The following is a 56,648-nucleotide window of genomic DNA, read 5'->3' as shown; positions in this document are numbered from 1 at the left end:
CCCGGTGCACAGGTGCACGCCACCGCTCGTGGAACGGCTCAAGGAGACCCTGGTGCTGCACCCCGGCGACACCGAGGTGCACATCAAGCTGCTCAACGGCGGGCGTACCACCACCCTGCGGCTGGGCCCGTTCCGGGTGGCGGCGACGACCGCGCTGATGGGTGACCTGAAGAGCGTCCTCGGCCCGGCCAACGTGAGCTGACCGGTCGCGGCCCGACCGGCGTGCGTCGGCCGGGCCGCGACGCCGGCTCAGCCCCGGTCGGGGGCCGCGATCTCGCGCAGCTGGCCGTCGGCCAGCCGCAACCAGCGCTGCACGCCGATCTCGGCGAGGAACCGCTCGTCGTGGCTGACCACGACAAACGCTCCCTGGTACGCGGACAGCGCGCTCTCCAGTTGGGCGACGCTCACCAGGTCCAGGTTGTTCGTCGGCTCGTCGAGCAGCAGCAGTTGCGGCGCCGGTTCGGCGCAGAGCACACAGGCGAGGGTGGCGCGCAGCCGCTCGCCGCCGGAGAGCACCCCGACGGGCAGGTTCACCCGCGAGCCCCGGAACAGGAACCGGGCCAGCAGGTTCATCCGCCTGGCGTCCGGCAGGCTCGGCGCGTACGCGGCGAAGTTCTCCGCGACAGTGCGGTCGAGGTCAAGCAGGTCCAACCGCTGCGACAGGTACGCGATCCGCCCGTCGGCCCGTTTGATCTCGCCGCCGGCCGGTTCGAGGTCGCCGTCGACGAGGCGCAGCAGCGTCGACTTGCCGACGCCGTTCGCCCCGGTGAGCGCGATCCGCTCCGGCCCCCTGATCACCAGGTCGGCGCCGTCGCCGCCGAACAGGTCCCGATCGTCGAAGCGGGCCCGCATCCCCTGGCCGGAGAAGACCGTGCGTCCCGCGGGGACTGTGGTGTCCGGCAGGTCGACGGTGATGGTGTCCTCGTCGCGTACCGCCCGGCCGGCCTCGTCGAGACGGGCCTTGGCCTCGCCGAGACGGGCCGAGTGTGTCCCCTGCGCCTTGCCCGCCGACTCCTGCGCGCTGCGCTTCAGCCCACCGGCCACGATCCGGGCCAGGCCGGCGTTCTTCAGATTCTTGGAGGCGTTGCTGGCCCGCCGGTCGGCACGCTCACGGGCCTGCTGCATCTCCCGCTTCTCCCGCTTGACCTCCTGCTCGGCGTTGCGCAGGTTGCCCTCGGCCACCTCCCGCGCCGCCTGCACCGCCTCGGTGTACGCGGTGAAGGTGCCCCCGTACCAGGTGATCTCGCCTCGTTCCAGCTCGGCGATGCGGTCCATCCGGTCCAGCAGCTCCCGGTCGTGGCTGACCAGCAGCAGGCACCCGGACCAGTCGGACAGCACGTCGTAGAGCTTGTGCCGAGCCTCCAGGTCCAGGTTGTTCGTCGGCTCGTCGAGCAGCAGCACGTCGGGCCGTCGCAGCAGTTGCGCCGCCAGGCCGAGGGAGACGACCTGACCACCGCTGAGGGTGTGCAGCCGCCGGTCGAGCGCCAGCTCACCGAGGCCGAGGCGGTCCAGTTCGGCGCGGGTGCGCTCCTCGATGTCCCAGTCGTCGCCGATCGTGGCAAAGTGTTCCTCGCCGGCGTCGCCGGCCTCGATGGCGTGCAGCGCCGCGATCCGCTCGGCGACGCCGAGGACCTGGGCCACGGTCAGGTTGCCGACCAGCGGCAGCGTCTGCGGGAGGTAGCCGAGCAGGCCGTCGACCGTGACGCTGCCGCCGGTGGGCGTCAGCTCTCCGGCGATCAGCCGCAGCAGGGTGCTCTTGCCGGCGCCGTTGGGCGCGACCAGGCCGGTGCGACCGCCGGGGACGGTGAAGGACAGCTCCGAGAAGACCGGGGTGTCGTCCGGCCAGGAGAAGGACAGGTTCGAGCAGACGATGAACGCATCAGACATGCGAGTGACCTCAACGGGTGGGGTGGGCGCGCACGAGCCGCCCGACGACCAACGGGGACCTGTGGAACGACGACATGGCCACGGCGGCTGCGCGGAAAGCGCGCCGAGCCGTTGGCCGAACATGTCCGGTCTCACCCGGAGATGTCGTCGTCACCCGCCATGTCTGGTCTCCCTGGTCGTGCCACCAACCCAACTCCGCAGAGTCTAACAACGGATCTTCCGTCCGCCACCGAGTTCCCGACCGACCACCCCCGCCGCGACGGCGCCAATCGTCAAGATCCGCGCAACATCAGGGATGTTGCTGCCTCACGCGCGTCGGAGGCAGCAACAACGGGGAAGTTGCGCGGATCTTGACAAGGGGGCGTTCGGACGGGGCTCACCGGGGCCGGTATTCGACCTCCGGCCGGCCGGGGGTGCCGTAGCGGGGGCTGCGGACCGCGCGGTCGATGGTCACCAGGTATTCCAGGTAGCGGCGGGCAGTCACCCGGGAGATGCCTGTCGCCGCGCTCACCTCGGTCGCGGACAGTCCCGCCTGCGGGCCGGTCCCGTCGGCAAGCGCCGCGCGTACCCGATTGAGGGTCTGCGCGTCGAGGCCCTTGGGCAGGCTGTGCCCGGCGGTGCCGCGCAGGGTGGCGAACATCCGGTCCACGTCGTGCTGCGCGGCCACCTCGCCGTCGGCGAGCGCCTGCGCGCGGTAGTCGGCGTAGCGCTCCAGCTTGTCGCGGAACGCCGCGAACGTGAACGGTTTCAGCAGGTAGTGGGTCACCCCGAGGGACACCGCCGTCCGCACCACGGCGAGGTCCCGCGCGGAGGTCACCGCGAGCACGTCGACGCTGCTGCCCGCCGCGCGCAGCGCCCGGCAGACGTCCAGGCCGTGCAGGTCGGGCAGCCGAAAATCCAGGAGTACGAGGTCCACGTCGCTGCCGCCGCCCGCGCGCAGGGCCGCCATGGCCGCCCGCGCGGTGTGCGCCACCCCGACCACCACGAAACCCCGAACCCTTTCGGTGTACGCGGCGTGCGCCTCGGCCAGCAGCGGCTCGTCCTCGACGACAAGCACCCGGATGTCGGTCATCGCGGGGCGCCGCCGATCGGCAGGCGGACCGTGAACAGGCTGCCGCAGTCGTCCGAGCGGCCCACGTCGTAGCTGCCACCGTGGCGGCGGACCACCTGCCCGATCAGCGCCAGACCGAGCCCTCGCCCGGTGCTCTTCGTGGACCAGCCGCGCCGGAACGCGTCCGCCACCCGGTCCGCGGCCAGCCCGGGCCCGCTGTCGGCCACCCGGACCACCAGTTCGTCGCCGACGGCGCCGACGAAGACCCGCACCGTACGTGGCGGTGGTGTGCCGGCGACCGCCTCCAGCGCGTTGTCGATCAGGTTGCCGACGACTGTGAGCAGGTCGTTTGTCGGCAGGGGGCTGTCGTCCAGGCGGCAGTCCGGCTCGATGACCAGGTCCACGCCACGCTCGCCGGCCTGGGCGGACTTACCGAGCAGCAGCGCGGCCAGGGCCGGCTCGGTGACCGCGTCGACCACCCGGTCGGTCAGCTGTTGCGCGAGGGCCAGGTCGCGGGTGCCGAGCCGGACCGCCTCGTCGGCCCGGCCCAGCTCCACGAGCGTCAGGACGGTGTGCAGCCGGTTTGCCGACTCGTGGGTCTGTGCCTGCAACGCCTCGGTCAGCGCGCGGACCGAGTCCAGTTCGCTGGCGAGGGTACGCAGTTCGGTCTGGTCGCGCAGGGTCAGCACGGTGCCGAGTGGCGCCCCCTCGAAGCGGGCGGTCCGCTGGTTGGCCACCAGCACCCGGTCACCGGCAAGCATGGGCTCGTCGAGGGCGTCGCGGCCGGAGCCGAGCAGCTCGGCCACGGCGGGCGGCAGATCGATCCCGGCCACCGGCTGGTCGGTGACCGGCTCGTCGGCGTCGAGGCCCAGCAACCGTCGGCCCTCGTCGTTGACAAGCGCCACCCGGCGATCGGTGGTCAGCACCACGAGACCCTCGCGCACCGAGTGCAGGACGGCGTCGTAGTACTCGTACATCCGGGTCATCTGCGCCGGCCCCAGGCCGTGGGTCTGGCGGCGCAGCCGGCGGCTGAGCAGCCACGAACCGGTGGCGGCGAGCGCGAGCGCCGGCACGGCGACGCCGAGCAGCACGGGTAGTTGGCGCAGCAGCTTGCGGTTGATGGCCCGGGTGGTGATGCCCACCGACACCAGGCCGATGATGCGCTTCCGCTCGTCGTACACGGGCACCACCGCGCGCACCGACTCGCCGAGCGTCCCGACGTTCGTGGTGGTGAACGGTTGGCCCGCCAGGGCGGGCCCGATGTCGCCGACGAACGGCTCGCCGATGCGATCCCGGGTCGGGTGCGAGTAACGGGTGCGGTCGGGGGCCATCACGACCACGAAGTCGGTGTCCGTGGCCCGCCAGGTCGATTCGGCGTACGGCTGAAGGATGCTGGCCGGGTCGGCGGTCGTGAGGGCCGCGCGGACGTCGGGAGAGCCGGCCACTGTCTGCGCCACCGCGAGCACCTTCTCCTGCGCGGCCTGGCGGGAGTCGACGCGGGCCAGCCAGGCGGCGCCCGCCGCGCCGGCCAGGACGAGCAGCGTCACCACCACCGCCTGGAGGGCGAACAGTTGCCCCGCGATGCTCCACTGTCGTCGGGCCACCTCCAGCACCTCCTTGAGGCTTGTCGCGGTGAACAGAATGACCGCAAGGATGTCAACGGGTGAGACGCGCTTCACATTGTCGACATGGACACCACCGCATCCACCACCACGGCGGAGCCGTCGGCCCGCCGGGACCGTACCCGCTACCTGTACCTGGCCGTCATCGTGGCCGTGCTCGCCGGCATCGTGGTTGGCCTGGTCGCCCCCGATTTCGGCAAGGAACTCAAGCCGATCGGCACCGGCTTCGTCAACCTGATCAAGATGATGATCAGCCCGGTCATCTTCTGCACGATCGTGCTGGGCGTCGGCTCGGTCCGGCAGGCCGCGAAGGTCGGCAAGGTCGGCGGCCTGGCGCTTGGCTACTTCCTGACCATGTCGACAGTCGCGCTCGCCATCGGCCTGGTCGTCGGCAACCTCATCCACCCCGGATCCGGCCTGGACCTCGGCCAGGACCTCGCGGGCGCGGGCAAGGCCGCCGCCGGAGACGAGGCCGGCGGTACGTCGGAGTTCCTGCTCGGGATCATCCCGACCACGCTCCTCTCCGCGCTCACCGAGGGGGAGGTGCTCCAGACGCTGCTGGTGGCGCTGCTCGTCGGCTTCGCCGTGCAGGCGATGGGCCGGCGCGGTGAGCCCGTGCTCGGCGCGATCGCCGTCATCCAGCGGGTCGTCTTCAAGGTCCTCGCCATGATCATGTGGCTGGCGCCTTTCGGCGCGTTCGGGGCGATGGCCGCCGTCGTCGGCGCGACAGGCGTGGACGCCCTCAAGAGCCTCGCCCAGATCATGCTCGGCTTCTACGCCACCTGTCTGATCTTCGTGCTGGTCGTCCTCGGCGCGCTGCTGTGGTTCGTGGCCCGGATCTCGATCTTCTCGCTGCTGCGCTACCTGGGCCGGGAGTTCCTGCTGATCCTGTCGACCTCCTCGTCGGAGTCGGCGCTACCCCGCCTGATCGCCAAGATGGAACACTTCGGCGTGAGCAAGCCGGTCGTGGGCATCACGGTGCCGACCGGGTACTCGTTCAACCTCGACGGCACGGCGATCTACCTGACGATGGCGTCACTGTTCATCGCCGACGCGCTGGGCAACCCGCTCTCGATCGGCGAGCAGATCTCGCTGCTGCTGTTCATGATCATCGCGTCGAAGGGCGCGGCGGGCGTCACCGGCGCCGGCATCGCGACCCTGGCCGGCGGGCTCCAGTCACACCGACCCGACCTGGTGGACGGCGTCGGTCTGATCGTGGGCATCGACCGGTTCATGTCGGAGGCCCGAGCGCTCACCAACTTCGCCGGCAACGCGGTGGCGACAGTCCTGGTCGGCACCTGGACCGGCGAGTTCGACAGGGACCAGGCGGCCGGAGTGCTGCGCGGCGACGACCCGTTCGACGAGGCCACCATGCTCGACGACCACGACGACGAAGAGTCGGCGGCACGCCCCGACGAGGCCTCCGCGCCGGCCGGCGCCCCCGCCTGACGCGGTCGCGGTCTTGATCCACACGAGTTCGGCGATATCGCGGTATCCGAGCCTGTAGGACACCCCGATATCGCCGAACTCGTGTCGATCACCCTCGATCAAGCGCAGCGTGCAACGCCGCCGCGGCCTGGACGACATCCAGATCGACGACGACTTCCTCGCCGTCCGGAACACCGCAGGAGCTGATCGCCAGGCCGATCAGAGCCAACTCTGCGGCATCGTCGCGCAGGTCGTGCTCTTCGCACGTCTCCTCGCTGATCCCACCCAGTTCCTCGCGCTCCCAGGCGCTGACCGCTGACTCAGCCACATGCAGAGGCAACCGCACGCTGATCCGACTGGTCTGCCCAGGACCCATGGTGCCTCTAGGGCTGCGGTGGGGGAGGGGCGAGCCAGGCGAGCGGTTGCCCTGCGAGAGCGGCGTCGGCGAGGCGTTGAGCCGAGGCGGTCTTGAGGGCCTCACGCGAGCTGTCGATCCAGCGTTGGACGTTGTCGATGCCCTGATGGCGGTACTCGACGGCTTGAACAAGGCATTCCAGCTTGTCGGCGTCGCGGGCGACTCTGGCTTCCAGAGTCTCCTGGGCCTCGTACTCCGTGACGGCGGCCGTGATCGTGTCAGCGACGGCGGGCGGGCAGGCGGCGACCTTGTCGGCGGTGACAGCGGCGTTGGGGGCTGCGCTGAGATAGCGCTTGGCGATGTGGGGAATGTCAGTGATCTGGGTTTCCTGAGTGTCGTGCAGGACGCACATCATCGACACGCGGGCCGGGTCGGCGCAGCGAACCACCAGCCGGTGCGAGCGGCGCGCTTGAGGACGCCCGCCTCGACGCGTCAACCCGCGTCAGCTCGTTGTCCGCAGGGCTGCCGCACAGAACTCGGCCGGTGGCAGGTATTCGTGCGCGGCGACGTAGTGGAGCAGGAGCTGAGGTGCGGCGTACACGACGTCATCGCCCCGTACCTCGAATTCGGCGCTCTCGCGTGCGACCACACCCTGCCGAATGGCATTTCTGGCGTCCTCGCCCATGTCCCGGATGCAGATCTCGCAGTAGTGGTACCCGCGTGTCTGGCGGACCCGCACCCTGGCCAGTTCGGTCAGAGCCGGCATCAACCCGTCCCGGGGAGCGCCGGTCGGGAACCGATGCGAGGCGTCCAGCCAGCCGACGTTGAGCAGCGGCTCGTCGGACGCCGCATTCCCGTCCTCGTCATGCCGCTCCAGGTAGGTGTACGGCGTCAGGTCCGCGAAGTAGGTCACGGGTCATACGTACCATCCTCAGCGATGCGCCGCCTGCGCCTCCTGGAGCGGTCGGGACGAGTAATTCCTCACCGTGGCGGGGGCGGTGAGCGCAGCCGGCAGCCGGCGGTTACCGCCGGTCACCTCCGTGGGGGCAGATGCGGTCGTGAGCGATATACCTCAGAGTCATATTCATACCTCTGAGGTATATCGCTCAACAGCACATCGGCACGGCGGGCGGCCGAAGCGCCGGATGATGAGCGCCCTTCGCTCAAGATGCGGCTGGCACTTGACAGGCGAGGTGTGAGCGTTAACATCGACAACCACCACTGCCTGTCGGGAGGTCCGATGACGCTCGTGCTCGCGCGTTCCACCGCACGGCGCATGGCCGGGCTCACGGCCCTGGTCGTGCTGCTCGCCGTCGGCCTCACCGTCACCTCCACGAAGCCGGCCGCGGCGTGGGACAACGGCACGGCGAACACCCCGCCGATGGGGTGGAACAGCTACGACTCGTTCAACTGGCGCGTCACCGAGTCCGACGTGCGGGCCAACGCCGACTACATGCGCGACAACCTGCGCGAGCACGGCTGGGAGTACGTCGTCATCGACTGGGCCTGGTACTACCCGGGTCAGCACAACAACAGCCCCAACCAGGACGCCAGCCTCAATCCCCGGCTGCGGATGGACGCCAACGGGCGGCTGCTGCCGGACACCACGCGGTTCCCCTCCGCGGCGGGCAGCAACGGGTTCAAGCCCCTCGCCGACTACGTGCACGACCAGGGCCTCAAGTTCGGCGTCCATCTGATGCGCGGCATCCCCCGGCAGGCGGTCGCGGACAATGTGCCGATCCTGGGCACCAACTGCCGCGCCAACCAGATCAACAACAGCACCACCGCTGCCTGGCTCAACCTGATGTGGGGTCTGAACATGTCCAACGCCTGCGCGCAGGCGTACCTGGACTCGGTCTTCCAGCTCCTGGCCAGTTGGGGTGTCGACTTCGTGAAGGTGGACGACATCGCGGCCCCGACGTACCGGCAGGGCGAGGTCGAGGGCTACCGGACCGCGATCCAGCACAGCGGTCGGCCGATGGTGCTGAGCCTCTCGCCCGGCGCGACACCCCTGTCCAGTGGCGCGCACGTGCGGGACAACGCGCACATGTGGCGCATCGTCAACGACCTGTGGGACAACTGGTCGTCGCTCGACGCGTTGTTCGATCAGTTGCGCAACTGGACGCCGTACCGGACGACGGGCGCCTGGCCCGACCCGGACATGATCCCGATCGGGCGGCTGTCGAAGTACGGGCCGGTCGGTTCACCCCGCTACTCCGGGCTCACCGCCGACGAGCAGCGCACACTCATGAGCCTGTGGGCGATCAACCGGGCGCCGCTGATGTGGGGCGGCAACCTGGTCGAGAACCGCGCCGCCGAGCTGGCTCTGATGACAAACGCGGCGGTGCTCGCCGTCGACCAGAACAGCGCCAACAACCGGCAGCTCGTCGGCGGCACCCGGCAGGTGTGGACCGCAGATGTTCCGGGCAGCGACAACCGGTACGTGGCGCTGTTCAACCGGGAGAGCGCCACCGCCAACGTCTCGCTGAACCTGGCCGACCTGGGCATCGGCTCGGCCACCGTCACCGACCTGTGGTCCGGTGCGAGTCTCGGCACCGTCACCGGCACGCTCACCCGCTCCATCCCCGCCCACGGCAGCGGCCTGTACCGGGTGGCGCCGCTGACCACCGCCCCCACGCCGACCACCTACACGGTGGCCGCGCGGCACAGCGGCAAGCTCCTCGACGTCTACAACGCGTCCACCGCCGACGGCGCCAACGTCGTGCAGTGGGGCGCGAACGGGCAGGCCAACCAGCGGTGGCGGTTCTCCGACGCCGGTGGTGGCTACTCCACGGTGACAAGTATCAGCAGCGGCAAGTGCCTCGACGTGTTCGGCGGCGCGAGTGCCACCGGCGACGGCGTCCGGGTGATCCAGTGGGCCTGCAACGGCGGCACCAACCAGCAGTGGCGTGTCGAGGATCTTGGAACCGGCTACGTCCGGCTCGTCGCCCGCCACAGCGGCAAGTGTCTCGACGTGCAGAACGCCTCCACGGCGGACGGCGCGCAGGCCGTGCAGTGGACCTGCGGCGCCGGCGCCAGCCAACAGTGGCGACGCACCACCGTGTAGCGCGCTCTGCCGGTGGCCCCCCGCGGCGGTGATTCGGTCGCGAAACACGCCGCCCTCGCCCGGCCCGGAGAACAATTGTGGGTCGGGAAGGGGTGCCGCGACGAACCGGGGGAGCAGGCGTGCTCGCAACCAGCCTCCTGGGCCGGCTGCGTCGCCGTGACCCGGGGGACGCCGTCCTGCGGCGCGCGGTGCGCCTGACGCTCGTCGCGTCAGTCGTCTTCTACGCCTGCCGTTATGGGGCCGGCAGTCAGGTGCTCGCCACGTACGGGCTGTTCGGCACGATCGCCGCCGGGTCGTTCGCGCAGTTGCCCGGTCCCGCGCCGCAGCGGGCGCGGATCCTCGTCACGGCGCTGCCGGCCGTCTGGGCGCTGATCGCCGCCGGCACGCTGCTGGCGTCCAGCACGGGGGCGGCTGCCGGCGGAATGCTCGTCATCGGGTTCGTCGTGTCGTTCGCGGGGGTCGGCAACCCGCGCCTGGTGGGTCTGGCCAGCGCCTTTCAACTCTTCTACATCCTGGCGTCCTTCCCGCCCTACCAACCGGACACCCTGCCGCAGCGCCTCGGCGGGGTCACGCTCGCGGTCGTGCTGCTCGCCGCGGCCGAGGTGCTGCTCTGGCCCGATCCGGTGCCTGTCACCTACCGGCAGGTGCTCACCCGGGCGGCGGACGCCGTCGGGGCGTTCCTCGACGACACCGCCGAGGCGCTGACCGACCCGCACGCCGGTCACGGTGGTCGGGACAGCCGGCGCGCGCAGGCGTACGACCTGGTGGCCCCGCTCGGTCTCGGCCGCAACCCGCCGGAGCGGGCGCCGACAGCGGCGGGCGCCCAGGACCGGGCGCTGCGGATCTCGGCGGCGGCGCTGCGGGAGGTGCTCGCCGAGGCGGACCGGCTCGCGGCGGACGCCCCGCCCGAGCCGATCCCGGACCTGGCGGCGGCGCGACTGCTGCGCGCCTGCGCGGACACGACCCGGATCGCCGGCCGGAGCCTGTCACCAGGCGTGCCACCTGTCGACCTGGGGAGCCTGGACGCCGCGATCCGCACGGCCGAGGCCGCGTACCCGGCGGGGCGGGGTGGCGGCGCCGACGCGCCGGACGTACCCCGGATGTGCCGGGACGCGACGGCGCTGGCCCTCGCCGACCACGTGCGAGTCTTCGCCGTCGGCGCTCGGGTCGCCGCCGGGGCACGGCCCGCCGGGGGCGAGGCATACCCCAGACTCTTCGAGTACGCGCGACACAGCCCGTGGACGCTGTACTGGTGGCAGTTCCGCTCCCACCTGGTGCCCCGCTCCGCCCATCTGCACAGCGCGCTGCGACTTGCCGTGGCGCTGTCGGTCGCCCGGGTGGCCGCGGGTGTGTTGCAGCTCCAACACGGCTTCTGGGTGCTCCTGGCGACCCTCACGGTCCTGCGGACGTCGGCCGCCGACACGCGCACCGCGTTGCGGCCCGCCGTGCTGGGCACGATCGCTGGCGTCGTCGTCAGTGGCCTGCTGGTGCTCCTCATCGAGGAACCCATCGTGTACGCCGTCGTCCTGCCGGTCACGCTGTTGCTGGCGTTCGGTGTCGGTCGGCTGCTGGGGCCGGTGTGGCAGCAGGCGCTGTTCACCCTGCTGCTGACTGTCGTCTTCAGCCAGCTCAGCCCCGAGGGTTGGCGGCTCGCCGAGGCGCGTCTCGTCGACGTCGGACTCGGCGCGGTGATAGGTGTGCTCGCCGGCGTCGCGATGTGGCCGCGCGGCGCGAGCCACGACCTGCGTCACAACGCCGCCCGCTACCTGACGGCCAGCGGGGAAGCTGTCGAACAGACCGTGGAGGCGGTGCTCGGCGACGCGCCGCCGCCAGAGGACGACCTCGACCGGGTCCGCCGGCGCATGGTCCTGGTCGACTCGTCCTTCTGCCAGTACCACTCCGAGCACCACGCCCCGCGGCGCGGGCGCGTGAACTGGGACGCCGCCCTGGGCGCCGGGCAGCACGTGGTGCCCGGCGCCGAGTCGCTGCTGCGCCGCAACCCGCCCGGCTGCCTCGCGGCCTGGCCGGCCGCGGCGGTCCTGCTGCGCGACGCGGCCGGGCAACTGCGATCGGCGTACGACGACCTGGCCGGCGAGGTGGCACACGGCCGAGCCTCGGGGCCGGTGCCCGCTCCGACCGACTGCGTCGACGAGGTGGACCGGGTCCGCCCGCTGCTCGGCGCGGTCGACTCCTCTGCGGTGCGGCACCTGGTGGAGGTCGACAGGTGGCTCGCCGGCCTCGCCGACAGCCTCACCCGGATCCACCCGCGAGCCGGCTCCGAACGGCAACCGTGAGCCTCTGCCGTTGACCGCGAGCCAGCCCGGGTCAGGGGATGACGGGTAGGCCGCCGTGATAGAGGTGCTCGAATTGACGGTGGACCCAGAGGATGCGGCCGTCGGGGCGCACGACCTTGCGGAGGTCGGCGATGGTGACGTCCTGGGTGCGCAACGCGACATGCAGCGTCCGGAGGGTGGCGCCCTCGGCGATGATCGGAGACGTCGGTCCGCCACGGGCCCGTTCCGCCAGGCCGGCGCTGTGGTCGCCGGCGGTGAGATGGTCGGCGGCCAGCGCGGCGGCGTTCAGTGTCTCGTTCGCCATCGAGACCTGCTCTTCGACGGCTTTCCACTGCTCCTCGGTGAACTCGAGTTTGAGCTCGGCCACACCCACGCCGAGGAGAGGCTTGAGGAGCATGGTGGTGGCCTTCAGGAGGGGGACGGCCCTGACCCACCACTCTCGGGAAACGTCTACGGAGTAGACGCCGGCATCACGTCGATCGGGCTCGAGGACGTGGACTGGTTGGAGCGAGTGCTCGCAGTACAACGTCAGCCGCATCCGCTTGGTGGTCCACTGCGGGTTGCGGATGGACGCCTCGACAGGGGTGAGGGTGAAGAGGCGCGGTCCGTCCGCGGCCTCGTCGTTGAGTTGCCACATCAACGCGGTCAGCTGCGCGTTCACGCCGGCGAGGTTGGCCTTGACGGTGTCGCTGAGTTCGGTGACCCGCTGACTCAGTCCGCGGACGTGGCTGTCCACAAGCGCCACGCCGTCCTGAAGGACGGCCAGCGCGTCGTCGCTCGCGCGCGATCCGCCCAACAGCGAGTCGATGGCGGGGAAGGCGTCGCACCCGGAGATCGGGCACTGCGCGACGGCCTGGCGGTGCGCGTCGCGCAACTTGATGAGCTTGTCGACGTCGAACAAGCCCGCACCCGGCGTGGGCAGGCCGCACCCGTCACGGCAGGCGACGAGGGCGACGGTGGTCAGACCGGGCCAGAACCGCTCGATGCAGTAACGGATCTCGTCGGTGACCTGGCGTAGGTAGGTGACGGCGTCCGGGCCGCGGACCTGGACCTGGACCCCCACACCGGCACGCACGGTGAGGAGCGCGCGGGCGCCGTAGCGGCTCTGCAGGACCATGCCCTGCTGCCAGTGCACGCCCTGCAGGGAGTCGGGCTCCGTGTAGCGCTGGTGGTGGAGGCGAACGATGAGCCGGTACATCAGAGCGTCGGGAATCACGATGCCGCCTGCGGGGCCTTCCGAGATCCGGCACACCTCCAGGTACTCGCGGTCGCCGGTGCGGAACTCGGTCCATGCCCTGCGCAGGTCCGGCTGCGCGGCGGGGACGAGTTGCGCGATGAGACTCACCGGCTCGGGTGCGGCGTCGAGGGAGACCTGGTACGTCAGCTCGAAGCGCCCCATGAGCGCAAGGAAGAGTCGCTGCTGGTCCCTCGTGTAGAGGGTGCCGTCGGGAGCCTGTGCCGCGTTCCACAGGCTCCCGAGCATGCGGTGCGGGACGAGACCGAGGGCGTCGACGGCGTCTCGGCTGTCGAGCACGGCGGCGATCGCGACGTTGAGCCAATCCGGTTGGAGGATCACGAACGCGGCCAGCGCGTCGTCGTCCGCGTAGTAGATCCACTTCCCGAGGTGGTGGGCATTGCTGGCAAGGGTGCGTGCCTGGAAGTCGTTGAGTCCCTGCGCGGCGGCCACCGCCTCGTAGTCGCGGTAGTCGATCACCTGCTGACCGTCGGCGGTGACTACCTCGATCGTCCGCTGCCAGCTCGCCGGGTAGTTCCGGTGGACGTGCGGGAGCGTGCCGGCGGCCACGGCGATCGCATCCCGCAGCGCCTCCAGTCGGTCGTCCGGGATGGCGCTGTCGACCTCGTGGAAACCGACAATCAGATCGCCGAAGCGCTGCTTCAGATGCTGCTCGTCGATGGCATCCGCCCGCGAGGACGGCCCACCGTGGGACGCGACCACGAGGACCCGAGCGTCCGGGGCCCGGTGCGCGATCATGGCGATCCAGGACTCCACCATGCCGGCCGCGACACCCGGACGTGGTTTCCAGACAACGACGTAGACGGCTGGCGCGCTGAAGAACAACTGGTGCGCCGGCTGGTACGCCTGCTGGCCGCCGAAATCCCACCCGTTCAAGGTGATCTCGCGGCCGGCGTGGCTCACCACCAGCGGCTTGATCTCCATGCCCTGCGTCTGGTGACGATCCCGCCAGGGCTCGCCTCGCAACGCTCCGAGCAGAGAACTCTTTCCGGCCTCGCCGGCGCCCACGAACAGGAGCTTCGCCTCCGAGATCGAGATCCCCTCGCTGGCGACGTCCGCGAGGAACGCCAGCAGCGCTTTCGTCCCCTCCACCGCGGCGGCCAGAATCTCGGGCGGAAGCGGGTTGTCGTCTACGACGAGCGTCCGAAGCGTTCCGAGCCGACCAATCGCGTCGGGCAGAGCGGTGAGCTCGTTGCCGTCCAGGTTCAGCTCAGCGATGGAGGTCCACGCGGCGACGGCGTCCGGCAGGGCGGTGAGCCGGTTGCCGCCCAGGTACAGCTCAGTGAGGGAGGTCCAGGCGGCGACGGCGTCCGGCAGGGCGGTGATTCGGTTGCCGTCCAGGTTCAGCTCGTAGAGGGAGGTCCAGGCGGCGACGGCGTCCGGCAGGGCGGTGAGTTGATTTCTGTCCAGGTACAGCGTGGTGAGGGAGGCCCAGGCGGCGACGGCGTCGGGCAGCACGGTGAGTTGGTTGTCGCTGAGGCTCAGTTCGTCGAGGGAGGTCCAGGCGGCGACGGCGTCAGGTAGCGCGGTGATTCGGTTGCCGTCCAGGTACAGGACGTCGAGGCGGGCCCAGGCGGCGACCGCGTCCGGCAGCGCCTCGAGCTGGTTTTCGTCCATATCGAGCCGTGTCAGGGCAGTCCAGGAGGCGACCGCGTCCGGTAGTGCGCTGACGTTGTTGTGATCCAAGTCGAGCTGTGTCAAGGCGGTCCAGGAGGCGACCGCGTCCGGTAGCGCGCTGAGCTGGTTGCGGTTGATGTCGAGCCGTGTCAAGGCGGTCCAGAGGGCGACCGCGTCCGGTAGCGCGCTGAGCTGGTTGCGGTCCATGTCGAGCCGTGTCAGGGCAGTCCAGGAGGCGACCGCGTCGGGCAGCGCACTGAGCTGGTTGTCGTCCAGGCGCAGTTCGGTGAGGGAAGTCCAGGCAGCGACGGCGTCCGGCAGGCTGCCCAGGCGGTTGTGGCTTAGATCGAGGCTGGTCACGTCGGCTAGAGCCGGGACGTCGCGCAGAAGCTCGGCAAGGTCGCCACTGGTAAGGCCGAGACCGCTGAGGTTGACATGCCCGTTGGTGGCGGCAGCTACGCGGTGCTTGGCCTCGACAATCGCGCTGTCGCTCATGCCGAAGCAGCGTAGTCCCTCGTGCACAATCGGTATTGCCGGCTGCGCCGACTCTCGCGGCGGTCGGCCGACAACCGGGCATGTTCGCTGGCAGGCCGCCGATCGCCGATTGGCCGTGCCCGTGCCGGGCGGTCCCGCCTAGCGTCGAGGGCATGGAGTTCGAGCAGGCACAGCAGTTGTGGAAGCCGGAACCCGGCTGGTTGAACACGGCCTCCTACGGGCTGCCGCCCGAGCCGGCCTGGACGGCGTTGCAGGAGGCCCTGGCCGACTGGCGGGTCGGCAGCACGTCGTGGGAGGGCTGGGGCGAATCGGTGCACCGCTCCCGTGCCGCCTTCGCCGGTCTGATCGGCGTGCCGGTCGGTGACGTGGCGGTCGGCGCGACAGTCTCCCAGATGCTCGCGCCGGTGGCGGCGGGGCTGCCGGCGGGGGCCACAGTGGTGGTCCCGGAGATCGAGTTCACCTCCAACCTGTTCCCCTGGCTGGTCCAGGAGGAGCGGGGCGTCACGGTCCGCACGGTGCCGGCACACCGGCTGGCCGATGCGGTCGACGCCGACACCGACCTCGTCGCGTTCAGCCTGGTGCAGTCGTCCGACGGCTCGGTCGCCGCGTACGACGAGATCGTGGCCGCGGCCCGCGCGCACGACGCGCTTGTGGTGGTGGACGCCACCCAGGCGTGCGGGTGGCTGCCCTTCGACGGGAGCCGCGCCGACGTGGTGACAGTCGGGGGCTACAAGTGGCTGATGAACCCGCGCGGCACCGCGTACACCTATCTCGCTCCCGCGCTGCGCGAGCGGCTGCGCCCGGACGCGGCCGGCTGGTACGCGGGCCGCGACCCGCACGCCTCCTACTACGGCCTGCCGCTGCGGCTGGCCGACGACGCCCGCCGGTTCGACATCTCGCCGGCGTGGTTCAGCTGGGTCGGCGCGGCGCCGGCGATGGAGTTGGTCGCCGCGATCGGCGTGCCGGCGATCCGGGAGCACGACGTGGCGCTTGCCAACCGGTTCCTGGCCGGCCTGGGCCGGCCGCCCGGAGACAGCGCAATCGTCAGCGTCGACGTGCCCGGCGCGGAGCAGCGCCTCGCGGCGGCCGGCATCCGGGCGGCGGTGCGCGCCGGACGGGTCCGCGCCTCGTTCCACATCTACTCCACCGAGGCGGACGTGGACGCCGCGCTGACCGCTCTCGTCGGCTGAGGCCGGCCGCGCCCGTGGCGGGGCGCGGCCGACCGGTGGTCAGGCCAGGTGGCCGCCGATCTTCGTGTACCCGCGCAGCAGGTCCCGGGAGATGATCAGCCGCTGCATCTCGTCGGTGCCCTCGAAGATGCGGTAGAGCCGGACCTGCCGGTACCAGCGCTCGATGGGCAGCTCGCGCGTGTAGCCCATGCCGCCGTGGATCTGGAGCACCCGGTCGACCACCCGGTTGACCATCCCGGCGCCGTAGAGCTTGCCCATCGACGAGGCGTGCCGCGGGTCCAGACCCTGATCGACGGTCCACGCCGAGCGCAGCACCAGCCAGCGGGCCGCCTCCAGCTCGGTCTCCGAGTCGGCGATCATCCACTGGATGGCCTGGTTGGTGCCGATCTTCGCGCCGAACGTCTCCCGGGTGTTGGCGTAGTCGATCGCCATCTGGAGCACCCGCTCGGCGATGCCGATGGCGTGCGACGGGATGGTGTAGCGACCCTTGCCGATCCACTCCATGCCGAGGGTGAAGCCCTGCCCGAGCTCGCCGAGGATGTTGCGGTGCGGCACGCGTACGCCGTCGAAGATCAACGACGCGGGCCCGCCCTCGCCCATGGTCTGGATGAACTCCGAGCGCCAGCCCATCGACCGGTCCACCAGGAACGCGGTCGCGCCGCCGTTGCGGGCGCCCTTCTCCCGGTCGGTCACCGCCACCACGATGGCGAAGTCGGCGTCGTGGCCGCCGGTGATGAAGGTCTTCTCGCCGTCGAGGATCCAGTCGTCGCCGTCGCGACGCGCGGACAGCCGGATGTTCGCCGCGTCCGAGCCGGCGCCCGGCTCGGTGATCGCGAAGCAGGACCGCCGCTCGCCCTCGATCGTCGGGAGGAGGAACTCCTGCTTCTGCTCCTCGGTGGCGTGGAACAGGATGTTGTCGGCCTCGCCGCCGAAGCGGAACGGCACGAACGTGTGGCCCAGCTCCGTCCAGATCAACGACTGGAGGACTGCCGGCAGATTCATCCCGCCGTACTCCTCGGGGGTCGCCAGGCCCCAGAAGCCGAACTTGCGCGCCTTGAGTTGCAGCTCGCGTACCTCGGAGTGGTCCAGGCCCGGCTGGTGCGCGCGCTCCCGGCGCAGCACCTCCGCCTCCAGGGGCATCACCTCGCGGCGGATGAACGACCGGACGGTGTCCCGCACCGCCCGCTCCTCGTCGGTGAGCGAAAAGTCCACGGTGGTCCTCCTGGCGTCGGCGCGGCCGGTCACCCCTAAACTAGCGGTGTAAGTTTTGATGCGTCCAGACCCCAGGACCCGGACCCGACGAGGAGCGCAGTGCCCCGACCCCGCCAGCCCCGGCTCACCCGGCAGCTGATCGTCGACGCCGCCACCGCGCTCATCGACGCCGAGGGTCTGCCCGCGCTCTCCACCCGGCGACTCGCCGCAGCGCTGGGCGTGCAGGGCCCGTCGCTCTACAACCACTTCGCCACCAAGGACGAGATCCTCGACGCGGTCGCCGACACGGTCACCGGCGCCGTCGACACCAGCGGCTTCACCGGCCGGGACTGGGCCGCCGCACTGCGCGACTGGGCCTGGTCGTACCGGCGGGCGCTCACCGCGCACCCGAACATCGTGCCGTACCTGGCCCAGGGCCCCGGCCGCCGACCGGCCGCGCTCGCCATGGCCGACGCGGTCTACGGCGGCCTCGTCCGCGCCGGGTGGCCACCGGCCCGCGCCACCCACATCGGCGCGGCGCTGCGCTACTTCGTGGCCGGCTCGGCGCTCGGCTCGTTCGCCCGCGGCTTCGTCGAGGACCCCGAGCTGTACGCCGCGCACTACCCGCACCTGCGCCAGGCGCACCGGCTCGCCGAGCACCAGCAGAGTGTGGACGAGGGCGCCTTCGCCCTCGGACTGGACGCGCTGCTGCACGGCCTGGCCGCCGAGTACGCCCGGACCGTCGGGCCTGTGGAGTCCGGCCGGCCCAGCGGGTAGCGTCCAAACTCCCAGCGCTAGTTTCCCGAGCGCCCGCCGCGACCCCGTCGCCCAACCCGCCACGCCCAGCCCGTCGCCCACCCCGGAAGGGACGCCATGGACCTCGCCGCCCCGCCGTCGCTGCTGCCCGATGCCCTGCGCCTCCGGCGCCACCTGCACATCGGCGGCGAGTGGACGTCTCCCGCCGGCACCGACGTGATCGACGTGGAGAACCCGAGCACCGGTGAGCCGATCGGTCAGGTGCCCGCCGGCACGGCGGCCGACGTGGACGCCGCCGTCGCCGCCGCCCGCGCCGCCTTCCCCGGCTGGGCGGCCACCCCGCCCGCCGAACGGTCCGCGTGCCTCGACAGGCTGCACACCGCGCTCGCGACGTGCGCCGACGACCTCGCCCGTACCATCGCTGTCGAGTTGGGCGCCCCGCTCAAGCTCGCCACCCGCGTACAGGTCGCGCTGCCGCTGATCGTGCTTCGCGACCACGTGGCGCTCGCCGCCCGGCCACCGGTCGAGGAGACCATCGGCAACTCCCTCGTGGTCCGCGAGCCGATCGGCGTGGTCGGCGCGATCACCCCGTGGAACTATCCCCTGCACCAGGTCATGGCGAAGGTCGCGCCCGCGCTCGCCGCCGGCTGCACTGTCGTCCTCAAGCCCAGCGAGTTGACCCCGCTCACCGCGTACCTGCTCTTCGACGCGGTCACCGAGGCCGGTCTGCCGCCGGGTGTGCTCAACCTCGTCCCCGGCACCGGCGCGGCGGTCGGCGAGGCGCTCGCCGGGCACCCCGACGTCGACCTGGTCTCGTTCACCGGCTCCACCGTCACCGGCACACGGATCATGCGACTCGCCGCCGACCGGATCGCCCGGGTCGCACTGGAGCTGGGCGGCAAGTCCGCAAACGTGATCCTCCCCGACGCCGACCTGGCCACCGCGGTCAAGGTCGGCGTCGGCAACGCCCTCATGAACTCCGGCCAGACCTGCACGGCGTGGACCCGGATGCTTGTGCACCGCGACAGGTACGCCGAGGCGCTCGACCTGGTCGCGACGGCGGTGGCCGGCTACCGCCTCGGCGACCCGTTCGACCCGGCCACCCGCCTCGGCCCCCTGGTCTCCGCCGCCCAGGCGACACGGGTGCGCGGCCACGTCGAGCGGGCTCTCGCCGACGGCGCGCGCCTCGTCGCCGGTGGCCCGGACGCCCCGGTGCCGGCGCGGGGGCACTTCGTCGCCCCGACCGTCTTCGCCGACGTGCACCCGGACAGCGCGCTCGCCCAGGAGGAGGTCTTCGGCCCGGTGCTCGCCGTACTCCCGTTCGACGACACCGACGAGGCCGTCGCCGTCGCCAACAACTCGCGCTACGGGCTGGCCGGCGCGGTCTGGTCCGCCGACACCGGGGCGGCGCTCGCGGTGGCGCGGCGGCTGCGGACCGGCGCGGTCGACATCAACGGCGCATCGTTCAACCCGCTCGCGCCCTTCGGCGGCTACAAGCAGTCCGGCCTGGGCAGGGAGTTGGGCGTGCACGGCCTCGCCGAGTTCTGCGAGCTGAAGGCGATCCAGCGATGAGCGGCCCCGAGCGAGCGGGCGTGCCGGCGGTGGGCGGCCCCGAGCGGGCGGCCGTGCCGGCGGTGGGCGGCCCCGAGCGGGCGGCCGTGCCGGCCGTGGGTCCCGAGCCGGCGGCCGCGCCGGTCGTCGTCCGCGCGCTCGTCGCGCGCGGGCCCGGCGCCGAGCTGCGGGTCGAGCGAGTACGCCTGCCCGCGCCCGGTCCCGGCGAGGTGCGGGTGACGATCCGGGCGGCCGGCGTGTGCCACTCCGACCTGTCCATGGTCAACGGCACCCTGGCCGCGACGTTTCCGCTGGTGCTCGGGCACGAGGCGACAGGCGTGGTGGCCGCGGCAGGTGCGGGCGCCCGACTGCCGGTGGGCACGCCTGTGGTGCTCAACTGGGCGCCCGCCTGCCGGGCCTGCTGGTGGTGCCGGCACGACGAGCCGTGGCTCTGCGCCGCCAACACCGCCCCGACCGTGGCGCGCGGCGAGACCGAGGACGGCGTACCGCTGCACCTCACGCTCGGCCTCGGCGCGCTCGCCGAGGCGGTGGTGGTGCCGGAGAGCGCGGTCGTACCAATTCCCGCCGGGTTGCCCGCCGAGCAGGCCGCGCTGCTCGGCTGCGCGGTGCTCACTGGCGTCGGCGCGGTCGGTAACACCGCCCGGGTCGCGCCCGGCGAGTCGGTCGCCGTCATCGGGCTCGGCGGGGTCGGGCTCGCCGTTCTCGCCGCCGCCCGTCGGGCCGGCGCCACGACGATCCTCGCCGTTGACGTGGCCGAGGCGAAACGCGACCTGGCCCTCGCCGCCGGGGCCACCGACTTCCTGCTCTCCGACGACAGGCTGTCCAAGGAGGTACGGGCACGCACCGAGGGTCGGGGCGTCGACCACGCCTTCGAGTGCGTGGGGCGGGCCGCCACGATCCGGGCGGCGTGGCGACTCACCAGGCGTGGGGGAGCGGTCACCGTGGTCGGCATGGGCGCCAAGGACGACATGGTCAGCCTCGGCGCGCTGGACATCTTCCACTCCGCGCGGACCCTGCGCTCCTCGGTGTACGGCTCGTCCGACCCGGACCGGGAGGTGCCGGTGCTGGCCGCCGAACTCGCCGACGGCGCACTGGATCTGCGCGTGCTGGTCAGCGGCACGGTCGGACTGGACGAGGCGCCGACCGCGTTCGACAGGCTCGCGCGTGGCGAGGGCGCTCGCTGGGTGGTCACGCTTGACTGAGCCGGCTCGCCTGCCGGCCGTCTCCGGCCGGCGGCGATCGGTCTCGATCAGAAGGGTGGTGTGTCCTCGCCCATCAACGCCAGCACGACGCCACCTCTGCCGCTCTTGAGGCTCTGGACCACGACCTTGCCGGTGCTGCCGTCGGGCAGCTCCAACGTGAAGGTCTTCCCGACCGCGTTCTTGGGGCCGTTACCGGCACTGTTGGCGGGCCGGAAGTCGCCTGCCCACGGCCGGGTCCCACCCTTGCGGGCGGGCTCGGCGAAGAGGGCGGCGGTGCCAGGGGTCCTGGTGCCGTCCGAGGAGAGAAGCACTGAGGCGCTGCGGTAGGTAGCCATATGCGCCAAGGCTATCCCGAACTGCGCTCGATCGCGCTCCGCACCGGCCCTCTACACCGAACGGCCATAAAATCTCTACAGCCCTCGCGTCCTTCTCCACTGGCGCGACGGTTCCGCCGTCGCCCGCTGCTCGAAGCGCCTCCCGAGCCGCTGGTGATCAGTGACATGTACCTGCCGGCGCCGTGCGTGGTGCACCGCGGCCTCGCTCCACGGCTTGCCGGCGCGCAGAGCGAGGTGATCGGGAGGCGGCAGATCCGGATGTCAGGCGGGATTGGCGAGGCGGTATCTCGCTACCCGACTGCGCGGACGGTGCCTACTCTTCCGTCGTGGCACGTACCCGTATCAGGAGCATCGTCGTCGAGGACGTCGTCTACCGATGGACCGTCGGCCAGGTCGATCCGGGCCGTGTCAAGGTCACGGTCTGGCGCGACGGACCCGGCGGCGCACTGGAGGTCATGGCGATCTTCGATGACCCCTGGCTGAACTTTGGACCGATCATCACCGCACCCGCCGGGCGCGCGGCCGAAGTGTTCGAACTGAGCCCGATCGCCCCGGCCCTGGTCGCGAAGATCGTCCGGCAGGCACTCGACATGGGCTGGCAGGCACACGACAGGGCAACGACGCGGCTCCAGCTCACCCGCGACCGCGAACGGTTGGAGCCGTCACCCGAGTAACAGGGCGTCGGACGCGACAGATGTCCGCGGGCCGGGTGGTGTGATCACGAGGTAGTTGCGAAGGGGGCATGGTGGGGCGCAAGGCAATCATCTTCCACGGGACCGGCGGCAACCCGGACGTCGTCTGGTACCGCTGGTTGGCGGGGCGGCTCGAGGCTCGGGGTTACGCCGTCGAGGTGCCGTACCTGCCGGGCATCAATGTCGAGCCGATCGCGACGTTCCTGCCGACGGTGCTGGCCGGGCAGCACGTCGACGAGGACACAGTCCTGGTGGGTCACTCCGGCGGCGCGGCGTTCCTCCTGGCGTTCCTGGAGCATGTCGAGGTGACAGTCGCCCAGGCGATCCTGGTCGCCGGCTACTGCACCCCGCCCAACACCAGTGACGAACCGGTGCTCCAGGAGAGCTACGACTGGGCCGCGATCCGGTCGCACGTGCGCGACATCGTCTTCGTCAACTCCCGCGAGGATCCGTACGGCTGCGACGACCGACAGGGACGCGCCATGTTCGAGCGGCTCGGCGGCACCCAGATCGTGCGCGACGACGGGCACTTCGGCGACTACGACCAGCCGTACGAGCGGTTCGAGCTGCTCGACCGACTCATCCCCTGACGGTCCTCACATCCGCGCCCGCAGCACGTCGACCTCGCAGCCGGGCGCCGCGGGGTCGAAGCCGTGCTCGGTCAGCCAACGGATCGCCACCAGGCTGCGCCACGACCACCAACCCCTGATCACGTCGAGGTCGACGTCGGCCCCGTAGCCGGCCAGGACGTCGCCCAGGTGCTCCTCGTGGCCGAGCGTCAACGTGGCGAGGTCGAACAGGGCGTCGCCCCGGCTCGCCTCGGACCAGTCGAGCACGCCGGTGACCTCGTCGCCGTCGACGAACACGTGGGCGACCTGCAGGTCGCCGTGCGTGAACACAGGTGTCCACTGTCGGAGCGCCGCCTCGGCGACGTGGCGGTTGCGGGCGACCAGGTCGGTGGGGAGAACGCCGTTCGCGACGAGCCATCCGCACTCGCCGGCGAGCCGCGCGGCCAGCTCGTCGAGGCTCCGACCGGGCCAGGGCGGTAGCGGCGCGTCGTGCAGCACCCGTACGGCGGCGCCCGCCGCGGCCCACGCGGTCGGGGGCGTGGTCGACAGCTCGCCGAGGCGGCCGAGTGCCCTCCCGGGCAGGGCAGCGAGCGCGAGCACGGGCGGCTGGTGCCACAGGACCTCCGGAGTCGGCACGGGGGCCAGGTTCATCGCCGCGACCTCGACGTCCGAGCGGCCCGGATCAGCGTCGATCTTGAGGAACACGTCGCCGACGCGCACTGTCGTCCGCTCCCGGTGGGCGACGACGATCTCGATCTCCTGCACACAGGCAATTGTCGCGGGATTGGCCGCTGACGCCCCCACGGGTTTTCCGCGCGGGATTCGTTGCCTCGGACTAATACCTAGCAGTACTATGCATCGTACTTCTAGGGTTGGGGGTGGGAGGTCTCGTGAAGGTCGCGAAGGACCTGGTGGCGGCGTCGGCGACACCGATGGTGCTCGGCATCCTGGCCGAGGGGGAGAGCTACGGCTACGCCATCCTGCGGCGGATCAACGAGCTGTCCGGAGGTGAGCTGGACTGGACCGAGGGCCTGCTGTATCCGCTGCTGCACCGGCTCGAGCGGCTGGCCTATGTGGAGGCCAACTGGCAGTCGGTCGCCGGTGAGCGCAAGCGCAAGTACTACCGGATCACCGATCGGGGCCTGGCCGAGCTGGCCGAACAGCGTCGGCAGTGGGACACCGTCGTGGGCGCGCTCAAGGAGATCTGGCACGACCGGACGCCGCTGACGGCACGCCCGCTGGAGGGCCTCGCATGACGGCGCACGACGGGCCGGCGGAGCTGGAAGCGCAGTTCGCGCAGTGGCGCCGATACGTGCTCCGGCATCGGGAGCTGCAGTCGGTGGACGCCGACGAGTTGGAGGACCACCTCCGCGGCTCGGTCGACGAACTCGTCGCGGCGGGCCTGAGCCCGGACGAGGCGTTCCTGGTCGCGGTCAAACGGATGGGCAGTCTCGACGAGCTTTCGCGCGAGTTCGCCCGGGAGCATTCGGAGCGCTTGTGGAAGCAGCTCGTGTTGACCGGCGACTCCGGCGACCCGGCCGCCGGCCCGCGCTCCCGGCGGGACCTGTGGGTCATGCTCGGCTGCGCGGCCGGCGCGGTGGCGTCCGTCAAGGCGCCCGCGCTGTTCGGGTTGAGCTTCGACGACGACGGCTCGTTCTACGCGCGCAACGCCACCCTGTTCGCGTTGCCCTGGCTGGCGGCGTTCCTGGCCTGGCGGCGGCGAGCCCGACCGGTGGTGATCGCGGTGCTGGTGGCGCTGTTCGCCCTCGGCGCCGTGGCGGCGAACGTCTACCCCCTGGCGGACGACTCGCAGTCCGTCGTCGTCACCGGCGTCCACCTTCCGATCGCCCTGTGGCTGGTGGTCGGTCTGGCCTACGTCGCCGACGACTGGCGCTCGTCGCGTCGACGCATGGACTTCATCCGCTTCACCGGCGAGTGGTTCATCTACTTCGTGCTGATGGCCCTCGGTGGCGGCGTGCTCGCCGCGTTCCTGTTCAACACCTTCGCGGCCATCGGGATCGTCCCGGAGGCGTTCGTCTCGCAGTGGCTTTTGCCCTGCGGCGCCGCGGCCGCGGTCGTCGTGGCCGGGTGGCTCGTCGAGGCCAAGCAGAGTGTCGTCGAGAACATCGCGCCGGTCCTCACCCGGCTGTTCACCCCGCTCTTCACCGCCGCCCTGCTCGCCTTCCTCGTCGCCGTCGTCTGGACCAGCCACGGCATCGACGTCGAACGCGAGGCGCTGATCCTGTTCGACCTCCTGCTCGTCGTGGTGCTGGGGCTGCTGCTCTACTCGCTCTCGGCCCGCGATCCGCTGGCCCCGCCCGGCGCGTTCGACAAACTCCAGCTCGCGCTCGTGGTCAGCGCGTTGGCCATCGACGTGCTGGTGCTTGTGGAGATCACCGGCCGCATCACCGACAACTACGGCGGTACGCCCAACCGGGCGGCAGCGCTCGGCGAGAACGTGATCCTGCTGGTCAATCTCGCGTGGTCGGCGTGGCTCCTGCTGAGCTTCCTCCGCCGGCGTACCCCGTTCGCGGCTCTCGAACGCTGGCAGACCGGCTACCTGCCGGTGTTCGCCGCGTGGGCCTGGATCGTGGTCCTCGTCTTTCCCCCGCTGTTCAGCTACGCCTAGAACATCCCAACCAAGCGGTTGGTTGACAGTACGGCACAACGGTGCTTGACTATCAACCAACCGCTTGGTTGAGGATGGTTGGGGATGACTGAACAGCTCGACCGCCGGCAGGCGCTGGTCCAGGCGGCGTTCTCGGCGATCGCCGAGGGTGGCTTCGAAGGTTTCCGGCTGCGACCGATCGCTGCCGCGGCAGGCATCGATCACTCCACCCTGCACCACTACTTCCGGACCAAGGCCGATTTGATCGCCGCAGTGCTCGAGCACGTGACAAGCCAATTCGAGGCGACGATGCACAACGACCTGGACCCCGCCGCCCGATTGCGGCAACACCTCAGCGAGATAGCCACCGCCGTCGCGGCACGGCCCGAGCTGTTCATCGTGCTCGACGAGCTCGATCTTCGCGCTCGACGTGACGAGCCCACGGGGGTCGCCATCGAGCGTGACGAACAGGGTTGGCGGGACGCGCTTGCGGCGATCTTCACCGAGGGCGTCGCGCGCCACGTCTGGTCGGTGGACCTCGACGTCGCTGCCAGCGTCGAGCTGGTGATCGCCACCGTCAAGGGCATTCGCCTGCGTCCCGACCAGGCCGAGTCGGTCGTCAGCCAACTGTGCGACCTCTTCGCACCGGAAGGAGCCAGCCATGATTGACGTACTCATCGTCGGCGGTGGCATCGGCGGCCTCGCTCTCGCCCATGGCCTGCGTAGACACGGCATCGACGTCACCGTGTTCGAGCGTGACCGGCGTCGCGACGACCGGGTGGACCGCTACCGGCTCGCGATCAACCCGGCGGGCAGCCGGTCGCTGCGTGCCTGCCTGCCGGACCGGCAGTGGCAGGCGTTCACCGACACCGCGGGCCGGCCCGGCGGCGGTTTCGGCTTCCTGGGCACGGACCTGCGCACGCTGGTCCTGGTGGAGGACGCGGTCATGTATCCCGACGATCCCGACCCCGCGGAACGGGCCTACCCGGTCGACCGCCACACGCTGCGTAGCGTTCTCCTCGACGGACTCGACGACGCCGTCCACTACGACAAGACCTTCGACCGCTACGAGATCGCCGCCGACGGTCGCCCCACCGCCCACTTCGCCGACGGGACGTCCGCCACCGGCGACGTCCTGGTCGGCGCCGACGGGATCAACTCCCGGGTACGCGCGCAGTACCTGCCGACGGCCACCCAGCGGGATACCGGCGCGGTGGGCGTCGGGCTCAAGTTGCCGCTCACCGACGACACCCGAGCCTGGCTGCCCGCCCGGCTGGCCGAGGGCATGAACCTGATCGTGACCGGCGCGCCGCACTTCCTGTTCACCTCGGTGTTCGAACGCCAGCAGCCGGTGGGGGACGACTATCTGCTGTGCGCGTTCGTCGCCCGTACCGACCTGTTCCCCTCGCGTCCGGAACGCCTCGACGGCGCACAGTTGAAGGCATACGTCGCGGGGCTCATCACGGACTGGCATCCCGCGCTACGCCAACTGATCGACAGGTGCCCACCGGCCGACGTGAGCGCGTTTCCGTTCCAGGCGTCCGACCGGCCGGCGTCGTGGGCGCCCACGCGGGTCACCGTGCTCGGCGACGCCGTGCACGGCATGCCACCGGCCGGCGGTAACGGCGCGAACACCGCACTGCGCGACGCCGCCCTGCTCACCCGCCAGTTGTCGCTGGCCGACGGCGGCCACCTGCCGCTGCTGGACGCGATCGGCGACTACGAGACCGAGATGCGCGAGTACGGCTTCCACGCCGTCGACCTGGCCATGCGGACCCTGCACCAGGGCATGATGAGCAACCCGGTAAGCGTGGGTCTGACCCGTGGCTGGTTCAGCCTCTGCGGCATCGCTCCACAGTTGCGCCGGATGGCGTTCGGCGCGAGCTGGGCCAGGATCAGCGCCCCCCGCCACTGGGAGCGGGCCGCCCCCGTCTGACGAGGGTGATCCGCTCGACTGGCCGGGGCGAGGGCGTTTGCTCGGTGGTCAGCCTGGACTGAGCGTTGTGTCGGTGCGGGCCGGCAGTATGGCGTCATGGGTGCACGTCTGGGCACGGTCGTCGTCACCGGTGCCGCGGGTCGCATTGGTTCGGCAGTCTGCCGACACCTGCGCGACGAGGTTCGTCGCCTCGTCCTGGTCGATCGGGTGCCTCCGCATCCGCAGTCGCCGACAGACCGGGCGATTCAACTGGATCTGGCGGACGCCGACGCCGTGACCGCCGCGCTCGCGGGAGCGGACGCGGTGGTGCACCTGGCCGGGCTGCCGGACGAGGCGCCCCTGGCCGACCTGCTGGAGAGCAACGTGCTGGGCACGTACCACGTGTTGGAGGCCGCCCGTAGGCAGCGGGTGGGACGGGTCGTTCTCGCCAGCAGCAACCGCGTCACCGGGTTCTACCCGGTCGGCCAGGTGGTCGGGCCGGACGAGCCGGTCCGACCGGACGGTTTCTACGGGGTGAGCAAGGTCGCTGTGGAAGCGCTCGGACGCCTGTACGCCGACAAGTTCGGCCTGTCGGTGGTGTGCCTGCGCATCGGCAGCTTCGAGGACGAGCCGAACGAGACCCGCTACCTGGCGACCTGGTTGAGCCCGCGCGACGGCATCGGTTTCGTCCGCGCGGCTCTCACCGCTCCCGACGTGCACTTCGTGACCGCCTACGCCGTGTCCGCCAACACCCGGGCATTCTGGGACACCACGGCCGGGGCGCAGCTCGGCTATCTGCCGGTGGACGACGCGGAGGTTTTCGCCGACCGGGTGCCCGGTTCGCGCGATCCGGTCGACCCTGCCGCCGCGCAGGGCGGCGCCTTCACCGCCGCCGCGTACTCGCTGCGGCACGTCAGGGCGGACCAGCCGCCCTCCTGAGCACGGGCATCCACCGGAACGACGCCGGCCCACCCGCCACGGGTGGGCCGGCTCGTTCTCACTTGCCGGTGACGATGCCCGGGTTGATGCACAGCCCCGGGTTGGCGCCGTTCTTCTCCGCGATCTCCAGGCAGCGGGTCACCTTGTCGACCTTGGCGTTGGTCTCGGTGATCTGCTTGGAGATCTCGGCGTTCTTGCGGTCCTGTTCCAGGTTGCGGGTCTGGGCGAGCTTGTCCTGGAACGCCTTGATGTTGCCCTCGGTCTTGTCGTCGTGGTTCACCCGAGTGATGGTCACCGAGAGGATGTCCACGTCGCTGGCGAGGCGGGTGTCCGCGCTGGTCTTGATGTTCGCCGCGAACGGCTTGAGGTCGACGTTGAGGTCACCGGTCCGGGCGTCGATCTTCTCCAGGGGGTTGTACGCGGCGAAGGCGTCGTTCACCGCGCTGTCGAGCTGCACGCCCACCCGCTGCCCCCGGAAGCTGTCGAAGTCGCCCTTGTAGTCCATGAACTGCTTCGGCGCGTTCTCCGGTTTGACCTGCCACTCGATGAGCACCTCGACGCAGGCGTCGGCGAGCGTGCCGGTGCGTACGCGCACGCAGTTGTTGCCGCCGATGTGGTCGTACTTCTGCCGGCCCGCGTCCCACTCGCCCACCTTCTGCCAGGGGGCCACCCACTTCAGGCCGGAGCCGGTCACCTTGCCGGTGGGCTTGCCGAAGCTGGTGACGATGCCGACCGAGCGGATGGGCACCGAGTGCGCGCTGGAGGTGACACCGACCAGCAGGGTGAGGGTGAGGAAGGCGAGCGCCGCGAGGGCGGCCATCCGCTTCAGTGGCCGCGCGGGGGCGACGAGAGCCAGGACGGCGCTGACCGCCAGGGCGACGGCGAAGACGATCGCCATGGTGAAGCCGACGGGCATGGGGTGGGGACCTTCCGTTGGGCTGTGTGGATCATCAACCTAGGAGGTCCGGTCAAGTCGGCGGCTCTTCCGCCGCGGCATCCGAAGCTGCGCCGCCGGCCGGCGCTGCGCCGCCGGCAAATTCCGGCCGGGCGCATCCGCCGCGCGGGGTCGCGGCGAACCCCCGGGTAGAGAACGTCTACCCGGGGGTACGTCTGTGCTGACCGAGCCGATGCTCACCGCTCCGATGCCTGCCGACGCGGCGCAGACCGCGCTCAAGCGGGTCTCGCTTGCGGCCGAGGACCTGGACGGAAACCGTGTCGCCGCGCTGACGCGGGAGTTGGCCGCCGAGTGGGGCGTGCCGGCGCTCTGGGAGCAGGTCTGCCAGCCGCTGCTGGCGCGCTCGTCGGGGCGCGGCGCCGCCGAGATCGCCGTCGAGCACGCCCTGTCCGAGGGCGTCCGGATCGGGCTGGACGTGCACCGCCGCGAGCCCGGCCGTTCCCTGCCCGTCGGCGGGGTGCTGCTGGCCGGCGCCGAGCAGGAGGCGCACTCCCTGGGCCTGCACGCGCTCGCCGCCGCCCTGCGGGAGCGGGGGCGCGGCTGCCTGCACCTGGGACCGGCGCTGCCCTGGCCCGCCCTGACCAGCGCGGTGCGTCGGGCCCGCCCGCACACAGTCGTCCTCTGGTCGCAGACGCCTGTCACCGGCCGCGCGTACCGCCTGGTGCGCTTCGCCCGGGACTTTCCCCACCTGCGGGTGTACGGCGCGGGGCCGGGCTGGATCGAGCCGCTTGCCGCGCCGGTGGGCCATCTGGGCGGGTTGCCGGCCGCCGTCGCCGCCTGTCTGGCGGCTCAGCGGGCGTGATGCCCGCCACATACGATACGGATCGGTTCCGTATCGTTAATACGCGCCCGTAGGCTGTTCGCGTTACGAGTCTGGCCCGTATCGTATTGCGCGACGGGTGCAACCGGGGGGAGAACCGGGCATGGAACTGCACGACAACACGGGACACCCGAGGAGGTGGGCGATCCTGGGGGTGCTGGTGATCAGCCTCCTCGTCGTCGTCCTCGACAACACGATCCTCAACGTCGCCCTCCGCACCCTCGCCGACCCGGTGCACGGCCTCGGTGCCAGCCAGGGCGAGCTGGAGTGGTCAATCAACTCCTACACCCTTGTCTTCGCCGGGCTGCTGTTCACCTTCGGCGTGCTCGGCGACCGCGCCGGCCGCAAGCGCTTCCTGATGATCGGGCTGGCGCTGTTCGGTCTGGCGTCACTGCTCTCCGCGTACGCGGACAGCCCCGCGCAGCTCATCGCGGCCCGCGCCCTGATGGGGGTCGGCGGCGCGGCCATCATGCCGGTGACGCTCTCGATCATCTCCAACGTGTTCGACCCGCGCGAGCGCGGCCGGGCCATCGGCGTCTGGGCCGGCGCGGTCGGCCTGGCGGTGGCGATCGGCCCGATCCTCGGCGGCACGCTGCTGGAGCACTTCTGGTGGGGCTCGGTCTTCCTGATCAACGTCCCGGTGGTCGTCGCCGGCGTGGTCCTGGTGGCGCTGCTGGTCCCCGAGTCGCGTGACCCGCGCCCCGGCCGCGTCGACCTGCTCGGCGTCCTGCTCTCCGTGGTCGGCCTGGTGGCCCTCTCCTACGGCATCATCGACGGTGGCGAGCACGGCTTCGACCGTCCGGTGGCCTGGGGCTCGATCCTGGTGGGTCTCGCCGTGCTGGCCTGGTTCGTCCGGCACGAGCTGCGCAGCGAACACCCGTCGCTGGACGTCCGGCTGTTCAAGGTGCCCCGGTTCGCCGCGCCCGTGGCGATCGTCGGCCTGGTGTTCTTCGCCGCGATGGGCGTGATGTTCTTCAGCTCGTTCTACCTGCAGCTGGTGCGCGACTACAGCCCGCTGCAGACCGGCCTGCTCTTCCTGCCCTTCGCCGGCGCGCAGCTGATCTTCGCGCCGCGCAGCGCAGCGATGGTCCGCCGCTACGGCGGCCGGGCGGTCGCCGCCGTCGGGCTGGGGCTGACCGTGGTGGCACTTGCCGCGTTCGCCTTCATCGACGCGTCCACCCCGATCTGGGTCGTGCTCGTCGTCTTCTTCATCCAGGGCGTCGGGATGGCCAACATCATGCCGCCGGCCACCGAGTCCATCATGTCGGCGCTGCCCCGCGAGAAGGCCGGCGTGGGCTCCGCGGTCAGCAACACCGTCCGCCAGGTGGCGGGCGCGCTCGGCGTGGCGGTCCTCGGCTCGGTGCTCTCCGCGGTCTACCGCAGCGACGTGGGCGACGCGCTGACCGGCCTGCCCGCGCAGGCCCGCGACGCGGCCAACGAGTCGATCTCCGGGGCGTACGCGGCGGCCGGAAATCTCGGCCCGGCGGCGCCGACGCTGATCTCGGCGGCCAACGACGCCTTCGTCACCGCCATGCACTGGGCGGCGGCGCTCTCCGCGATCGTCGCGGCCCTCGGCATGCTCGTGGTGCTGCGGTGGATGCCGGGTCGCGACGCCCTGGCTCCGGCGTCGGCGGCGCCCGCCGCCGAGCCCGAGTTGGCCGGGACGGCCTAGGTTCGCCGGCGATGTCCGACATGACGTCCACTGCTGATGCTCCGCGGTCGCCCGGGCGACCGCGGAGCATCCGCGCCGACGAGGCGATCATCGAGGCGACCCTCGACCTGCTCGCCGAGGGCAGCACCATCGAGGCGCTCTCGATCGAGGCGATCGCCAGCCGTGCCGGGGTCGGCAAGGCCACCATCTACCGGCGCTGGGCAGGCAAGGACGCCTTGCTGCTGGACGCGCTGCGCCGGCTCAAGGGCATCCTGCCGCAGCCCGAGGGGCACTCGCTCCGGGACGATCTGATCCTGCTGGTCGGCGCCATCGGGAAGAACGTCGACCCGCGGGCGTCGAAGATCATGCCCTGCCTGGTGCCGGAGGTGAATCGCAGCCCGGACCACTTCCGCCTGTACCAGAACATCATCTCCCCGCGCCGCCAGCTCATGCGCGAGGTGCTCCGACGGGGCATCAGCGAGGGTGCGTTCCGGCCCGACATCGACATCGAGGTGACCATGGCGTTGCTCACCGGGCCGATGCTGATCCAGCGGGTGTTGCAGTGGAACCCGGAGCTGAACGAGCAGACCCTGCCGGAGCAGGTCGTCGACGCGGTGCTGGCCGGCATCCTGACCCGCTGACCCGGCCCACCGGGCACGGACCGACCGGTCCGTGCCCGGGTGGCGGGCGGTGGCTGCGCCGATCCGAGATCAGGCGTTCGGCACGCGCAGGCGGTGCAGGCGCAGCGCCAACTGCACCTCCAACGCCCGCTCGGGCCGCTGCCAGTCCGCACCGAGCAACTGCCCGACCCGCTCCAGCCGCTGGGTCACCGTGTTGACGTGCACATGCAACTGCTCGGCGGCCCGGGCCAGGCTGCCGCCCACCCCGAAGTACGCCTCAAGCGTCTTCACCAGAGCCGTCCCGCGCCGGGCGTCGTAGTCCACCACCGGCCCGACCGTGGCGGTGAGGAACTGGGCCACGTCCCGCTCACCCCGGTCACCGACCGTGCCCAACAGCAGCCCGACGAAGCCCAGCTCCGTGGTGCTGGCGCCCTGACCGGCGCGGCCCAGCGCGCCCAGCGCCGTCAGACAGCGGTCCGCCTCGTGGAACGTCGCGGCCAGCGTCCCGGGCCCGGTCGACGGGCCGCTCGCCCCGGCGGTCACCGGCCGGCCCGTCACCCGCGACAGGTCCCGCGCGACAGCGCGGGCGCTGCCACCGGCATCCTGGCCGGGCAGCATCAGGACCACCCGACCGTCGCGCGCCGCCGCCAGACCACCGCGTGCCGAGGCGTACGTGGTGGCCCAGGAGAGCACCCGCTGCCGGGCCGAGCCGGTCGCCGCGATCGCGTCGTCGCCCACCGCCACCAGCACGTGCGGCGCGTCCAGGTCCACGCCGAGCCGGCGGGCCCGGCTGCGCAGCGCGTCGGTGTCACGTAGCGGCCGGGCGATCAGGTCGTCGAGCAACTCGCCACGCACCCGCCCCTCCGCCTCGGCCACGGTCCGGCGGAACAGCAGCAGCAGCGCGGTCACCAGCGCGGCCCGCTCCAGGATCCGCTGGTCGGCGTCGACCAACTCGTCGTCGGGACGCAGCACCAACGCGCCCAGGTTCTCCGCGCCGGCCACCACCGCCGCGTACCAGAGCGGGCCGCGGCGCACACTGCGTCCCTCCGTACGCGAAGCGGCCACCGCCTCGACGATGTCCGCGCGGTCCGGTTCGTCGATCTCGCCCACCCGGGCGAGCAGGCGGCCCTGGGCGTCAAGCGCCAGCAGCGCGCCTCCCAGCACCTCGGTCACCGCGGCCGCCACGTCCTCCACCCCGCCGCCGCGCAGCACCAGAGCCGTCATCCGGTCGTGCGCCGCCGCGGCCCGCTCCACCGAGCTGCTGTGCGCGCGGATGGTGGTGTTCGCCGCCGACAACTCGGCCAATGCCGAGCGGGTCTCGGCAAGCAGCCGGGCCGTGTCGATCGCCACCGCGGCGTGCGCGGCGAGGGAGACCAGCAGCGCGACCTCCTCGCGGGCGAACGGCCGGGCGGAGCGGTTGGCCGAGTAGAGCACTCCGATCGAGGTGGAGCCGAGTCGCAGCGGCACCCCGAGGATCGCCACCAGGCCCTCCTCGCCCACGCCGGCGTCGATCTCCCCGGTGTGGTGGAAGCGCGCGTCCTCGCCGTAGTTCGCCGTGACGTACGGTGCGCCGGACTGGGCCACCAGGCCACCGAGACCGGCCCCCATCGGCAGCCGCAGCCGCTGGAAGCGCGCGGACACGGACCCGTCGGTCACCCGCATGTAGGTGTCGCCGCGCTCGTCGTCGTTGAGCGTCATGTACGCCACGTCGGCGCCCAGCAGGTTGCGGGCCCGGTGCACGATCGCCCGCAGCACGTCGTCCAGGTCGCGCAGCCCGGCCAGGTCGCTGACCGTGTCGTACAGGCCGGACAGCTCGGTCTCCCGGCGGCGGCGGCGCTCCAACAGCGCGCGGACCCGCAACGCCACAGTCTTGGCCTGTTCCAGCTCGGCCAGCCGGTCGGCGGGCATCCCGGCGGCGCGCGCGGCCACCAGCGGGCCCTCGAACTCCACCGCGGCGGCCTCGCGAGCGAGCAGTTCGAGGAACTCGACAGGCGACGACATGGTCGACATTGTGCTCAGGCCCACTAGTTGGCCGTCCAGCCCCCGTCGAGCGCGATCGACGCGCCCGTGATGAAGGCCGCCGGCGGCGCGCAGAGGTACGCCAACAGCTCGGCCACCTCCTCCGGCTCGATCAGCCGCTTGATGGCGGCACGGGCCAGCATGACCTTCTCGATCACCTCGGCCTCGCCGATGCCGTGGCTGGCCGCCTGGTCGGCGATCTGGCTCTCCACAAGCGCGGTCCGCACGTACGCCGGGTTGATGCAGTTGGCGGTCACCCCGTGCGCGGCGCCCTCGAGCGCCACCACCTTCGACAGCCCCTCCAGGGCGTGCTTCGCCGAGACATAGGCCGCCTTGTAGGGCGAGGCGCGCAGGCCGTGCACCGACGAGATGTTGACGATCCGGCCCCAACCCCGGGCGTACATGTGCGGCAACGCGCGGCGGATCAGCAGGAACGGCGCCTCCACCATCACCCGCTGGATGTACTCGAAGCGCTCGACGGGGAAGTCCTGCAACGGCGCCACATGCTGGAGCCCGGCGTTGTTCACCACGATGTCCACGTCCACGTCGAGCGCGTCCACGGCCGCCGCGTCGGCCAGGTCCACGCCCTCGGCGCGTCCGCCGGCCTGGTCGGCCACCGCCTTGGCCGCCTCCAGGTTGCGGTCCACCACGAGCACCGTGGCGCCGGCCGCGCCCAACCGCAGGGCACACGCCCGCCCGATGCCGCTGCCGCCCCCGGTGACCAGGGCGGTCCGACCAGCGAGGTCGACCTGTACGACGTGGGGGACCGCCACGGGTTCTGCCGTCATGGCGCAAGAAGTTACGAGCTGTGCGCCCGGCGGCACATGGGGCGGCGACACATACTCCGTACCAGTGCTGTGTGGCCCACTCGCCCCCTGTCCGTCGTCAAGATCCGCGCAATATCAGGGATGTTGCTGTCTCTCGCCTGTCGGAGGCAGCAACATCCGGGACGTTGTGTGGATCTTGGGGAGGGGAAGGGGTGAGGGCGTGTCCCGTGGGGCCGGTGGGAAGGGCGACAGTTAGGGTGTCGAACACACGTACTGCTGACGGCTGGGGGAGGGGGCGGCGTGCGGGTGCTGGGGGTCGACCCGGGGTTGACGCGGTGTGGGGTGGGTGTCGTCGAGGGCGTGCCCGGTCGGCCCTGCACGCTCATCGCCTACTACGTGGTCTACACCGACCCGGCCGACGACCTGGCGCTGCGCCTGCTGCACCTGGACCGGTCGCTGACCAAGCTTGTCGCCGAGCACCAGCCGGAGAGCGTCGCCGTCGAGCGGGTGTTCAGCCAGCACAACGTCCGGACGGTGATGGGCACCGCGCAGGCCAGCGGCATCGCCGTGCTGGCGGGAGCGCGGGCGGGGCTGCCGGTGCAGACGTACACGCCCAGCGAGGTGAAGGCGGCGGTGACCGGTTCCGGTCAGGCCGACAAGGCGCAGATGACCGCCATGGTGACCCGGCTGCTGCGGCTGGACGAGCCACCGAAGCCGGCCGACGCCGCCGACGCGCTCGCCCTGGCCATCTGCCACGTGTGGCGCGGCGGCACCCGTTCCAAGCTGGCCGCCGCGGCCGACCGGGCTCGACGAGGAGGAGCACGATGATCGCCAGCGTGCGCGGCACGGTGACCGCGACGGGTCCGGATCTGGCCGTGATCGAGGTCGGCGGTGTCGGCCTGGCCGTGCACTGCGCCCCCGGGACGCTCGCGGAGCTGCGGGTGGGTCAGCCGGCGCGGCTGGCCACCAGCCTGGTGGTCCGGGAGGATTCGCTGACCCTCTACGGTTTCGCCGACGACGACGCCAAGGCGCTGTTCGAGCTGCTGCAGACCGCCAGCGGGGTCGGCCCACGGCTGGCCCAGGCCGTGCTGGCCGTGCACACGCCGGACGCGGTGCGCAAGGCCATCGCGAACGCCGACACCGCCGCGCTGACCCGGGTGCCCGGGATCGGCAAGAAGGGCGCCGAGCGCCTGGTGCTGGAGTTGCGGGACCGGATCGGCCCGGTGTCGATAGGCGCCGACGGGGTGGGCGGCGTGACCGGCGGCGCCTGGCCCGATCAGGTACGGCAGGCGCTCGTCGGTCTGGGCTGGACGGCAGGTCAGGCCGACCAGGCGGTGGCCGCCGTGGCGGAGACCATCGACGGCCCCACCCCGCCCGTGCCGGTCCTGCTCAAGCAGGCCATCCGCCTGCTGGGTCGGACCCGATGACCGCCCGGCCGCGACGGGGGGCGGCACGGTGAGCGATACCGACGGGCTCGTCTCGGCGTACGTCAGTGACGCCGACCGGGACGCGGAGGCGACGGTGCGGCCCCGGCGGCTGGCCGAGTTCATCGCCCAGGACCGGGTGCGCGATCAGCTCGACCTGCTGTTGCAGGGCGCCATGCGGCGGGGGTCGCCCCCGGATCACATCCTGCTCTCCGGGCCACCCGGGCTGGGTAAGACGAGTCTGGCAAACATCGTCGCCGCGGAGCTGGGCGCGGGCATCCGCGTGACAAGCGGCCCGGCGATCGAGCGGTCCGGTGACCTGGCGGCGATCCTGACCAGCCTCGCCGAGGGCGACGTGCTCTTCATCGACGAGATCCACCGGATCGCCAGGCCGGCGGAGGAGTTGCTCTACAGCGCGATGGAGGACTTCCGGGTCGACGTGGTGGTCGGCAAGGGGCCGGGGGCGACGGCGATCCCGCTGGACGTCGAGCCGTTCACCCTTGTCGGCGCGACCACCCGCTCGGGTCTGTTGACCGGGCCCATGCGGGACCGGTTCGGCTTCGTCGCGCACCTCGACTTCTACGCCCCGGCGGATCTGGAGACACTGCTGCACCGTTCGGCGCGCATCCTCGGGGTGCCGATCACCGCAGACGGCGCGGCGGAGATCGCGGGCCGGTCCCGGGGCACCCCCCGGATCGCCAACCGGCTGCTGCGCCGGGTCCGCGACTACGCGGAGGTCCGGGCCGACGGTGTGGTCACCGTGGGCACCGCCCGCAAGGCGTTGACGGTGTACGACGTCGACGCGCTGGGTCTGGACCGGCTGGACCGGGCGGTGCTGACCGCGCTTGTGGACTCGTTCCGGGGCGGCCCGGTCGGGCTGTCCACCCTCGCCGTGGCGGTGGGGGAGCAGCCGGACACCGTCGAGGAGGTCTGCGAGCCGTTCCTGGTGCGCGCCGGTCTGCTGGCCCGTACCCCGCGGGGCCGGGTGGCCACGGAGGCCGCCTGGCGGCACCTGGGGCGTACTCCACCGAATGGTACATTTGGGATGGATGTCCCGTCTGCGCCCGATCTGTTCTCCCTGGACACCGATCAGCCGTGATGTGAACGTGATCTGTGCCGCATTCGGTGTTCTCAGGTGCAGGGATTAGACTTCGCCGCGGTCTGTACAGGATGTGAGAATCCGCCTCCGCTCCGGCACCCTCGTGCCGGGGAGGTGGCCAATGGGAAGGCAGTAACCGTGCAATACCTTGCAGCGGGTGGTGGGGCCGGCGGCTTCACGCCGGTCCTGATGATCGTCCTGCTCTTCGGCGTCATGTACTTCATGATGATCCGTCCGCAGCAGAAGCGCCGCCGCGACGCGGAGGCCATGCAGTCCGGGCTGGGTCCGGGCGACGAGGTCGTCACCATCGGCGGGCTCTACGGCACGGTCACCGGCGTCGAGGACGACGCCGTCCTGCTCGAGATCGCTCCGGGCGTGCAGACCCGCTACGCCCGGCCGGCCATCGCCCGGGTTGTCACCCGCGCGGAGCTGCCGAGCGAGCCGGTCACCGAGGACGCGGACACCGTCAAGGACTGACCCGCCCGCCGGGCGACGGTTCTGGCGTACGGCCAGGCGACCGGCGCTCGGGGCCACCGCGCCCGACGGGGCAGCGGACGCGACGTGAAAACTGGATAGTTGGGTCGACGCCGGGCGTCGGCACCTTCCCGTGACCGTCGGCGTCCCCCGCCGGCGCGTCCGGCCAGCGTGCCGGCATCCCCGTCGGCCAGGTCAGACCCGTTGGCCGGGACCCCCGGCCCGACACTCGCCGCCGCCGCGCGCAGCGGCGCGACCGTACAGGGAGACAGGACAACCGTGGCACCACCTCAGGGACAGATGCGACCCGGCCGGCAGCTCGCCGTGCTCGGGTTCATCTTCGTCGTCCTCTATCTTTTGGTGTTCTTCTCGGGCGGCGCCAGCGGCAGCTTCAGGGACCGGCTGGAGCCCAAGCTCGGCCTGGACCTCATCGGCGGCACCCGGATGACGCTGGAGGCGACCAACAACGTCGACGGCAAGCCACCGACTGCCGAGAACCTCGAGGAGGCCCGGCAGATCATCGAAAACCGGGTCAACGGGCTCGGTGTGGCCGAGGCCGAGGTGGTCACCGAGGGCAACCGGAACATCGTCATCTCCCTGCCCGGTGAGAACCGGAACCTCGACGAGGTGGGCAGCGCCGCCGAGCTGCGCTTCCGCAAGGTGCTCAAGGCCGCCGACGGCAGCGGGACGGCCGCGCCGCCGGCCGCCACGGCGGCCCCGCCGGGCAGCGTCACCCCGTCCGGCGCTGCCTCGGCGCCCGCGTCGGGCAGCGCCGCGCCGAAGGTGAGCGCGTCGGCCAGCGGCGGGCAGGGCGGAATGGCGCCCGCGCCGTCCGCCAGCGCCACGCCGACCCCGTCAGCTCCGGCCTCGGCTCCGGCGAGTGCCGCCGCGCCGTCCGCCAGCGCCGCGCCGGTGCCGGCGGGCGTCGAGGAGCAGCGCAAGGCCGTCGAGCAGAAGGTCGGCGCCGCCGCCTGGCAGGCCGCCAGCGGTCTGCAGGCCCCCGCCGACCTGAGCGCCGACCCGTCGCTTGGCGACAAGCTGAAGCCGTTCAGCGCGCTGTCGCCGCAGGAGGTCGCCATACTGCCGGCGCAGATGCAGTTCAACGTGCCGACGATCGGCTGCGCGCAGCTCGACAAGCGTCCCCCGGCGTCGATCTCCGACCCCAAGCAGCAGGTCGTGTCCTGCGAGGGCGGCGCCTCGAAGTACCTGCTCGACAAGGCCAAGGTCGAGGGTACCGACGTGGACGACGCCGACGCGGTGCTCGACCAGACCAACGCCTGGGTGGTCAGCCTCGACTTCACGGGTGACGGCCAGTCCAAGTGGACCGCGTTGACCCGCGAGGCGTTCACCAACGAGGGCCAGGCCTGCGACGCGAGCGCTCTCGGTCAGGACGGCAAGTGCCGCGTGGCAGTCGTGCTGGACAACGAGATCGTCTCCTCCCCGGAGATCCAGGCCGTCCTGACCGGCAACTCCCAGATCACCGGCAGCTTCAACCAGAAGGACGCCAGCGCGCTCGCCGGCCAGCTCCGCTACGGAGCGCTGCCGGTGACCTTCAAGGCACAGGAGTCGCAGAACATCACGGCGACCCTGGGCGCGAGCCACCTGCGGGCCGGTCTGCTCGCGGCAGGCATCGGCATGCTGCTTGTCATCATCTACGCGTTCTTCTACTACCGGTTGCTCGGCTCGGTGATCTTCCTGAGCCTGATCCTGTCCGCGCTGCTCGTCTTCGGCGCACTTGTGGTGCTCGGCCGGCAGATCGGCTTCACGCTCACCCTCGCCGGCATCGCCGGCATGATCGTCTCGCTAGGTGTGGCGGCGGACTCGTTCGTCATCTACTTCGAACGACTCAAGGACGAGATCCGGGAGGGGCGCAGCCCGCGCAGCGCGGTGCCCCGCGCCTGGGTCCGCGCCCGTCGGACGATCATCTCGGCCAACGCGATCACCCTGCTCTCCGCGGTGGTGCTCTACGTGGTCTCGGTCGGGACGGTCAAGGGCTTCGCGTTCGCCCTCGGCCTGGCCACGGTGCTGGACCTGGTCGTGGTCTTCCTCTTCCGGCACCCGATCATGACGATGTTCGCCCGGACCCGGGCGTTCCTGTCCCCGCGGGTCAGCGGCCTGGGCCGGGCCCTTCCGGCCCGCAGCCAGCAGGCTCAGTCCCGCAACCCGCGCGCCAAGGAGGCCTGAGATGGCTCAGAACGGTTTGGCGAGCCGCCTCTACAACGGCGAGGCCGGTCTCAACGTCGTCGGTCGTCGCAAGCTCTGGTTCGGCGTCGCCGGGGTCCTGATCCTGATCGCGATCCTGAGCGTCTCGATCCGCGGGTTCAGCCTGGGCATCGAGTTCGCCGGCGGCAACTCGTTCCAGGTGCCGGCAAGCGTCGGCACCATGGACAGGGCCGAGGAGCAGGTCAACGCGGCGCTCGCGGCCGAGGGCGGTGGCACCGAGGTGGTGACCGCGCAGAAGGTGGGTGGCGACACCTACGAGCTGCGTACCGGTCAGCTCAGCGCGGAGCAGGCCACCGCGGTCAAGGCCGACATCGCCAAGCGGTTCGGCATCGACGCGGGCCAGATCAGCGACAACCAGGTCAGCGAGGCGTGGGGCAGCCAGGTCACCTCGCGGGCCGTGCTCGGTCTGGTCATCTTCATCGCGCTGGTGATGGTCTACCTGATCCTGCGCTTCGAGTGGCGGATGGCTGTCGCCGCGGTGGCGTCGCTGTTCACGAACCTCATCCTCACCGCCGGCATCTACTCGCTTGTCGGCTTCGAGGTCACGCCGTCGACGATCATCGGCTTCCTCACGATCCTGGGCTTCGCGCTCTACGACGTGGTGGTGGTCTTCGACAAGGTGCAGGAGAACACCCGCGGCATCACGGCCAACAACAACATGACGTACGGGGAGGCGGCCAACCTGGCCGTCAACCAGAGCCTCATGCGGTCGCTGAACACCTCGGTGGTGGCCCTGCTGCCCGTCGGTGGTCTGCTCTTCATCGGCGCCGGTCTGCTCGGCGCCGGCACGCTGAAGGACCTCGGTCTGGTGCTGTTCGTCGGTATGGCGGTGGCGTTCCTGACCTCCATCCTGGTGGCGACGCCGCTGCTGGCGCTGTTGAAGAACTACGACCCCCGCATCCAGGCGCACAACAAGCGGGTGCAGGCCCGCCGTGGCGCGCTGGGCCGTGGCGAGGTCGCCGGCAAGGGCGCCCCGACCCCGGTCGAGGGCGAGGCGGCCGACACGCCGCTCGATCCCGACTCCGCCGCGCTGGCCGGCGTCGCCCCGAAGGTGGGCGCACGACCGGCGGGCAAGCGGCCGACCGGCGCCCGGGGTGGTCGCCCCGGCGGCGGCGGTAACCGGCCGGGTGGCGCCAAGCGGCGCTGATCGACCCCGGGGTCGACCCGGGAGGAAACGCCCGAACGGCGTCCGGCATGCTGTGCGAGCAGCATGCCGGACGCCGTCGTCGTTGGAAGGGAAGCGGATCAGCCGTGACGGAGACCCACAGCACCGCGGCGCGCGGGGACAGCGGCCCGGAGGCCGCCCGGTTGGTGGCCAGCCGGGTGCTGGACGTGCCGGACTTCCCCAGGCCCGGTGTCCTGTTCAAGGACCTGATGCCGCTGTTCGCCGACGGGAAGGCGTTCCGCGAGGTGGTCGACGGGATCGTCGCGTACCACGGGCGGGACGGCTTCGACGTGGTGGTGGGCATCGAGGCACGCGGCTTCGTCGTCGCGGCGGCTGTCGCGTACGCGGCCGGAGTGGGCGTGGTGCCGGTGCGCAAGGCCGGCAAGCTGCCCCGCCCGGCGCACTCGGTGTCGTACGCCCTCGAGTACGGCGAGGCCACCCTGGAGGTGCACGAGGACGCCTTCACCGCCGGCCACCGCGTGCTCGTCGTCGACGACGTGTTGGCCACGGGCGGCACCGCCGAGGCGACGCTCGACCTCGTCGAGCGGGCCGGCGGGACTGTCACGGGCTTCACCGTGCTGCTGGAGATCGGCTTCCTGGGAGCGCGTGAACGGCTCGCGCCACGTCCGGTCCATGCCCTGCTGACCGTTTGATCCCGGCCTGCCGGGCGGAGGTCACGCCGACCGTCCGGCGGAGCGGCACCCGACCGTCCGTGCGGGTAGCATTGCCCTTTGCTGACGCCGGCGGTACACCGTCCGGCGACGCGAGACCAGGCCGGCCGATGTTCGGCAGGTGTGTTTCCGGCGAGCGGTGAGGAGGCCGGTGTCCCACGATGTCGTCCCTCCGGCGGAGGGCACGGTGCACCCGACAGGCGACGCTGACGGCTCGGTGACCGACCGGAACGGCGACGAGCCGGCCCGGGTGACGGGCACCGACAACGGCTCCGGCGGGGCTCCTGCCGACGGCACGGCGGTTCCGGCCGGGGTCACGGCGAGCGCCACCACCACCGAGGCGTCCCCGGGCGCCGACGGGGTCGTGGTTCCGTTCCCGACCGACGCCGGTGTCGACCCGTCGCCGAGTGGCGGGTTCGCGCTGTCCAACGCGCCCACCGGTCGGCGGGTGCGGGCCAGGCTGGCCCGGTTCAACGCGCCCTGGCAGACCTCCCAGGTCAGCGAGGTCCTGGAGCCGCTGATCGCGAGCCACCGGGACAACCACCCGAAGGCCGACGCGCGGCTGCTGCAGCGCGCCTTCGACACGGCCGCGCGGTGGCACTCGGGGCAGTACCGCAAGTCCGGCGACCCGTACATCACCCACCCGCTCGCCGTCGCCACCATCCTGGGCAACCTGGGAATGGACACCACCACGCTCGTCGCCGCGCTGCTGCACGACACCATCGAGGACACCGAGTACACCCTCGACGCGATGCGCGCCGACTTCGGTGGCGAGGTCGCCCTGCTTGTCGACGGCGTCACGAAGCTGGACAAGGTCAAGCTGGGCGACGCGGCCAAGGCCGAGACGATCCGCAAGATGGTCGTGGCCATGGCCAAGGACCCGCGGGTGCTGGTGATCAAGCTGGCCGACCGGCTGCACAACATGCGGACGTTGACCTTCCTGCCCCGCCCCAAGCAGGAGCAGAAGGCCAAGGAGACGCTGGAGATCCTGGCGCCCCTCGCCCACCGGCTCGGCATGAACACGATCAAGTGGGAGCTGGAGGACCTGTCCTTCGGCACCCTGTTCCCGAAGCGCTACGAGGAGATCAACCGGCTGATCGGGGAGCACCAGCCGCAGCGGGAGTCGCTGCTGCGGCAGGTGACGCAGAAGGTAGGCACCGACCTGAAGGCCGCCAAGATCAAGGCGGAGACGACGGGTCGGCCGAAGCACCTCTACTCGATCTACCAGAAGATGATCGTGCGGGGTCGCGACTTCAACGACATCTACGACCTGGTCGGCGTCCGGATCCTTGTCGACACCGTGCGGGACTGCTACGCGGCGCTGGGTGTGATCCACGCCAACTGGCAGCCGGTGCCGGGGCGGTTCAAGGACTACATCGCCATGCCCAAGTTCAACATGTACCAGTCGTTGCACACGACTGTCATCGGGCCCACCGGCAAGCCCGTGGAGATGCAGATCCGCACGTACGCGATGCACCGCACCGCCGAGTTCGGCATCGCCGCGCACTGGAAGTACAAGGAGCACAAGGGCACCCAGATCGTCGGCCCGCCCGCGCACATCGACGAGATGACCTGGCTGCGGCAGTTGCTGGACTGGCAGCGGGAGGCGGCCGACCCGAGCGAGTTCCTGGACGCGCTGCGCTTCGACCTGTCCAGCCAGGAGGTGTACGTCTTCACCCCCAAGGGTGACGTCATCCCGCTGCCGACCGGGTCGACGCCAGTGGACTTCGCGTACGCGGTGCACACCGAGGTCGGGCACAAGTGCATCGGGGCGCGGGTCAACGGCAAGCTCGTGCCCCTGGAGTCGACGCTGTCCAACGGCGACGTGATCGAGATCTTCACGTCGAAGTCCGAGACCGCCGGCCCCACGCAGGACTGGCTGGGCTTCGTCAAGAGCCCGCGTGCCCGGACGAAGATCCGCCAGTACTTCAACAAGGAGCGGCGCGAGGAGGCGATCGAGGCCGGCAAGGACGCGATCGTCAAGGCGATGCGCAAGCAGGGCATGCCCCTGCAGCGGATGCTCACCTCCGACGCGCTCATGTCGATCGCCCGGGACCTGCACCTCGCCGACGTGGCGTCGCTGTACGCGGCGGTCGGCGACAGTCAGGTGTCCGCGCAGTCGGTGGTGCAGAAGCTGATGGCCGCGTACGGCGGCGAGGAGGGCGCGGCGGAGGACATCGCCGAGACCGCCGTCGCCACCCGGCCGCCACGCAGCCGGCAGAGCAGCAGCGACCCTGGCGTGGTGGTCCGCGGCGTCAGCGACGTCTGGATCAAGCTGGCCCGCTGCTGCACCCCGGTCCCACCGGACTCGGTGTTCGGCTTCGTCACCCGCTCCGGCGGGGTGAGCGTGCACCGCGACGACTGCGCCAACGCCGAGGACCTGCGGGCGCAGGCCGAGCGGGTCGTCGAGGTGAGCTGGAAGCTCACGTCCGCCTCCACGTTCCTGGTGGCGATCCAGGTCGAGGCACTGGACCGGCACAAGCTGCTCGCCGACGTCACCCGGGTGCTCTCCGACGAGCGGGTCAACATCCTCTCCGCGACTGTCACCACCACCCGCGACCGGGTGGCGGTGAGCCGGTTCAGCTTCGAGATGGCCGACCCGAAGCACCTGGGCCACCTGCTGGCCACCGTCCGCAAGGTCGACGGGGTCTTCGACGCGTACCGGGTCACCTCGGGCGCCTGAGCCCCCGTACCCCGGACACGGAAGCGCCCGCCGGCTCAGCCGGCGGGCGCTTCGTCGTCTCCTGGGGCGTCAGCCCTGCGGCGCGCTCATCGTGAGGTCGGTGATCACGACCTCCTTCTTCGGGTGGCCGCCACCGGCCTGCTTGGCGTACGCCCCGTCGTCGCCGGCCTTGGCCACGTCCTTGACGATGTCCATGCCGCCGGTGACGGTGCCCAGCACCGTGTACGTCGGGTCCAGCGGCGAGTCGCCGTAGACGATGAAGAACTGGCTGCCGGTGCTGCCGGGCTGGCCGGAGTTGGCCATCGCGATGACGCCCTCCGGGTACGGCGGGCGCTTGTCGGTGGGCAGGTTCTCCTCGGGCAACCGGAAGCTCGGGCCGCCGGTGCCGTCGGTGTCCCGCCAGCCCTTGCCGGTGGCGCTCGGGTCACCGCACTGCAACACCTTGATGCCCTCGGTCACCAGGCGGTGGCACTTGCTGTTGTCGAAGAAGTTCTTCTCCGCGAGGAGCGAGAAGGCTCCCGCCGTGCAGGGCACCTTCGACCTGTCGACCTTGGCCGTGATCGGGCCGAGGTTTGTGGTGATCGTCATGGTCTGCACGCCGGTCGCGGACTGCTGGTTGCTCGGGACCCCGACGTCCTTGATCTGCGGGGGCCGCTGGTCGGCGGGCATCGCGTTGTAGACGCACTCGGACGCGCCGGGCGCCGACGCGGCGTTGTCGGCCTTGTCGTCGTCGCCGCCGAGGGTCGTGGCCAGCCAGACGGTGCCGGCGACCACGAGCACCAGCACGGCTGCCGCGCCGACGATCGCCTGCGTCTGGCGGCGCTTGCGGGCCTTGGCCGAGCGCTCGGCCATCTCCTTCTCGAGTCGGGCGCGTGCCGCCGCGCGCTGCCGCTCTCTGGTGGACGTCACGCCTGGATCCTCCTGGCTGTTTGCTGCGGGGTGCCGCTCGGGTGGGGTGGGGCGACCGGTCAGCCGGCGCTCGGGCTGCTGGCCGGTGCGCCGGACGTGGCCGGTGCCGCGCCGGTGACCGGCTCGCCGACCGTGAGGCTCTGGATCACCACGTCGGTCTTGGGCTTGACCTTGGCCCCGGTCCCATTGTCCACGGTCGGCTGGGCGCCGATCTTCTCCACCACGTCGAGCCCGCCGGTCACCTTGCCGATCACCGGGTACTTCGGGTCCGTGGTCGTGAAGTCCTTGAAGAAGATCAGGAACTGGCTGCCGTTGGAGCCCGGCGGGTTGGAGATCATCGCCACGGTCCCCTTGGGGTACGTCGGCGGCTGACCGGGCGCCGGGGTGGCCGACGGCGAGGCCGACGGCACGCTGGGCAGGTCCTCGTCGTAGAACGAGTAGGTCGGCCCGCCGAGCCCGGTGCCGCTGGGGTCACCGCAGCGCAGCGCGCCGTCGGCGGTGATCTCGTGGCACTTGGTGTTGTCGTAGAACGACCGGCTCGCCAGGTGGGCGATGCTCGCCGCGGCGCACGGGGAGTTGGCCAGGTTCAGCTCGGCGGTGATCGGCGCACCCTGGTTGGTGGTGACGGTCATCGCCCGGGTGCCGTCGGTCGGCAGGTCCTTGGTCGCCGGCGTGCCGACGTCCTTCAGGTTGGTGTTGGCGCTCGCGTCCTGCGGCGTCCAGAGGCAGGTGTCCCCGGCGGCCGTGTCCTTCTTCGGGTCGGAGTCGAACGCGCCGAGCGCCCAGGCCGAGCCGGCCACGATCACCGCGAGGACCAGGAAGGCGCCGACACCGGCCTGGATCTGCCGGCGACGCCGCGTGGCGGCGGCCCGGCGAGCCAATTGCCGGTCGAGCTTGGCCCGCGCCAGTTTGCGCTGCCGGTCCCTGCTGGAAGCCACAGGTGCTCCCCTTTCCTCTGCCTGGTCGTCACCGGCGGCCGGGTACCCCGGCCCGTCCGGGCGTCGCGTGTGCCACGCCACACGCCCGCCAGAGTGTACGGCTAGTGACTGGGAATGTGGTGTACGAGGTCCACCCCGCCGTCAGCAGCCCATATCGTGCGATGTCACTGTGTCGGATGGGGCCTCGGGGGCGGACGCGGCAAACCCCTCGCGCCGCCGGTTAGGCTGCTGGGCAGGACGACAGCTCGACGGAGAGGACAGCGCCCGTGCTCGTGGCCGGCTTTCCCGCGGACGCCTTCGGCACCAACTGCTATGTGGTCGCCACCGCGCCGGGGGAGCAGTGCGTGGTGGTCGATCCCGGCATCGGGGTGCTCGACCAGCTCGACGCGCTGCTCGCCGAGCACCGCCTGCATCCGGCCGCCGTGCTGCTCACTCACGGCCACCTGGACCACACGTTCTCGGTGGCGCCGGTCTGCGGTGCGCGCGGGATCACCGCGTACGTGCACCCCGGTGACCGGGAGATGCTCGCCGACCCGGCCAAGGGCCTGTCGGCCGACCTGACCTCGCTCTTCGGTGGTCGGCTGACCTACACCGAGCCGGAGGACGTGGCCGAGCTGACCGACGGCGCCACCCTCACGCTCGCCGGCCTGGAGATCGCCGTCGACCACGCCCCGGGCCATACCGGCGGGTCGGTGCTGTTCCGGCTTCCCGGCGCCGGGTCGGGCTGGGAGGCGGACGAGATCTGCCTCTCCGGCGACGTCCTCTTCGCCGGCTCGATCGGCCGCACCGACCTGCCCGGCGGCAGCATGCCGGCGATGCTCACCAGCCTGCGCGACAAGATCCTCCCGCTGGCCGACGACACGGTCGTGCTGCCCGGCCACGGCCCCGGCACCACAATCGGCCGCGAGCGCGTCAGCAACCCGTACCTCATCGAGGTGGCCGGCACGACGCCTGCCGCTCCCACCCGGGGCCTCTAGATCTTTCGTCCGCGCCGCGCGCGGACCCACGACACCGCCGCGCCGCGGGCGCGGGATCGCAAGGAGTACGCCGATGAGCAAGCCCACGCCCATCTCCGGTTTCCCGGAGTGGACCCCAGGTCAGCGGATGATCGAGCAGTTCGTGCTCGACAAGATCCGGGACACCTTCGAGCTGTACGGGTTCGCGCCGCTGGAGACCCGTGCCGTGGAGCCGCTGGACCAACTGCTGCGCAAGGGTGAGACCTCCAAGGAGGTCTACGTGATCCGGCGGCTGCACGCCGACGCCGATGCCGCCGGCGGCGACGACCAGCTCGGCCTGCACTTCGACCTGACCGTGCCGTTCGCCCGCTACGTGTTGGAGAACGCCGGCAAGCTGACCTTCCCGTTCCGCCGCTACCAGATCCAGAAGGTGTGGCGGGGCGAGCGGCCGCAGGAGGGGCGCTACCGGGAGTTCGTCCAGGCCGACATCGACATCATCGACCGGGACACCCTGGCCCCGCACCACGAGGCGGAGATGCCCCTCGTGATCGGGGACGCGCTGCGCGCCCTGCCGATCCCGCCGGTGACCATCCAGGTCAACAACCGCAAGATCTGGGAGGGCTTCTTCCGGGGCATCGGCGTGACCGACCCGGAGGCGGCGCTGCGCACCGTCGACAAGCTCGACAAGATCGGCCCGGCGAAGGTGGCCGAGCTGCTGGCCGAGACCGCCGGGGCGAGCGAGGCACAGGCCAAGGCGTGCCTGGCGCTGGCCGAGATCTCCGCGCCGGACGCCTCCTTCGCCGACGCCGTACGCGCGCTCGGGGTCAACGACCCGCTGCTGGACGAGGGCATCGACGAGCTGGTCCGGGTGGTGGAGACCGCCGCCGAGCACGCTCCGGGCCTCTGCGTCGCCGACCTGCGCATCGCCCGTGGCCTGGACTACTACACCGGCACCGTCTACGAGACCCAGCTACGCGGGTACGAGCGGTTCGGGTCGATCTGCTCGGGCGGCCGCTACGACAACCTGGCAAGCGCCGGCACGACCTCGTACCCCGGGGTGGGCATCTCGATCGGCGTGACGCGGCTGCTCGGGCTGCTCTTCGGCGCGGGGGAGCTGTCGGTCTCCCGTTCGGTGCCCACCTGTGTCCTGGTGGCCCTGGCCGACGAGGAGCACCGCCCGGCCAGTGGCCGGATCGCGTCGGCGCTGCGCCGGCGGGGCATCGCCACCGAGGTGTCGCCGAGCGCGGCGAAGTTCGGCAAGCAGATCCGCTACGCGGAGCGGCGGGGCATCCCGTACGTCTGGTTCCCGGGGGCCGACGGCGCGCCGGACGAGGTGAAGGACATCCGCTCGGGTGCGCAGGTCACGGCCGACGCCGAGGAGTGGGCGCCACCCCGGGAGGACCTGAAGCCGGCGATCTCCTGAGTGTCACGACTGGCGCGGACGGCCGCGGGGACCTACGGTAGCGTAAGTTACGCCACCGTAGGGAGTTACTCGTGACCGTGAGCACCACAATGAGCCAGACCGCCCTGCTCGTCGAGCTGGAGCCGGTCGTCGCGCGCAACCTGGACCGCCACCTCTCGCTGGCGAAGGAGTGGTTCCCGCACGAGTACGTGCCGTGGAGCGAGGGTCGCACGTTCGACGGGCCGCTCGGCGGTACGGCGTGGTCGCCTACCGACTCCACGATCCCGGACGTCGCCCGCACCGCGCTCATCGTGAACCTGCTGACCGAGGACAACCTGCCCTCGTACCACCACGAGATCGCCACCCTGTTCGGCCGCGACGGCGCGTGGGGCACGTGGGTGCACCGGTGGACCGCGGAGGAGGGTCGGCACGGCACGGCGATCCGCGACTACCTGACCGTCACCCGGGCGGTGGACCCGGTGGCGCTGGAGCGCGCCCGGATGACCCACATGTCCGCGGGCTACGTCAACGTGCACGACGACGAGGTGCTGCACTCGCTGGCGTACGTCTCGTTCCAGGAGCTGGCCACCCGGATCTCGCACCGCAACACCGGCAAGGCCACCGGCGACCCCGCCTGTGAGGCGCTGCTGGCCCGGGTCGCCGCGGACGAGAACCTGCACATGGTCTTCTACCGCAACCTGCTCGCCGCCGCCTTCGAGCTGGCCCCGAGCCAGGCCATGCGGGCCGTCGCCGACGTGGTGGCCAACTTCGAGATGCCGGGCAACGGCATCGACGGCTTCGCCCGCAAGTCGGTGGCGATCGCCCTCGCCGGCATCTACGACCTGCGCCAGCACCGCGACGAGGTGTTGCAGCCGGTGCTGCGCCAGTGGGACGTCTTCAACGTGACAGGCCTGAACGCCGACGGCGAAGCCGCCCGCGAACAACTGGCAGCCCAGCTCGACGCGCTGGAGAACGCGGCGGCCCGCTTCGAGGAGAAGCGCGACGCCCGAGCAGCCCGCCTAGCCCTCCGCTAACCCCCCACCCCCACCCCACCCCCCTTTCGGGTTGATCAAGAAGTTTGGGTCACCGGGGGCCTGGATTCTGACGCAAACCTCTTGGTCAACTCGGCGGGGTCGGGGGGAGGGGGAAGAGGAGGCAGCTGCTTGTCGCGTGGGCGATCAGGCGGTTTGCCGCGTCCGTCAGGCGGGCTTCGGCCAGGGCCGTGCGGCGACCGCGTTGCAGCACCGTGCCCTCGCAGCGCAGCGTGCCGCTGTCGACGGTGACCGGGCGCAGGAACTTCACGTTCAGGTCCAGCGAGGTGTAGCCGACCCCGGCCGGCAGTGTGGTGTGCACGGCGCAGGCGGCGGCGGTGTCCAGCAGGGTCGAGATGACCCCGCCGTGGACGGTGCCCAGCGGGTTGTAGTGGAACTCCTGAGGGACCAGTTCGACGGTGACCCGCCCCTCGTCGGCCTCCATCCGCGCCATGTCGATCAGGTGCATCACCGGGGGTGCGGCGAGTTCTCCGGCGATCATCGCGCGGAGCAGGTCGATGCCGCTGCGCCGACCGACCTGCGCGGCGTTTGCCGCCGGATCGGACCAGGTGAAGGTACGGCTGCGCGCCGGCTCCTGCGTCTGTGTCATGGACGCAGCGTGGCAGCACGTTGCTGAGTCTGTCAATAAGACCTAGCCTGGTCGGATGACACCCGCGGCACTTGACTGGTCGGTGGAGAACTGCACAATCGCTCGCGCCATGGAGATCCTCGGCGAGCGGTGGACCATGGTGGTGCTGCGCGAGGTGTTCACCGGCGTACGACGCTTCGACGACATGCGGGTGCGCACCGGGATTCCGCGTCAGGTGCTCACCAACCGGCTGACCGTGCTCGTCGAGCGGGGCGTGCTGCGTCGTGAGCCGTACCGGGAGCCCGGCAGCCGGCTGCGCCACGAGTACCGGCTGACGGAGAAGGGTCTGGCCCTCTGGCCGGTGCTCGTCGCAGTGCTGGGGTGGGGTGACCGGTACCTGGCCGACGCCGAGGGTTCGGCGCTCAGCGTGGGGCATCGCGACTGCGGCGCCCCGGTGCGCGTCGAACTGCGCTGCGCCGACGGGCACCCGGTCGATGATCCCCGCGACGTGCTGCCCCGCCCGGGGCCCGGCGCGCGCCGCCGTACCCCCTGACGCCGACCGCCGCCCGTTCGTCTGCCGCCCGCCGCCCGCCGCCCGCCGCCCGTTCGTCTGCCGCCCGTCGCGCCGGCGCCCGTTCGTCCGACGTGCCGGCCGACCCCGTGGAGAGGGCGCGGCCGGGTTGTGGCGTCAACGGCGTCCGGTGGCGAGTGGTGTCCGAAACGGATCCGGCGGTGGTCGGGGGTGTGACGGCAGGTGCCCGCGAGCGTGTCGGTGGTGTTGCGGAGGTGTGACCGGTGGGGGTCGACGAATTCGGGCGAAACCAGGTCTTGTCAATGATCTTAAGTATGTGAATACTTCAGTGCACTCGGCCGGTTTTCGCAGATCGGCCGGGTCGCCCTCGGGTCAGCCACCCCCGGCCAGACCCGTCTCCCCCGCCCAGGAGGTTTGTTACATGCGACCCACGAGGTCCTCATTCCGCGTTGCGGCGACCGTTGCCGTGAGTGGAACCCTGGTCGTCGGCTCGCTCATCGGCGCACCCGCCCAGGCCGCCCCCGCCGCCTCGCCCGACGCCGCCGCAGCCCTCTCCGCTCAGCTCGGTGACCGCTCCGCCGGCTCGTACATCGACGCCAGCGGCAAGACCGTCGTCACGGTCACCGACGCCGCCGCCGCGCGCACGGTCAGCAACGCCGGAGCGAGCGTCCGGTACGTCACCCGCGGCGCCGCCGAGCTCAACCGGGCCACCGCCGAGCTGGAGCGCTCGGCGAAGATCCCGGGCACCGCCTGGTGGAGCGACCCGGTCACCAACCAGGTGGTCGTCTCCGTCGACAACACCGTCACCGGCGCCAAGCTGGAGCGGGTCAAGGCGGCCGCCGCGCGCGCCAACGGCGCGGTGCGGGTCGAGGCCGAGGCCGGTGTGCTGAGCACCCGCATCTCGGGTGGCCAGGCCATCTACACCGGCGGCTACCGCTGCTCGCTCGGCTTCAACGTGCGCAGCGGCAGCACCTACTACTTCCTGACCGCCGGGCACTGCACCAACCTCGGCACCAACTGGTACTCGAACTCCAGCCAGACCACCCTGCTGGGCACCCGTACCGGCACCAGCTTCCCGGGCAACGACTACGGCATCGTGCGGCACAGCAACTCCGCGAACGCCGCCGGTAACGTCTACCTCTACAACGGCAGCTACCGGGACATCACCGGCTCCGGCAACGCGTCGGTCGGCCAGTCGGTGCAGCGCTCCGGCAGCACCACCGGCCTGCGCAGCGGCTCGGTGAGCGCGACAAACGCCACGGTGAACTACGCCGAGGGCTCGGTCTCCGGCCTGATCCGCACCAACGTCTGCGCCGAGGGTGGCGACAGTGGTGGCTCGCTCTTCTCCGGTGGCACCGCGCTCGGCCTCACCTCCGGCGGCAGCGGCAACTGCAGCAGCGGCGGCACCACCTACTTCCAGCCCGTCACCGAGGCCCTGAGCCGCTACGGCGTCAGCGTCTTCTGATCGATTCACCGCCCGCGGGTCGCCGGATTCCTCCGGCGGCCCGCGCCGCGCGTTCGGGACCACCGCCGGAGCCGGGCCGCCTGCCCCGCCACCACCGCCCACGCCCGCAGCGCCCGCGCCCGCGAATCCAGTTCGTGTGCGCTCGCCGTCCGCGAGCCCAGCGTCCGTGCGCCACGCGCCGCCTCAGGCGAGGCGGTCCGGCCCGTCCGTGGGAAGCAGGGGATCCGGGGGTACGACACCTGTCGTCGGCAGGGCGGGCCCGAGCGGTGTGGCGCCGTCGGTGGCCCGTGCGAGGTGTGCCCGTCGGGCGGAGAGGACCGCCAGCAGCGGCCAGAGTGACACGCCCACCGCCGTCACCCGTTCGGCCAGGCCGGTCCGGGATCCGCTTGTCACCTCGAACGCGAACCAGCCGAAGAGGGCGAGCAGCACGATCGTGGCGCTCAGCGCCACGCCCCGACGAAACGCCCAGGGCGGCTGCGGCACCCGCGGATGTGCGGTGTCCGGGCCGCGGGGCAACCGCAGCGCCGACCCGGCCGGCCAGAGCGCCAGTGCCAGGACCGCGACCGTCGCCGCGATGCCGTGGCTGAGGGAGCCGCCGACCGCCGGCCGGGGAAAGGCGACAAGCGCGATGGTGGCCACACCGCCCACGGCGAGCAGGAAGCGGCTGGGCAGCCCGGCCGCGTGCAGCACTGCGGCGATCGCCAGGTAGCAGCAGCCGAGCAGCAGCAGAGCAGTGATCATGATCCAGGCGTCGGTGGCGTCGTGCCCCGCCAGCTCGCTGATGGTGTCCCGGACCGGGTCGTACCCGGCCGGCTGCCGGGCGCCCGCGACAGTCCAACCGCCCACCAGCAGCACCGGCGCGGCAACCGCCGTGGCGACGCCCCAGTTTGGTACGGCGCGCATTCGGCCACGTTAACCGGCACGACGGCCCGGTGAGCCGGGATCGGCAGGCTGCCACCGGCGGCGCGCGCCGGCCTGCCACCTGCCCACCAGCGAATCGTGCCGGCCTGCCGGGTGCCCCCGAGCGGGGCCGGCTGCCCCTGACAGAATGCCGGTGAGGACTGTTCCACGATGAGGAGTTGCCAGCCGTGATCCGTACCCACAATGCCGGAAGCCTGCGCGCCGCGGACGCCGGCTCGACGGTGACGCTCGCCGGGTGGGTTGCCCGCCGGCGTGACCACGGCGGCGTCATCTTCGTCGACCTGCGCGACGGCTCCGGCGTGGTCCAGGTGGTGTTCCGCGAGGAGGACGCGCACGCGCTGCGCAACGAGTTCTGCGTGAAGGTCGTCGGCGAGGTGACCCGCCGGCCGGCCGGCAACGAGAACCCGGAGCTGCCCACCGGCGAGGTCGAGGTGACGGTCGCCGAGCTGGAGGTGCTCTCCGAGGCGGCGCCGCTGCCGCTTCCGGTGGACGACCAGGTCGAGGCCGGTGACGACCTCCGGCTCAAGTACCGCTACCTGGACCTGCGCCGCAGTGGCCCGGCGAACGCGCTGCGGCTGCGCTCGCGCGCCAGCCAGCTCGCCCGGGGCGTGCTGCACGAGCGGGACTTCCTGGAGATCGAGACGCCGACGCTCACCCGGTCGACGCCCGAGGGCGCCCGCGACTTCCTGGTGCCAGTCCGACTCCAGCCCGGCAGCTGGTACGCGCTGCCGCAGTCGCCGCAGCTGTTCAAGCAGCTGCTGATGGTCGGCGGCATGGAGCGGTATTACCAGATCGCCCGCTGCTACCGCGACGAGGACTTCCGCGCCGACCGGCAGCCGGAGTTCACGCAGCTCGACATCGAGATGTCGTTCGTGACCGAGGACGACGTGATCGACCTCGGCGAGGCGATCGTGTCGGCGCTCTGGAAGGACCTGGCCGGGCACGAGATCACCAGGCCGATCCCGCGGATCACCTGGCACGACGCCATGGCCCGGTACGGCTCGGACAAGCCGGACCTGCGCTACGGCGTGGAGCTGACCGAGCTGACCGACTACCTGCGCGGCACCGAGTTCCGGGTGTTCGCCGGCGCGATCGACGCGGGCGGCTACGTGGGCGCGGTCGTGATGCCCGGCGGCGCGGCGCAGAGCCGCAAGGAGCTGGACGGCTGGCAGGACTGGGCGAAGGCGCGCGGCGCCCGGGGCCTCGCGTACGTGGTGCTGGACGCCGAGACCGGCGAGGCGCGCGGCCCGGTGGCCAAGAACCTGTCCGCCGAGCACCTGGGCGGGCTGGCCGACGCGGTCGGCGCCAAGCCCGGCGACGCGGTGTTCTTTGCCGCGAGCGCCACCACCCGGGAGGCGCAGGAGCTGCTCGGCGCGGCCCGCATCGAGATCGCCAAGCGCGCCGGCCTGGTCGACGAGAGCGCCTGGGCGTTCTGCTGGGTGGTCGACGCGCCGATGTTCGAGCGCACGGACGAGGGCGGTTGGACCGCCGTGCACCACCCGTTCACCTCGCCGAACGCCGAGTGGGTGGACCGGTTCGAGGAGGCGCCGGACCGGGCCCTCGCGTACGCGTACGACATCGTCTGCAACGGCAACGAGATCGGCGGCGGGTCGATCCGTATCCACCGGGGCGACGTGCAGAAGCGGGTGTTCGACCTGCTCGGCATCACCCCCGAGGAGGCGCAGGACAAGTTCGGCTTCCTGCTGGAGGCATTCAAGTACGGTGCACCGCCGCACGGCGGCATCGCGTTCGGCTGGGACCGGGTCTGCATGCTCCTGGCCGGCGCGGACTCCATCCGCGAGGTCATCGCGTTCCCGAAGACCCGGGGCGGCTTCGACCCGCTGACCGGCGCCCCGACGCCGATCACCGCCCAGCAGCGACTGGAGGCCGGCATCGACGCGAAGCCCAAGCCGCAGCCGGCGGCCCACGCAGGAACGGCCGGCCCGGCAGCCCCGGTGGCCGACCCAGTCTGACCCCATCCCATCCCATCCCACCCCGCCCTGATGCTTGGGTGATCAAGAGGTTTGCGTCATCATCGCCCCGCGAGATGACGCAAACCTCTTGATCATCGGTGGGGGAGTGGGCTGCGATGCGGGTGCTTGTCGTCGGGGGTAGCGGGTTTCTGGGTTCCGAGGTGTGTCGGCGGGGTGTTCGCGCCGGGTTCTCGGTCGTGGGGACGTACCACTCCGGGTCCGTCGGGGTGCCGGGGGTTGCTCAGCGGCGGCTGGACGTGACCGACCGCGCCGCCGTGCGCGCGCTTGTCGCGCAGGTGCGGCCGGACATCGTGGTCGCGACCCCCTATCGGTACGACGACTGGACTGTCACCGCCGACGGCGCCGCGCACGTGGCCCTCGCCGCCGGCGAGGTGGGGGCCCGCCTGGTGCATCTGTCCAGCGATGCGCTGCACGGCGGCCGACCCACCCCGTACGCCGACGACGACAGGCCCAGCCCGATCAACGCGTACGGGGCCGCGAAGGCGGCGGCCGAGACCGCCGTGCGGGCGATCGACCCCGGCGCGGCGCTGGTGCGTACCTCGCTGATCCTCGGGGAGGGCAGCAAGCAGATCGAGCTCTGCCGGGACGCGCTCGCCGGCCGGGCGGTCCTGTTCACCGACGAGTTCCGCTGCCCGATCGACGTGGGTGACCTGGCCGACGCCGTGTTGGAGCTGGCCTGCTCGTCGTACGCCGGAGTGCTCAACGTGGCCGGCGCGGACGCCGTGAGTCGGGCCGAGCTGGGTCTGCTTGTCGCCGAGCGGTTCGGTCTGGACCCGGCCGGGCTGAAGACCACCACGGCGGTAGCCGCCGGCGTGGTCCGTCCCAGCGACGTACGCCTCGACTCCGCCCGTGCCGCCGGCCTGCTGCGGACGCGACTGCGCGGGGCACGAGAACTCCTGGCCTGACGTTCTGCACACTTCCTATGCATAACTCTTGTGCATAGGAAGTGTGCAGAGATAGTGTGCAGCCATGGTGAATGACGAAGCGACCCCGCGGCCCGCGCCGCGGGAGGTGCGGATCGACAGGCGGCAGGTCCGGGTGCTCGCGCACCCGCTGCGGATGCGGTTGGTCGGAGCCCTGCGCGTGAACGGGCCGGCCACCGCCACCACCCTCGCCGAGCTGCTCGGCACCAACACCGGCGCGACCAGCTACCACCTGCGCCAACTCGCCGAGGTCGGGCTGGTCACCGAGGATGCCGACCGGGGCAGCGGACGGCAGCGCTGGTGGCAGGCGACCCACGACGTCACCAGTTGGGAACCGAGCGACTTCGACGACGACCCCGATGCCCGCGCCGCGATCG

The 56,648-nt window shown here is 71.5% G+C and carries 50 protein-coding genes and 1 pseudogene (2 of these 51 only partly in view); 34 read left to right on the top strand and 17 right to left on the bottom strand.

Annotation, left to right across the window (positions count from 1 at the left end):
* A protein-coding gene (dnaE, locus tag OOJ91_RS28870) for a DNA polymerase III subunit alpha (RefSeq protein ID WP_266250006.1) crosses the window boundary here: on the top strand, nt 1-202 show its 3' portion. It extends 3,329 nt beyond the left edge of the window; the window shows 202 of its 3,531 coding nt (coding positions 3,330-3,531); the start codon falls outside the window, past its left edge; it ends in the stop codon at nt 200-202.
* A 47-nt stretch (nt 203-249) separates the two neighbouring features.
* Here the strand turns inward: dnaE and abc-f are convergent, their stop codons facing one another.
* The 3 genes from abc-f to OOJ91_RS28855 form a co-directional block, all read right to left on the bottom strand.
* Nucleotides 250-1,887, bottom strand: a complete 1,638-nt coding sequence (abc-f, locus tag OOJ91_RS28865; RefSeq protein WP_266250005.1) for a ribosomal protection-like ABC-F family protein — start codon at nt 1,885-1,887, stop codon at nt 250-252.
* A 376-nt stretch (nt 1,888-2,263) separates the two neighbouring features.
* Nucleotides 2,264-2,959: a response regulator gene (locus tag OOJ91_RS28860; RefSeq protein ID WP_266250004.1), complete on the bottom strand. Its 696-nt coding sequence runs from the start codon at nt 2,957-2,959 to the stop codon at nt 2,264-2,266.
* Nucleotides 2,956-4,617: an ATP-binding protein gene (locus OOJ91_RS28855; RefSeq protein ID WP_266250003.1), complete on the bottom strand. Its 1,662-nt coding sequence runs from the start codon at nt 4,615-4,617 to the stop codon at nt 2,956-2,958. Before OOJ91_RS28855 ends, OOJ91_RS28860 begins: the two co-directional genes overlap by 4 nt.
* A gap of 9 nt (nt 4,618-4,626) precedes the next feature.
* Between OOJ91_RS28855 and OOJ91_RS28850 the strand changes: the two genes are divergently transcribed.
* Nucleotides 4,627-6,009, top strand: coding sequence for a cation:dicarboxylate symporter family transporter (locus tag OOJ91_RS28850; RefSeq protein WP_266250002.1), 1,383 nt, complete (start codon nt 4,627-4,629; stop codon nt 6,007-6,009).
* Nucleotides 6,010-6,097: 88 nt separating this feature from the next.
* On the opposite strand, the gene OOJ91_RS28845 is transcribed toward OOJ91_RS28850, so the two are convergent.
* The 3 genes and pseudogenes from OOJ91_RS28845 to OOJ91_RS28835 all read right to left on the bottom strand — a co-directional run bounded on the left by OOJ91_RS28845 (nt 6,098) and on the right by OOJ91_RS28835 (nt 7,256).
* Entirely contained in the window at nt 6,098-6,316 is a 219-nt protein-coding gene (locus OOJ91_RS28845; RefSeq protein ID WP_266250001.1) for a hypothetical protein, read from the bottom strand.
* Nucleotides 6,317-6,371: 55 nt separating this feature from the next.
* Nucleotides 6,372-6,829, bottom strand: a pseudogene (locus OOJ91_RS28840) (HD domain-containing protein); the annotation flags it as partial.
* 16 nt (nt 6,830-6,845) lie between these two features.
* Complete coding sequence (locus tag OOJ91_RS28835) at nt 6,846-7,256, bottom strand: hypothetical protein (RefSeq protein ID WP_266250000.1); 411 nt, start codon at nt 7,254-7,256, stop codon at nt 6,846-6,848.
* A 327-nt stretch (nt 7,257-7,583) separates the two neighbouring features.
* Between OOJ91_RS28835 and OOJ91_RS28830 the strand changes: the two genes are divergently transcribed.
* Both OOJ91_RS28830 and OOJ91_RS28825 read left to right on the top strand, forming a co-directional pair.
* On the top strand, nt 7,584-9,410 hold the full coding sequence (locus OOJ91_RS28830; protein WP_266249999.1) for an alpha-galactosidase: 1,827 nt from the start codon (nt 7,584-7,586) through the stop codon (nt 9,408-9,410).
* Between the two features lie 119 nt (nt 9,411-9,529).
* Nucleotides 9,530-11,704 carry an FUSC family protein gene (locus tag OOJ91_RS28825; protein ID WP_266249998.1) on the top strand — a complete coding sequence of 725 codons (2,175 nt, stop codon included), beginning with the start codon at nt 9,530-9,532 and terminating at the stop codon, nt 11,702-11,704.
* Nucleotides 11,705-11,735: 31 nt separating this feature from the next.
* Here OOJ91_RS28825 and OOJ91_RS28820 read toward each other — a convergent pair whose 3' ends face one another.
* Complete coding sequence (locus OOJ91_RS28820) at nt 11,736-15,071, bottom strand: COR domain-containing protein (RefSeq protein WP_266249997.1); 3,336 nt, start codon at nt 15,069-15,071, stop codon at nt 11,736-11,738.
* 152 nt (nt 15,072-15,223) lie between these two features.
* Here OOJ91_RS28820 and OOJ91_RS28815 point away from each other — a divergent pair, with 152 nt between their 5' ends.
* Nucleotides 15,224-16,261: an aminotransferase class V-fold PLP-dependent enzyme gene (locus OOJ91_RS28815; RefSeq protein ID WP_266249996.1), complete on the top strand. Its 1,038-nt coding sequence runs from the start codon at nt 15,224-15,226 to the stop codon at nt 16,259-16,261.
* Nucleotides 16,262-16,300: 39 nt separating this feature from the next.
* On the opposite strand, the gene OOJ91_RS28810 is transcribed toward OOJ91_RS28815, so the two are convergent.
* Nucleotides 16,301-17,473, bottom strand: a complete 1,173-nt coding sequence (locus tag OOJ91_RS28810; RefSeq protein WP_266249995.1) for an acyl-CoA dehydrogenase family protein — start codon at nt 17,471-17,473, stop codon at nt 16,301-16,303.
* A gap of 99 nt (nt 17,474-17,572) precedes the next feature.
* Between OOJ91_RS28810 and OOJ91_RS28805 the strand changes: the two genes are divergently transcribed.
* From OOJ91_RS28805 to OOJ91_RS28795, 3 genes are all read left to right on the top strand, one after another.
* Nucleotides 17,573-18,229: a TetR/AcrR family transcriptional regulator C-terminal domain-containing protein gene (locus tag OOJ91_RS28805; RefSeq protein WP_266249994.1), complete on the top strand. Its 657-nt coding sequence runs from the start codon at nt 17,573-17,575 to the stop codon at nt 18,227-18,229.
* Between the two features lie 96 nt (nt 18,230-18,325).
* The gene (locus OOJ91_RS28800; protein WP_266249993.1) at nt 18,326-19,780 is read left to right on the top strand and encodes an aldehyde dehydrogenase family protein; all 1,455 of its coding nucleotides are present in this window, start codon (nt 18,326-18,328) and stop codon (nt 19,778-19,780) included.
* 62 nt (nt 19,781-19,842) lie between these two features.
* Nucleotides 19,843-20,982 carry a zinc-binding dehydrogenase gene (locus OOJ91_RS28795; RefSeq protein ID WP_439117155.1) on the top strand — a complete coding sequence of 380 codons (1,140 nt, stop codon included), beginning with the start codon at nt 19,843-19,845 and terminating at the stop codon, nt 20,980-20,982.
* Nucleotides 20,983-21,029: 47 nt separating this feature from the next.
* On the opposite strand, the gene OOJ91_RS28790 is transcribed toward OOJ91_RS28795, so the two are convergent.
* Entirely contained in the window at nt 21,030-21,317 is a 288-nt protein-coding gene (locus tag OOJ91_RS28790) for a hypothetical protein (protein ID WP_234583533.1), read from the bottom strand.
* A 326-nt stretch (nt 21,318-21,643) separates the two neighbouring features.
* Here OOJ91_RS28790 and OOJ91_RS28785 point away from each other — a divergent pair, with 326 nt between their 5' ends.
* Together OOJ91_RS28785 and OOJ91_RS28780 are read left to right on the top strand one after the other, a co-directional pair.
* Nucleotides 21,644-21,991 carry a hypothetical protein gene (locus OOJ91_RS28785; protein ID WP_266249991.1) on the top strand — a complete coding sequence of 116 codons (348 nt, stop codon included), beginning with the start codon at nt 21,644-21,646 and terminating at the stop codon, nt 21,989-21,991.
* Between the two features lie 68 nt (nt 21,992-22,059).
* Nucleotides 22,060-22,599: an RBBP9/YdeN family alpha/beta hydrolase gene (locus tag OOJ91_RS28780; RefSeq protein ID WP_266249990.1), complete on the top strand. Its 540-nt coding sequence runs from the start codon at nt 22,060-22,062 to the stop codon at nt 22,597-22,599.
* Nucleotides 22,600-22,605: 6 nt separating this feature from the next.
* Here OOJ91_RS28780 and OOJ91_RS28775 read toward each other — a convergent pair whose 3' ends face one another.
* A complete protein-coding gene (locus tag OOJ91_RS28775; RefSeq protein WP_266249989.1) occupies nt 22,606-23,343 on the bottom strand; it encodes a phosphotransferase in 738 nt (245 codons plus the stop codon).
* Nucleotides 23,344-23,468: 125 nt separating this feature from the next.
* Between OOJ91_RS28775 and OOJ91_RS28770 the strand changes: the two genes are divergently transcribed.
* From OOJ91_RS28770 to OOJ91_RS28750, 5 genes are all read left to right on the top strand, one after another.
* Complete coding sequence (locus OOJ91_RS28770; protein ID WP_266249988.1) at nt 23,469-23,834, top strand: PadR family transcriptional regulator; 366 nt, start codon at nt 23,469-23,471, stop codon at nt 23,832-23,834.
* Nucleotides 23,831-25,207, top strand: coding sequence for a permease prefix domain 1-containing protein (locus OOJ91_RS28765; protein ID WP_266249987.1), 1,377 nt, complete (start codon nt 23,831-23,833; stop codon nt 25,205-25,207). Before OOJ91_RS28770 ends, OOJ91_RS28765 begins: the two co-directional genes overlap by 4 nt.
* Nucleotides 25,208-25,291: 84 nt before the next feature.
* Entirely contained in the window at nt 25,292-25,855 is a 564-nt protein-coding gene (locus OOJ91_RS28760; RefSeq protein ID WP_266249986.1) for a TetR/AcrR family transcriptional regulator, read from the top strand.
* Nucleotides 25,848-27,122 carry an FAD-dependent oxidoreductase gene (locus tag OOJ91_RS28755; protein ID WP_266249985.1) on the top strand — a complete coding sequence of 425 codons (1,275 nt, stop codon included), beginning with the start codon at nt 25,848-25,850 and terminating at the stop codon, nt 27,120-27,122. Before OOJ91_RS28760 ends, OOJ91_RS28755 begins: the two co-directional genes overlap by 8 nt.
* A gap of 96 nt (nt 27,123-27,218) precedes the next feature.
* Entirely contained in the window at nt 27,219-28,040 is an 822-nt protein-coding gene (locus tag OOJ91_RS28750) for an NAD-dependent epimerase/dehydratase family protein (protein ID WP_266249984.1), read from the top strand.
* A 58-nt stretch (nt 28,041-28,098) separates the two neighbouring features.
* Here the strand turns inward: OOJ91_RS28750 and OOJ91_RS28745 are convergent, their stop codons facing one another.
* Nucleotides 28,099-28,956, bottom strand: a complete 858-nt coding sequence (locus OOJ91_RS28745) for an SPFH domain-containing protein (RefSeq protein ID WP_266249983.1) — start codon at nt 28,954-28,956, stop codon at nt 28,099-28,101.
* 196 nt (nt 28,957-29,152) lie between these two features.
* Between OOJ91_RS28745 and OOJ91_RS28740 the strand changes: the two genes are divergently transcribed.
* The 3 genes from OOJ91_RS28740 (at nt 29,153) to OOJ91_RS28730 (ending at nt 32,107) form a co-directional block, all read left to right on the top strand.
* Nucleotides 29,153-29,797, top strand: a complete 645-nt coding sequence (locus OOJ91_RS28740) for a transcriptional regulator (protein WP_266249982.1) — start codon at nt 29,153-29,155, stop codon at nt 29,795-29,797.
* A 121-nt stretch (nt 29,798-29,918) separates the two neighbouring features.
* Nucleotides 29,919-31,487, top strand: a complete 1,569-nt coding sequence (locus OOJ91_RS28735) for an MFS transporter (RefSeq protein ID WP_266249981.1) — start codon at nt 29,919-29,921, stop codon at nt 31,485-31,487.
* A gap of 11 nt (nt 31,488-31,498) precedes the next feature.
* On the top strand, nt 31,499-32,107 hold the full coding sequence (locus OOJ91_RS28730; protein ID WP_266249980.1) for a TetR/AcrR family transcriptional regulator: 609 nt from the start codon (nt 31,499-31,501) through the stop codon (nt 32,105-32,107).
* A 69-nt stretch (nt 32,108-32,176) separates the two neighbouring features.
* Here the strand turns inward: OOJ91_RS28730 and OOJ91_RS28725 are convergent, their stop codons facing one another.
* Together OOJ91_RS28725 and OOJ91_RS28720 are read right to left on the bottom strand one after the other, a co-directional pair.
* Complete coding sequence (locus tag OOJ91_RS28725) at nt 32,177-34,096, bottom strand: helix-turn-helix domain-containing protein (RefSeq protein WP_266249979.1); 1,920 nt, start codon at nt 34,094-34,096, stop codon at nt 32,177-32,179.
* A 14-nt stretch (nt 34,097-34,110) separates the two neighbouring features.
* Nucleotides 34,111-34,893: a 3-hydroxybutyrate dehydrogenase gene (locus tag OOJ91_RS28720; RefSeq protein WP_266249978.1), complete on the bottom strand. Its 783-nt coding sequence runs from the start codon at nt 34,891-34,893 to the stop codon at nt 34,111-34,113.
* Nucleotides 34,894-35,172: 279 nt separating this feature from the next.
* Between OOJ91_RS28720 and ruvC the strand changes: the two genes are divergently transcribed.
* The 8 genes from ruvC (at nt 35,173) to OOJ91_RS28680 (ending at nt 44,611) form a co-directional block, all read left to right on the top strand.
* Nucleotides 35,173-35,700, top strand: a complete 528-nt coding sequence (gene ruvC, locus OOJ91_RS28715) for a crossover junction endodeoxyribonuclease RuvC (protein WP_266249977.1) — start codon at nt 35,173-35,175, stop codon at nt 35,698-35,700.
* Complete coding sequence (gene ruvA / locus OOJ91_RS28710) at nt 35,697-36,299, top strand: Holliday junction branch migration protein RuvA (protein ID WP_266249976.1); 603 nt, start codon at nt 35,697-35,699, stop codon at nt 36,297-36,299. Before ruvC ends, ruvA begins: the two co-directional genes overlap by 4 nt.
* Nucleotides 36,300-36,327: 28 nt before the next feature.
* Nucleotides 36,328-37,395: a Holliday junction branch migration DNA helicase RuvB gene (ruvB, locus tag OOJ91_RS28705; RefSeq protein ID WP_266249975.1), complete on the top strand. Its 1,068-nt coding sequence runs from the start codon at nt 36,328-36,330 to the stop codon at nt 37,393-37,395.
* A gap of 138 nt (nt 37,396-37,533) precedes the next feature.
* On the top strand, nt 37,534-37,872 hold the full coding sequence (gene yajC, locus OOJ91_RS28700; protein WP_266249974.1) for a preprotein translocase subunit YajC: 339 nt from the start codon (nt 37,534-37,536) through the stop codon (nt 37,870-37,872).
* A gap of 276 nt (nt 37,873-38,148) precedes the next feature.
* A complete protein-coding gene (secD, locus tag OOJ91_RS28695; protein ID WP_266249973.1) occupies nt 38,149-40,053 on the top strand; it encodes a protein translocase subunit SecD in 1,905 nt (634 codons plus the stop codon).
* Nucleotide 40,054: 1 nt separating this feature from the next.
* The gene (gene secF / locus OOJ91_RS28690) at nt 40,055-41,239 is read left to right on the top strand and encodes a protein translocase subunit SecF (RefSeq protein WP_266249972.1); all 1,185 of its coding nucleotides are present in this window, start codon (nt 40,055-40,057) and stop codon (nt 41,237-41,239) included.
* A 104-nt stretch (nt 41,240-41,343) separates the two neighbouring features.
* Nucleotides 41,344-41,910 (top strand): adenine phosphoribosyltransferase, encoded by a 567-nt coding sequence (locus OOJ91_RS28685; RefSeq protein ID WP_266249971.1) that lies wholly within the window; start codon nt 41,344-41,346, stop codon nt 41,908-41,910.
* Nucleotides 41,911-42,079: 169 nt separating this feature from the next.
* Nucleotides 42,080-44,611 (top strand): RelA/SpoT family protein, encoded by a 2,532-nt coding sequence (locus OOJ91_RS28680; RefSeq protein ID WP_266249970.1) that lies wholly within the window; start codon nt 42,080-42,082, stop codon nt 44,609-44,611.
* 69 nt (nt 44,612-44,680) lie between these two features.
* Here the strand turns inward: OOJ91_RS28680 and OOJ91_RS28675 are convergent, their stop codons facing one another.
* The gene (locus OOJ91_RS28675) at nt 44,681-45,520 is read right to left on the bottom strand and encodes a peptidylprolyl isomerase (RefSeq protein WP_266249969.1); all 840 of its coding nucleotides are present in this window, start codon (nt 45,518-45,520) and stop codon (nt 44,681-44,683) included.
* A 59-nt stretch (nt 45,521-45,579) separates the two neighbouring features.
* On the bottom strand, nt 45,580-46,458 hold the full coding sequence (locus OOJ91_RS28670; RefSeq protein ID WP_266249968.1) for a peptidylprolyl isomerase: 879 nt from the start codon (nt 46,456-46,458) through the stop codon (nt 45,580-45,582).
* Nucleotides 46,459-46,724: 266 nt separating this feature from the next.
* Here OOJ91_RS28670 and OOJ91_RS28665 point away from each other — a divergent pair, with 266 nt between their 5' ends.
* The 3 genes from OOJ91_RS28665 (at nt 46,725) to OOJ91_RS28655 (ending at nt 49,850) form a co-directional block, all read left to right on the top strand.
* Nucleotides 46,725-47,435, top strand: coding sequence for an MBL fold metallo-hydrolase (locus tag OOJ91_RS28665; protein ID WP_266249967.1), 711 nt, complete (start codon nt 46,725-46,727; stop codon nt 47,433-47,435).
* 73 nt (nt 47,436-47,508) lie between these two features.
* A complete protein-coding gene (gene hisS, locus OOJ91_RS28660; RefSeq protein WP_266249966.1) occupies nt 47,509-48,837 on the top strand; it encodes a histidine--tRNA ligase in 1,329 nt (442 codons plus the stop codon).
* Between the two features lie 89 nt (nt 48,838-48,926).
* Nucleotides 48,927-49,850, top strand: coding sequence for an acyl-ACP desaturase (locus OOJ91_RS28655; RefSeq protein WP_266251458.1), 924 nt, complete (start codon nt 48,927-48,929; stop codon nt 49,848-49,850).
* 85 nt (nt 49,851-49,935) lie between these two features.
* On the opposite strand, the gene OOJ91_RS28650 is transcribed toward OOJ91_RS28655, so the two are convergent.
* Entirely contained in the window at nt 49,936-50,457 is a 522-nt protein-coding gene (locus OOJ91_RS28650) for a PaaI family thioesterase (protein WP_266249965.1), read from the bottom strand.
* A gap of 55 nt (nt 50,458-50,512) precedes the next feature.
* Here OOJ91_RS28650 and OOJ91_RS28645 point away from each other — a divergent pair, with 55 nt between their 5' ends.
* Together OOJ91_RS28645 and OOJ91_RS28640 are read left to right on the top strand one after the other, a co-directional pair.
* A complete protein-coding gene (locus OOJ91_RS28645; RefSeq protein ID WP_266249964.1) occupies nt 50,513-50,989 on the top strand; it encodes a winged helix-turn-helix transcriptional regulator in 477 nt (158 codons plus the stop codon).
* Nucleotides 50,990-51,389: 400 nt separating this feature from the next.
* On the top strand, nt 51,390-52,433 hold the full coding sequence (locus OOJ91_RS28640) for a S1 family peptidase (RefSeq protein WP_266249963.1): 1,044 nt from the start codon (nt 51,390-51,392) through the stop codon (nt 52,431-52,433).
* Between the two features lie 183 nt (nt 52,434-52,616).
* On the opposite strand, the gene OOJ91_RS28635 is transcribed toward OOJ91_RS28640, so the two are convergent.
* The gene (locus tag OOJ91_RS28635; protein ID WP_266249962.1) at nt 52,617-53,336 is read right to left on the bottom strand and encodes a DUF998 domain-containing protein; all 720 of its coding nucleotides are present in this window, start codon (nt 53,334-53,336) and stop codon (nt 52,617-52,619) included.
* Between the two features lie 185 nt (nt 53,337-53,521).
* Between OOJ91_RS28635 and aspS the strand changes: the two genes are divergently transcribed.
* The 3 genes from aspS to OOJ91_RS28620 form a co-directional block, all read left to right on the top strand.
* On the top strand, nt 53,522-55,327 hold the full coding sequence (gene aspS / locus OOJ91_RS28630) for an aspartate--tRNA ligase (protein ID WP_266249961.1): 1,806 nt from the start codon (nt 53,522-53,524) through the stop codon (nt 55,325-55,327).
* Between the two features lie 116 nt (nt 55,328-55,443).
* Nucleotides 55,444-56,253 carry an SDR family oxidoreductase gene (locus OOJ91_RS28625; protein ID WP_266249960.1) on the top strand — a complete coding sequence of 270 codons (810 nt, stop codon included), beginning with the start codon at nt 55,444-55,446 and terminating at the stop codon, nt 56,251-56,253.
* 64 nt (nt 56,254-56,317) lie between these two features.
* Nucleotides 56,318-56,648, top strand: the 5' portion of a protein-coding gene (locus tag OOJ91_RS28620; RefSeq protein WP_266249959.1) for an ArsR/SmtB family transcription factor. The gene runs 287 nt beyond the window's last position; the window shows 331 of its 618 coding nt (coding positions 1-331); it begins with the start codon at nt 56,318-56,320; the stop codon falls past the right edge of the window.

Origin of the sequence: Micromonospora lupini (genome assembly GCF_026342015.1) — a bacterium.
In the GTDB taxonomy this organism is placed as follows: domain Bacteria; phylum Actinomycetota; class Actinomycetes; order Mycobacteriales; family Micromonosporaceae; genus Micromonospora; species Micromonospora lupini_B.
The sequence above is the reverse complement of the archived record's forward strand: the minus strand, read 5'-3'. Positions and strand labels throughout refer to the sequence as shown.

What these genes read in the sequence shown, in the direction of transcription:
- abc-f (WP_266250005.1), bottom strand. Translation starts at nt 1,887, where the DNA reads ATGTCTGATGCGTTCATCGTCTGCTCGAACCTGTCCTTCTCCTGGCCG.
- OOJ91_RS28860 (WP_266250004.1), bottom strand. Translation starts at nt 2,959, where the DNA reads ATGACCGACATCCGGGTGCTTGTCGTCGAGGACGAGCCGCTGCTGGCC.
- OOJ91_RS28850 (WP_266250002.1), top strand. Translation starts at nt 4,627, where the DNA reads ATGGACACCACCGCATCCACCACCACGGCGGAGCCGTCGGCCCGCCGG.
- OOJ91_RS28830 (WP_266249999.1), top strand. Translation starts at nt 7,584, where the DNA reads ATGACGCTCGTGCTCGCGCGTTCCACCGCACGGCGCATGGCCGGGCTC.
- OOJ91_RS28820 (WP_266249997.1), bottom strand. Translation starts at nt 15,071, where the DNA reads ATGAGCGACAGCGCGATTGTCGAGGCCAAGCACCGCGTAGCTGCCGCC.
- OOJ91_RS28815 (WP_266249996.1), top strand. Translation starts at nt 15,224, where the DNA reads ATGGAGTTCGAGCAGGCACAGCAGTTGTGGAAGCCGGAACCCGGCTGG.
- OOJ91_RS28800 (WP_266249993.1), top strand. Translation starts at nt 18,326, where the DNA reads ATGGACCTCGCCGCCCCGCCGTCGCTGCTGCCCGATGCCCTGCGCCTC.
- OOJ91_RS28790 (WP_234583533.1), bottom strand. Translation starts at nt 21,317, where the DNA reads ATGGCTACCTACCGCAGCGCCTCAGTGCTTCTCTCCTCGGACGGCACC.
- OOJ91_RS28780 (WP_266249990.1), top strand. Translation starts at nt 22,060, where the DNA reads ATGGTGGGGCGCAAGGCAATCATCTTCCACGGGACCGGCGGCAACCCG.
- OOJ91_RS28765 (WP_266249987.1), top strand. Translation starts at nt 23,831, where the DNA reads ATGACGGCGCACGACGGGCCGGCGGAGCTGGAAGCGCAGTTCGCGCAG.
- OOJ91_RS28760 (WP_266249986.1), top strand. Translation starts at nt 25,292, where the DNA reads ATGACTGAACAGCTCGACCGCCGGCAGGCGCTGGTCCAGGCGGCGTTC.
- OOJ91_RS28755 (WP_266249985.1), top strand. Translation starts at nt 25,848, where the DNA reads ATGATTGACGTACTCATCGTCGGCGGTGGCATCGGCGGCCTCGCTCTC.
- OOJ91_RS28750 (WP_266249984.1), top strand. Translation starts at nt 27,219, where the DNA reads ATGGGTGCACGTCTGGGCACGGTCGTCGTCACCGGTGCCGCGGGTCGC.
- OOJ91_RS28745 (WP_266249983.1), bottom strand. Translation starts at nt 28,956, where the DNA reads ATGCCCGTCGGCTTCACCATGGCGATCGTCTTCGCCGTCGCCCTGGCG.
- OOJ91_RS28735 (WP_266249981.1), top strand. Translation starts at nt 29,919, where the DNA reads ATGGAACTGCACGACAACACGGGACACCCGAGGAGGTGGGCGATCCTG.
- OOJ91_RS28730 (WP_266249980.1), top strand. Translation starts at nt 31,499, where the DNA reads ATGTCCGACATGACGTCCACTGCTGATGCTCCGCGGTCGCCCGGGCGA.
- OOJ91_RS28725 (WP_266249979.1), bottom strand. Translation starts at nt 34,096, where the DNA reads ATGTCGACCATGTCGTCGCCTGTCGAGTTCCTCGAACTGCTCGCTCGC.
- OOJ91_RS28720 (WP_266249978.1), bottom strand. Translation starts at nt 34,893, where the DNA reads ATGACGGCAGAACCCGTGGCGGTCCCCCACGTCGTACAGGTCGACCTC.
- ruvA (WP_266249976.1), top strand. Translation starts at nt 35,697, where the DNA reads ATGATCGCCAGCGTGCGCGGCACGGTGACCGCGACGGGTCCGGATCTG.
- secF (WP_266249972.1), top strand. Translation starts at nt 40,055, where the DNA reads ATGGCTCAGAACGGTTTGGCGAGCCGCCTCTACAACGGCGAGGCCGGT.
- hisS (WP_266249966.1), top strand. Translation starts at nt 47,509, where the DNA reads ATGAGCAAGCCCACGCCCATCTCCGGTTTCCCGGAGTGGACCCCAGGT.
- OOJ91_RS28655 (WP_266251458.1), top strand. Translation starts at nt 48,927, where the DNA reads ATGAGCCAGACCGCCCTGCTCGTCGAGCTGGAGCCGGTCGTCGCGCGC.
- OOJ91_RS28650 (WP_266249965.1), bottom strand. Translation starts at nt 50,457, where the DNA reads ATGACACAGACGCAGGAGCCGGCGCGCAGCCGTACCTTCACCTGGTCC.
- OOJ91_RS28645 (WP_266249964.1), top strand. Translation starts at nt 50,513, where the DNA reads ATGACACCCGCGGCACTTGACTGGTCGGTGGAGAACTGCACAATCGCT.
- OOJ91_RS28640 (WP_266249963.1), top strand. Translation starts at nt 51,390, where the DNA reads ATGCGACCCACGAGGTCCTCATTCCGCGTTGCGGCGACCGTTGCCGTG.
- OOJ91_RS28635 (WP_266249962.1), bottom strand. Translation starts at nt 53,336, where the DNA reads ATGCGCGCCGTACCAAACTGGGGCGTCGCCACGGCGGTTGCCGCGCCG.
- OOJ91_RS28625 (WP_266249960.1), top strand. Translation starts at nt 55,444, where the DNA reads ATGCGGGTGCTTGTCGTCGGGGGTAGCGGGTTTCTGGGTTCCGAGGTG.